Source organism: Nonomuraea aridisoli, assembly GCF_003236395.1.
Taxonomy (GTDB): Bacteria; Actinomycetota; Actinomycetes; order Streptosporangiales; family Streptosporangiaceae; genus Nonomuraea; species Nonomuraea aridisoli.
Map to the genome: position 1 here is coordinate 1 of NZ_POUD01000015.1, position 55,686 is coordinate 55,686.

At 70.8% G+C, this 55,686-nt stretch carries 52 protein-coding genes, 3 tRNA genes and 1 riboswitch (1 of these 56 only partly in view); of the genes, 24 read left to right on the top strand and 31 right to left on the bottom strand.

The annotated features are described in order from the left end of the window. Positions 1-619, bottom strand: a 619-nt coding sequence (locus tag C1J01_RS05985; RefSeq protein WP_181448592.1) for an MFS transporter, incomplete at its 3' end; no start/stop codon positions are given. Between the two features lie 163 nt (positions 620-782). On the opposite strand from C1J01_RS05985, the gene C1J01_RS05990 reads away from it, so the two are divergent. After that, positions 783-989, top strand: coding sequence for a hypothetical protein (locus C1J01_RS05990; RefSeq protein WP_111176879.1), 207 nt, complete (start codon positions 783-785; stop codon positions 987-989). Positions 990-1,041: 52 nt separating this feature from the next. On the opposite strand, the gene C1J01_RS05995 is transcribed toward C1J01_RS05990, so the two are convergent. The 4 genes from C1J01_RS05995 to leuC all read right to left on the bottom strand — a co-directional run bounded on the left by C1J01_RS05995 (position 1,042) and on the right by leuC (position 3,644). Beyond that, positions 1,042-1,341 (bottom strand): HU family DNA-binding protein, encoded by a 300-nt coding sequence (locus C1J01_RS05995; RefSeq protein ID WP_090760437.1) that lies wholly within the window; start codon positions 1,339-1,341, stop codon positions 1,042-1,044. A gap of 99 nt (positions 1,342-1,440) precedes the next feature. Next, positions 1,441-1,680: an SCO5555 family protein gene (locus C1J01_RS06000; protein ID WP_111176881.1), complete on the bottom strand. Its 240-nt coding sequence runs from the start codon at positions 1,678-1,680 to the stop codon at positions 1,441-1,443. After that, positions 1,659-2,246 (bottom strand): 3-isopropylmalate dehydratase small subunit, encoded by a 588-nt coding sequence (gene leuD, locus C1J01_RS06005; RefSeq protein WP_111176883.1) that lies wholly within the window; start codon positions 2,244-2,246, stop codon positions 1,659-1,661. The genes C1J01_RS06000 and leuD overlap by 22 nt, the downstream gene beginning before the upstream one ends. Before the next feature lie 12 nt (positions 2,247-2,258). Continuing rightward, complete coding sequence (gene leuC, locus C1J01_RS06010; RefSeq protein ID WP_111176985.1) at positions 2,259-3,644, bottom strand: 3-isopropylmalate dehydratase large subunit; 1,386 nt, start codon at positions 3,642-3,644, stop codon at positions 2,259-2,261. Between the two features lie 169 nt (positions 3,645-3,813). On the opposite strand from leuC, the gene C1J01_RS06015 reads away from it, so the two are divergent. Further along, on the top strand, positions 3,814-4,530 hold the full coding sequence (locus C1J01_RS06015; protein WP_043618626.1) for an IclR family transcriptional regulator: 717 nt from the start codon (positions 3,814-3,816) through the stop codon (positions 4,528-4,530). 58 nt (positions 4,531-4,588) lie between these two features. Continuing rightward, on the top strand, positions 4,589-6,301 hold the full coding sequence (locus C1J01_RS06020) for a hypothetical protein (RefSeq protein WP_111176885.1): 1,713 nt from the start codon (positions 4,589-4,591) through the stop codon (positions 6,299-6,301). Between the two features lie 90 nt (positions 6,302-6,391). On the opposite strand, the gene dnaE is transcribed toward C1J01_RS06020, so the two are convergent. Further along, positions 6,392-9,937, bottom strand: coding sequence for a DNA polymerase III subunit alpha (dnaE, locus tag C1J01_RS06025; RefSeq protein ID WP_181448593.1), 3,546 nt, complete (start codon positions 9,935-9,937; stop codon positions 6,392-6,394). On the opposite strand from dnaE, the gene C1J01_RS06030 reads away from it, so the two are divergent. Beyond that, on the top strand, positions 9,844-11,013 hold the full coding sequence (locus tag C1J01_RS06030) for a LysR family transcriptional regulator (RefSeq protein ID WP_268958595.1): 1,170 nt from the start codon (positions 9,844-9,846) through the stop codon (positions 11,011-11,013). The two genes, dnaE and C1J01_RS06030, sit on opposite strands and share 94 nt — an antisense overlap. 275 nt (positions 11,014-11,288) lie before the next feature. Here the strand turns inward: C1J01_RS06030 and C1J01_RS06035 are convergent. From C1J01_RS06035 to C1J01_RS06055, 5 genes are all read right to left on the bottom strand, one after another. Next, positions 11,289-11,361, bottom strand: a tRNA-Glu gene (locus C1J01_RS06035). A 19-nt stretch (positions 11,362-11,380) separates the two neighbouring features. Then, positions 11,381-11,456 (bottom strand) — tRNA-Glu (locus C1J01_RS06040). Between the two features lie 462 nt (positions 11,457-11,918). Beyond that, positions 11,919-12,605 carry a DUF1963 domain-containing protein gene (locus tag C1J01_RS06045; RefSeq protein ID WP_220039762.1) on the bottom strand — a complete coding sequence of 229 codons (687 nt, stop codon included), beginning with the start codon at positions 12,603-12,605 and terminating at the stop codon, positions 11,919-11,921. A gap of 310 nt (positions 12,606-12,915) precedes the next feature. Continuing rightward, entirely contained in the window at positions 12,916-13,530 is a 615-nt protein-coding gene (locus C1J01_RS06050) for a response regulator (protein ID WP_111176889.1), read from the bottom strand. Between the two features lie 324 nt (positions 13,531-13,854). Beyond that, positions 13,855-15,159 (bottom strand): sensor histidine kinase, encoded by a 1,305-nt coding sequence (locus C1J01_RS06055; RefSeq protein WP_181448594.1) that lies wholly within the window; start codon positions 15,157-15,159, stop codon positions 13,855-13,857. Positions 15,160-15,267: 108 nt separating this feature from the next. Between C1J01_RS06055 and C1J01_RS06065 the strand changes: the two genes are divergently transcribed. Beyond that, positions 15,268-16,209, top strand: coding sequence for an alpha/beta hydrolase (locus C1J01_RS06065; protein WP_111176895.1), 942 nt, complete (start codon positions 15,268-15,270; stop codon positions 16,207-16,209). A 36-nt stretch (positions 16,210-16,245) separates the two neighbouring features. Here C1J01_RS06065 and C1J01_RS06070 read toward each other — a convergent pair. After that, positions 16,246-16,317, bottom strand: a tRNA-Gln gene (locus tag C1J01_RS06070). Between the two features lie 166 nt (positions 16,318-16,483). Between C1J01_RS06070 and C1J01_RS06075 the strand changes: the two genes are divergently transcribed. Beyond that, on the top strand, positions 16,484-18,454 hold the full coding sequence (locus tag C1J01_RS06075) for a M3 family metallopeptidase (protein WP_111176897.1): 1,971 nt from the start codon (positions 16,484-16,486) through the stop codon (positions 18,452-18,454). Positions 18,455-18,458: 4 nt separating this feature from the next. On the opposite strand, the gene C1J01_RS06080 is transcribed toward C1J01_RS06075, so the two are convergent. Further along, a complete protein-coding gene (locus C1J01_RS06080; protein WP_111176899.1) occupies positions 18,459-19,280 on the bottom strand; it encodes an NmrA family NAD(P)-binding protein in 822 nt (273 codons plus the stop codon). A 17-nt stretch (positions 19,281-19,297) separates the two neighbouring features. Continuing rightward, positions 19,298-19,843 (bottom strand): PadR family transcriptional regulator, encoded by a 546-nt coding sequence (locus tag C1J01_RS06085; RefSeq protein WP_111176901.1) that lies wholly within the window; start codon positions 19,841-19,843, stop codon positions 19,298-19,300. Positions 19,844-19,896: 53 nt separating this feature from the next. On the opposite strand from C1J01_RS06085, the gene C1J01_RS06090 reads away from it, so the two are divergent. After that, positions 19,897-21,153 carry an MATE family efflux transporter gene (locus tag C1J01_RS06090; RefSeq protein WP_111176903.1) on the top strand — a complete coding sequence of 419 codons (1,257 nt, stop codon included), beginning with the start codon at positions 19,897-19,899 and terminating at the stop codon, positions 21,151-21,153. Here the strand turns inward: C1J01_RS06090 and gltX are convergent. Then, a complete protein-coding gene (gene gltX, locus C1J01_RS06095) occupies positions 21,047-22,378 on the bottom strand; it encodes a glutamate--tRNA ligase (RefSeq protein ID WP_235854290.1) in 1,332 nt (443 codons plus the stop codon). The two genes, C1J01_RS06090 and gltX, sit on opposite strands and share 107 nt — an antisense overlap. Positions 22,379-22,412: 34 nt before the next feature. Beyond that, positions 22,413-23,192, bottom strand: coding sequence for a fumarylacetoacetate hydrolase family protein (locus C1J01_RS06100; protein WP_111176907.1), 780 nt, complete (start codon positions 23,190-23,192; stop codon positions 22,413-22,415). Positions 23,193-23,373: 181 nt separating this feature from the next. Between C1J01_RS06100 and C1J01_RS06105 the strand changes: the two genes are divergently transcribed. From C1J01_RS06105 to C1J01_RS06135, 7 genes are all read left to right on the top strand, one after another. Then, a complete protein-coding gene (locus C1J01_RS06105; RefSeq protein WP_438943092.1) occupies positions 23,374-23,862 on the top strand; it encodes an Asp23/Gls24 family envelope stress response protein in 489 nt (162 codons plus the stop codon). Next, on the top strand, positions 23,859-24,215 hold the full coding sequence (locus C1J01_RS06110) for a hypothetical protein (protein WP_235854286.1): 357 nt from the start codon (positions 23,859-23,861) through the stop codon (positions 24,213-24,215). The genes C1J01_RS06105 and C1J01_RS06110 overlap by 4 nt, the downstream gene beginning before the upstream one ends. Then, positions 24,212-24,400, top strand: coding sequence for a hypothetical protein (locus C1J01_RS06115; RefSeq protein WP_111176911.1), 189 nt, complete (start codon positions 24,212-24,214; stop codon positions 24,398-24,400). Before C1J01_RS06110 ends, C1J01_RS06115 begins: the two co-directional genes overlap by 4 nt. 20 nt (positions 24,401-24,420) lie before the next feature. Beyond that, positions 24,421-24,780, top strand: coding sequence for an Asp23/Gls24 family envelope stress response protein (locus C1J01_RS06120; RefSeq protein ID WP_235854287.1), 360 nt, complete (start codon positions 24,421-24,423; stop codon positions 24,778-24,780). 535 nt (positions 24,781-25,315) lie between these two features. Next, positions 25,316-25,882, top strand: a complete 567-nt coding sequence (locus tag C1J01_RS06125; RefSeq protein WP_111176915.1) for a DUF6286 domain-containing protein — start codon at positions 25,316-25,318, stop codon at positions 25,880-25,882. Next, complete coding sequence (locus tag C1J01_RS06130; protein ID WP_111176917.1) at positions 25,879-26,466, top strand: Asp23/Gls24 family envelope stress response protein; 588 nt, start codon at positions 25,879-25,881, stop codon at positions 26,464-26,466. The genes C1J01_RS06125 and C1J01_RS06130 overlap by 4 nt, the downstream gene beginning before the upstream one ends. A gap of 16 nt (positions 26,467-26,482) precedes the next feature. Further along, positions 26,483-26,842 carry an antibiotic biosynthesis monooxygenase family protein gene (locus tag C1J01_RS06135; RefSeq protein ID WP_111176919.1) on the top strand — a complete coding sequence of 120 codons (360 nt, stop codon included), beginning with the start codon at positions 26,483-26,485 and terminating at the stop codon, positions 26,840-26,842. A 1-nt stretch (position 26,843) separates the two neighbouring features. Here the strand turns inward: C1J01_RS06135 and C1J01_RS06140 are convergent, their stop codons facing one another. Then, positions 26,844-27,449 (bottom strand): HD domain-containing protein, encoded by a 606-nt coding sequence (locus C1J01_RS06140; protein ID WP_111176993.1) that lies wholly within the window; start codon positions 27,447-27,449, stop codon positions 26,844-26,846. A gap of 160 nt (positions 27,450-27,609) precedes the next feature. Between C1J01_RS06140 and C1J01_RS06145 the strand changes: the two genes are divergently transcribed. Continuing rightward, entirely contained in the window at positions 27,610-29,244 is a 1,635-nt protein-coding gene (locus tag C1J01_RS06145) for a heparinase II/III family protein (RefSeq protein WP_235854288.1), read from the top strand. Between the two features lie 4 nt (positions 29,245-29,248). Here the strand turns inward: C1J01_RS06145 and cimA are convergent, their stop codons facing one another. Further along, positions 29,249-30,826 (bottom strand): citramalate synthase, encoded by a 1,578-nt coding sequence (gene cimA / locus C1J01_RS06150; RefSeq protein ID WP_111176923.1) that lies wholly within the window; start codon positions 30,824-30,826, stop codon positions 29,249-29,251. A 239-nt stretch (positions 30,827-31,065) separates the two neighbouring features. Continuing rightward, positions 31,066-31,713 (bottom strand): DsbA family protein, encoded by a 648-nt coding sequence (locus C1J01_RS06155; RefSeq protein WP_111176925.1) that lies wholly within the window; start codon positions 31,711-31,713, stop codon positions 31,066-31,068. 58 nt (positions 31,714-31,771) lie between these two features. On the opposite strand from C1J01_RS06155, the gene C1J01_RS06160 reads away from it, so the two are divergent. Further along, on the top strand, positions 31,772-32,416 hold the full coding sequence (locus C1J01_RS06160; RefSeq protein ID WP_111176927.1) for an O-methyltransferase: 645 nt from the start codon (positions 31,772-31,774) through the stop codon (positions 32,414-32,416). 60 nt (positions 32,417-32,476) lie between these two features. Continuing rightward, positions 32,477-33,466, top strand: a complete 990-nt coding sequence (locus tag C1J01_RS06165; RefSeq protein ID WP_111176929.1) for an aldo/keto reductase — start codon at positions 32,477-32,479, stop codon at positions 33,464-33,466. A gap of 60 nt (positions 33,467-33,526) precedes the next feature. Here the strand turns inward: C1J01_RS06165 and C1J01_RS06170 are convergent, their stop codons facing one another. Both C1J01_RS06170 and C1J01_RS06175 read right to left on the bottom strand, forming a co-directional pair. Then, the gene (locus tag C1J01_RS06170) at positions 33,527-34,624 is read right to left on the bottom strand and encodes a branched-chain amino acid aminotransferase (protein WP_111176931.1); all 1,098 of its coding nucleotides are present in this window, start codon (positions 34,622-34,624) and stop codon (positions 33,527-33,529) included. 212 nt (positions 34,625-34,836) lie between these two features. Continuing rightward, positions 34,837-35,883, bottom strand: coding sequence for a 3-isopropylmalate dehydrogenase (locus C1J01_RS06175; RefSeq protein WP_111176933.1), 1,047 nt, complete (start codon positions 35,881-35,883; stop codon positions 34,837-34,839). A gap of 106 nt (positions 35,884-35,989) precedes the next feature. Beyond that, positions 35,990-36,134, top strand: a riboswitch (cyclic di-AMP (ydaO/yuaA leader). Positions 36,135-36,141: 7 nt separating this feature from the next. On the opposite strand from C1J01_RS06175, the gene C1J01_RS06180 reads away from it, so the two are divergent. Continuing rightward, the gene (locus C1J01_RS06180) at positions 36,142-36,867 is read left to right on the top strand and encodes a C40 family peptidase (RefSeq protein WP_111176935.1); all 726 of its coding nucleotides are present in this window, start codon (positions 36,142-36,144) and stop codon (positions 36,865-36,867) included. Between the two features lie 90 nt (positions 36,868-36,957). Here C1J01_RS06180 and C1J01_RS06185 read toward each other — a convergent pair whose 3' ends face one another. Together C1J01_RS06185 and serA are read right to left on the bottom strand one after the other, a co-directional pair. Continuing rightward, positions 36,958-37,704: a GNAT family N-acetyltransferase gene (locus tag C1J01_RS06185; RefSeq protein WP_146615480.1), complete on the bottom strand. Its 747-nt coding sequence runs from the start codon at positions 37,702-37,704 to the stop codon at positions 36,958-36,960. A gap of 649 nt (positions 37,705-38,353) precedes the next feature. Next, positions 38,354-39,943, bottom strand: a complete 1,590-nt coding sequence (gene serA, locus C1J01_RS06190) for a phosphoglycerate dehydrogenase (protein WP_111176939.1) — start codon at positions 39,941-39,943, stop codon at positions 38,354-38,356. A gap of 258 nt (positions 39,944-40,201) precedes the next feature. Between serA and C1J01_RS06195 the strand changes: the two genes are divergently transcribed. Beyond that, complete coding sequence (locus C1J01_RS06195; RefSeq protein WP_111176941.1) at positions 40,202-41,056, top strand: hypothetical protein; 855 nt, start codon at positions 40,202-40,204, stop codon at positions 41,054-41,056. A gap of 60 nt (positions 41,057-41,116) precedes the next feature. Beyond that, the gene (locus C1J01_RS06200; RefSeq protein WP_111176943.1) at positions 41,117-42,478 is read left to right on the top strand and encodes an MFS transporter; all 1,362 of its coding nucleotides are present in this window, start codon (positions 41,117-41,119) and stop codon (positions 42,476-42,478) included. On the opposite strand, the gene C1J01_RS06205 is transcribed toward C1J01_RS06200, so the two are convergent. Genes C1J01_RS06205 through C1J01_RS06215 form a run of 3 tightly spaced genes read right to left on the bottom strand, consistent with a single transcriptional unit; the run spans position 42,438 to position 46,242 of the window. After that, positions 42,438-45,047 carry an ABC transporter permease gene (locus C1J01_RS06205; protein ID WP_111176945.1) on the bottom strand — a complete coding sequence of 870 codons (2,610 nt, stop codon included), beginning with the start codon at positions 45,045-45,047 and terminating at the stop codon, positions 42,438-42,440. The genes C1J01_RS06200 and C1J01_RS06205 overlap by 41 nt on opposite strands. After that, positions 45,044-45,727: an ABC transporter ATP-binding protein gene (locus C1J01_RS06210; RefSeq protein WP_111176947.1), complete on the bottom strand. Its 684-nt coding sequence runs from the start codon at positions 45,725-45,727 to the stop codon at positions 45,044-45,046. Before C1J01_RS06210 ends, C1J01_RS06205 begins: the two co-directional genes overlap by 4 nt. After that, positions 45,724-46,242, bottom strand: a complete 519-nt coding sequence (locus C1J01_RS06215) for a PadR family transcriptional regulator (protein ID WP_111176949.1) — start codon at positions 46,240-46,242, stop codon at positions 45,724-45,726. The genes C1J01_RS06210 and C1J01_RS06215 overlap by 4 nt, the downstream gene beginning before the upstream one ends. Before the next feature lie 88 nt (positions 46,243-46,330). Here C1J01_RS06215 and C1J01_RS06220 point away from each other — a divergent pair, with 88 nt between their 5' ends. Then, positions 46,331-46,879, top strand: a complete 549-nt coding sequence (locus C1J01_RS06220; RefSeq protein WP_111176953.1) for an FHA domain-containing protein — start codon at positions 46,331-46,333, stop codon at positions 46,877-46,879. 99 nt (positions 46,880-46,978) lie between these two features. Then, the gene (gene dacB, locus C1J01_RS06225) at positions 46,979-48,523 is read left to right on the top strand and encodes a D-alanyl-D-alanine carboxypeptidase/D-alanyl-D-alanine endopeptidase (RefSeq protein WP_111176955.1); all 1,545 of its coding nucleotides are present in this window, start codon (positions 46,979-46,981) and stop codon (positions 48,521-48,523) included. 296 nt (positions 48,524-48,819) lie between these two features. Here the strand turns inward: dacB and C1J01_RS06230 are convergent, their stop codons facing one another. Genes C1J01_RS06230 through C1J01_RS06245 form a run of 4 tightly spaced genes read right to left on the bottom strand, consistent with a single transcriptional unit; the run spans position 48,820 to position 52,164 of the window. Then, positions 48,820-49,599: an ABC transporter permease gene (locus C1J01_RS06230; protein WP_111176957.1), complete on the bottom strand. Its 780-nt coding sequence runs from the start codon at positions 49,597-49,599 to the stop codon at positions 48,820-48,822. After that, on the bottom strand, positions 49,596-50,360 hold the full coding sequence (locus tag C1J01_RS06235) for an ABC transporter permease (protein ID WP_111176959.1): 765 nt from the start codon (positions 50,358-50,360) through the stop codon (positions 49,596-49,598). Before C1J01_RS06235 ends, C1J01_RS06230 begins: the two co-directional genes overlap by 4 nt. Beyond that, positions 50,357-51,109 carry an ABC transporter ATP-binding protein gene (locus C1J01_RS06240; RefSeq protein WP_111176961.1) on the bottom strand — a complete coding sequence of 251 codons (753 nt, stop codon included), beginning with the start codon at positions 51,107-51,109 and terminating at the stop codon, positions 50,357-50,359. The genes C1J01_RS06235 and C1J01_RS06240 overlap by 4 nt, the downstream gene beginning before the upstream one ends. Further along, entirely contained in the window at positions 51,106-52,164 is a 1,059-nt protein-coding gene (locus tag C1J01_RS06245) for an ABC transporter substrate-binding protein (protein WP_111176963.1), read from the bottom strand. The genes C1J01_RS06240 and C1J01_RS06245 overlap by 4 nt, the downstream gene beginning before the upstream one ends. A 219-nt stretch (positions 52,165-52,383) precedes the next feature. On the opposite strand from C1J01_RS06245, the gene C1J01_RS06250 reads away from it, so the two are divergent. Continuing rightward, a complete protein-coding gene (locus C1J01_RS06250; RefSeq protein WP_111176965.1) occupies positions 52,384-53,571 on the top strand; it encodes a metal-dependent hydrolase family protein in 1,188 nt (395 codons plus the stop codon). Here the strand turns inward: C1J01_RS06250 and C1J01_RS06255 are convergent. Beyond that, positions 53,536-54,678 carry a PucR family transcriptional regulator gene (locus C1J01_RS06255; protein WP_111176967.1) on the bottom strand — a complete coding sequence of 381 codons (1,143 nt, stop codon included), beginning with the start codon at positions 54,676-54,678 and terminating at the stop codon, positions 53,536-53,538. The genes C1J01_RS06250 and C1J01_RS06255 overlap by 36 nt on opposite strands. A gap of 88 nt (positions 54,679-54,766) precedes the next feature. Here C1J01_RS06255 and C1J01_RS06260 point away from each other — a divergent pair, with 88 nt between their 5' ends. After that, positions 54,767-55,686 carry the 5' portion of an adenosine deaminase gene (locus C1J01_RS06260; RefSeq protein WP_220039763.1) on the top strand. The gene runs 52 nt beyond the window's last position, so only the first 920 of its 972 coding nucleotides appear in the window; it begins with the start codon at positions 54,767-54,769; the stop codon falls past the right edge of the window.

Here is a 55,686-nt window from a genome sequence, read left to right on the forward strand (position 1 = left end):
GCTCAGCTACCGCCAGCCCGCCCAGCGGCGTCGCCCCCCACATGAGGAAGCGCATGCTGGCGTTGACCCGGCCCAGCATGCGCTCGGGGGTGATGCGCTGGCGGTAGCTGAGCTGGGCCACGTTGAAGACCGTCGCGGCGACGCCCGCCAGGGCCGAGGCGACCGGGAAGATGAGCAGCCGCCAGCCCGGCCCGGTGGCGATCGCGGGCAGGTGCAGGGCCGTGGTGAGCAGGGCGGAGCCGTACAGGGTGGGGCCCACGCCGTAGCGGCGGGTCAGGCGGTCGGCCAGCGCCGCGCCGCCCAGCGCGCCGACCGCGGACGCCGACAGCAGCAGGCCGTACAGGGCGGCGTCCACGCGCAGCTCCACGGCCAGGTACAGCGGGTAGCCGACGGCGCAGACGCCGAACGCCAACCGGGTGAGCGCGCCGCCGGCCGCGACCCTGCGCAGCACCGGCTCCCGTGCGACGAACGTCAGGCCCTCGGCCACCTGGGCGCGCAGCGTGCCCTGCCGCACCTCGCGGGCCGGCTCCGCCGCCCGTACGCGGGACAGCAGCGCCGCCGAGACGAGGTACGCGACGGCGTCGGCGAGCAGCGCGAACGGCGCCGTGACCGCGGCCACCACCCGCGTCGAGGACGAAGACGGCGGTCAGCGGCAGGGCGACGAGAACGATCTGGGTGCCGAGCTGGGTGACCCCGTTCGCCCACGCGAACCGCTGCAAGTCGCCCATGACGGCGATCATGTACCGCTCGCCGCGGGCCGGGCAAACTCTTATCCTGGCCGCATGCAGGCGACCGTACGCACCTTCGACGAGGCAACGCGCTCGGGCACGGTGTTCCTCGACGACGGCACCGTGCTGGAGTTCGGCACGGCCGCCTTCGAGGCGGGCCCGCTGCGGCTGCTGCGCAGCGGCCAGCGGGTCAACCTCGCCATGTCGGGCGGCGAGATCACCTACGTCACCCTGTCGACCTTCCCGGTCCCCGGCCGGTGAACGCGAAACGCCCGGGCCACCGTGGCCCGGGCGTTTCGCAGCGACAACCGGTTTACTTCTTCTTGCCGATTTTCTTGCCGCCCTCGTTCACCAGCTCCTTGAAATCGGAGCCGGGGCGGAACTTGGGCGCCCAGCTCTCAGCGACGTTGATTTCCGCACCGGTGGACGGGTTGCGCGCCGTGCGGGCGGGCTTGTTCACCATCTCGAACGCGCCGAAGCCCGTGATCGAGACCTTGTCGCCGGAGGCCACGGCCTTTTGGATGGCGTCGATGACCGCGTTCACGGCCTCGGTGGCCGTCTTCCTGTCGCCCACGCGATCCGCGATGGCCTCGACGAGTTCTCGCTTGTTCATGAAAGTCCTGCTCCCCCAGTTACGGCTCGGGGTTCCGGCTCACGAGTACGACGTAGAAACCCCTTACGGGCTCGAAAGTAGGCGGGATCGCGGGGGAACTCAATCACCCTGCGTGTTTTCTGCGTCTCGTGGCGTGTCGAAATCGGCGTCGAGGGAGGTGAGAAACGCTTCCAGACGTGCCGCGGCTCTTTCCGGGTCACGCTTGGCAAGGTCGCAAATGGCGAGATAACGGCGCGCGACGCGCTCTTTGTCGGCGGCGGGGAGCATGCGGACGCGGCGGTGCGCCTCGCGCAACCGCCGCGCCAGTTCGTCGTCTTCTAGACGGTCGTCGGCAGCCATGGCTGCCGACCATTCTCGTATGCGGTGATGTCGTCGGCGTGACGCAGGGTCAGCCCGATGTCGTCGAGGCCCTCCATGAGCCGCCAGCGGGTGTAGTCGTCGATCTCGAACGGCACCACCTCATCGGCCCAGCGCACCTGGCGTACGGCCAGGTCGACGGTGACCTCCAGCTTCGGGTCGGCCTCGACGGCCGCCTGCAGCCCCTCGACCTTCTCGGCCGGCAGCACGACGGGCAGCAGGCCCATCTTGGTGGAGTTGTTGCGGAAGATGTCGCCGAAGCGGGCGGCGATCACGACGCGGAACCCGTACTGCTGCAGCGCCCACACGGCGTGCTCGCGGGAGGAGCCGGTGCCGAAGTCGGGGCCGGAGACGAGGATCGTGCCGCCCTCGTAGGCGGGGTCGTTCAGCACGAACGTGGGGTCTTCGCGCCAGGCGGCGAACAGGCCCTTCTCGAAGCCGGTGCGGCTGACCTGCTTGAGCCAGACGGCCGGGATGATCTGGTCGGTGTCGACGTTGCTGCGGCGCAGCGGCACCGCCGTACCGGTGTGGGTGGTGAAGGCTTCCATCGTTGTCGTTCCTTACAGGTCGGCGGGGGCGGTCAGGCGGCCGGTGACGGCGGTCGCGGCGGCGACCTGCGGCGACACCAGGTGGGTGCGGCCACCCTTGCCCTGGCGGCCCTCGAAGTTGCGGTTGGAGGTGGACGCGCTGCGCTCGCCCGGCTTGAGCGTGTCGGGGTTCATGCCCAGGCACATCGAGCAGCCGGCCTCGCGCCACTCGGCGCCGGCCGCCTTGAACACCTCATGCAGGCCCTCCTGCTCGGCCTGCCGCTTGACCATCATCGAGCCCGGCACGATCAGCGTGCGCGTCCTCACCTGGCGGCCGCGCAGGATCTCGGCGGCCGAGCGCAGGTCCTCGATGCGGCCGTTGGTGCACGAGCCGACGAAGACCGTGTCGACCTCGATCTCGCGCAGCGGCGTGCCGGCGGTCAGGCCCATGTACTCGAGGGCCCGCTCGGCGGCGGCGCGCGCCACCGGGTCGTCGAAGGACTCGGGGCTCGGGACGGTCTCGCCCAGCGGCAGGCCCTGGCCCGGGTTGGTGCCCCACGTGACGTACGGGGTCAGCGTCGAGGCGTCGATCTCGACGACCTTGTCGAACACGGCGTCGTCGTCGGTGCGCAGCGACTTCCAGTACTCGACGGCCTGGTCCCACGCCTCGCCCTCCGGCGCGTGCGGACGGCCCTTCAGGTAGGCGAACGTGGTCTCGTCCGGCGCGATCATGCCGGCCCGGGCGCCCGCCTCGATCGACATGTTGCAGATCGTCATGCGGCCCTCCATGGAGAGCTTGCGCACGGCCTCGCCGCGGTACTCGACGATGTAGCCCTGGCCGCCGCCGGTGCCGATCTTGGCGATGATGGCCAGGATCAGGTCTTTCGCGGTGACGCCGACGGGCAGCTCGCCCGAGACCTCGATGGCCATCGTCTTCGGCCGGTAGGCCGGCAGCGTCTGCGTGGCCAGCACGTGCTCGACCTCGGAGGTGCCGATGCCGAACGCGATGCCGCCGAACGCGCCGTGCGTCGAGGTGTGAGAGTCGCCACACACGATCGTCATGCCGGGCTGCGTGAGACCGAACTGCGGCCCGATGATGTGCACCACGCCCTGGCCGGCGTCGCCCATCGGATGCAGCCGGATGCCGAACTCGGCGGCGTTCTTGCGCAGCGTCTCGACCTGCGTCTTGGACACCGGGTCGGCGATCGGGCCCAGCACCGTCGGGACGTTGTGGTCCTCGGTGGCGATGGTGAGATCGGGCCGTCGCACCTTGCGCCCGGCGAGACGGAGCCCGTCGAACGCCTGCGGGCTGGTCACCTCGTGAATGAGGTGCAGGTCGATATAGAGCAGGTCCGGTTCGCCCTCGGCGCGCCGGACGACGTGTTGCTCCCAGACCTTCTCGGCCAGTGTGCGGCCCATGATCTCCTCCTGCTGGTGTGCGATGCTGCCCATCGCCGCTCGGTCGCTCGGACCCGGTCTCTCCTGTCAGCGGCTCCGTTCTCTGCGCTCCTCGTCAGAGACCGGCGCTCCCCTCGCGGGAGAAACCTACGACTTGCTTTCTCATATGTCGAGACTGCAGTATCGGTTTATGGACAACTCTAGCGGAGTCGGAGTACTCGACAAGGCCGTTCTTGTACTCAACGCCCTCGAAGCGGGGCCCGCTTCACTGGCGCAGCTCGTTCAGGCCACCGGCCTGGCCCGACCCACGGCCCACCGGTTGGCCGTCGCACTCGAGCACCACCGCATTGTGAGTCGTGACACACAGGGCAGGTTCGTCCTCGGACCCCGGCTTTCGGAGTTGTCCACCGCGGCGGGCGAGGACCGGCTGCTGGCGGTGGCCGCGCCCGTACTGATGCAGTTGCGGGATCTGACGGGCGAAAGCGCGCAGCTGTATCGCCGCCAGGGTGACGAACGTGTGTGCGTGGCGGCCGCCGAGCGGGCCAGCGGCCTGCGCGACACCGTCCCCGTGGGGTCGGCGCTGCCCATGACGGCCGGCTCGGCGGCGCAGATCCTGCTGGCGTGGGAGGAGCCCGACCGGCTGCACAGGGGGCTGCGCGGCGCCAAGTTCACCGCCGCCACGCTCGCCTCCGTACGCCGCAGGGGCTGGGCCCACAGCGTCGGCGAGCGCGAGCAGGGCGTGGCCAGCGTGTCCGCGCCGATAAGGGGCAGCGGCGGCAAGGTGATCGCGGCCGTGTCGGTCTCCGGCCCCATCGAACGCCTCACCAGGGCCCCCGGCCGCCTCCACGCCGTTCCGGTCATGGCCGCCGCCGAACGCATCACCGAGGCGATGCGCCGCACGTCATGATCGGCAAAAGCAGGTATTTGGGGAGCCGAGTGCCTCAGGAGCGCACTAGCCTGAGTGCGTGACAGATCGCATCGAGGTAGCCGCCACTGAGCTGCGACCCCTGCTCGAAGAGTTCATCATGTGGGCGCGTGCGAACGCCCCCGGAAGCGACCCCGAGCTCGTGGGGCCCGCCGCACTGTGGCACCGTCTCGCCTTCTCGCAGGACCTCGGCACGTGGAAGCGCGCCGACCTGCGCAACCTGCTGCTCGAGCGCATGCCCAAGGTCGTGGAGGATCCCGACGCCGCCGCCGACGGGATGCTCCCGGCCGTGGACGCGTACCTGACGTTCCTCGACCAGACCGGCAGGCTCGCGAAGGGCTCGGACTCCCTCGCCGATCTGCAGGCCGAGCTGGACGACGTCGAGGACGAGTTCGTCGACCTCATGGAGGAGTTGCTCGAGGACTCCGAGGACGGCGACGAGGACGACGAGGAGGCCGGTGACCTGGGCGACTTCGAGCCGTTCGCCGACCAGCTGGCCGCGCTCGACACGATCAGGCTGCGTCCCGACGCCGAGCTGGCCGAGGCCGCCCGCCGGGCGCCGCTGATCGCCATGGCGCGCGACCTTGCCGTCTGGGTCGGCTCCGGCCGGCACGTGGGCGAGGAGACGCTCCTCACCGACGCCGAGGTCGAGGAGGCGCTGCTGGCCACCGGGCTGCCCAGGCCCGAGACCGACGGCCCGATCTCCGAGGTCGTGCCCCAGCTGTGGAACATCTGGAACCTCGCCGTCGACCTCGAGTTCATCGAGCCGGGCGAGGGCAGCACGGTCGGGGTGCAGGACGACACGGCGGAGTGGCCGTTCGACGACGACGAGGACGTCCTCGACGCGTGGATGCTCGGTCTGCACTCCGTCGACTACGGCGACCCCGAGCTCGACGACGAAGACCTCACCATGGCGCTGACCGGGCTGACCCGGGGCGTGCTCGTCAGGCTGCTCCTCGGGGGCGGCTCGCGCGGGCGCGACGAGCTGGCGCGGGAGTTGTCGGAGGCCGCGGCCGAGCTCGACGAGCTGGGCTCCGACGCGTGGGAGGCGGCGGGCGACCCGCTCGCGCCCGCGATCGACTGGCTGGTCGGCTACGGCATGGTCGAGGTCGACGGCGACACCGTCCGCCTGACGCCGCTCGGCACCGAAGGCGTCGTCCACCTGATCGACGACGCCGACATCGAGGTCGACGCCCGCCCCGCGATCGAGTCCATGAGCGCCCACGAGCTGCTCGCGCTCAGCGCCGAGCTGCCGGAGGAGGAGGCCGACGCCGAGTTCGCGGCGTGGATGCGGCTGCGCGAGCCCGGCCGGGCGGCCGAGGAGCTGCTGGAGGCCGCGGCCGAGGACGACAGCGACGCGCTGATCAGGGTGCAGGCGGCCAGCGTCGTCGGCACCCTCGGCGAGGCCGCCGTCCCGGCCTGGCAGAAGGCGCTCGAGGAGCCGTCGCTGCGGCCGTACGCGGCCACCCACCTGAGCCAGCTCGGCGTCGAGGGGGCGCCCGAGCCGACCCAGGACGACACCCACTGGCTGATTCTCGACATGTGGACGATCTCGGCCGGCCTGGGCCGCTCCGAGTTCGTCGGCAGCCTGCGTGACATCGGCGACGAGATGATCACCGGGCTGCTCGAGGTGATCTGGAAGATCCCGCACGCCCACGTGGAGGAGCTGCTCGACCTGATCTCCCAGGTCCACCCGGACAAACAGATCGCCAAGACCGCCCGCCGCGCCCTCTTCAAGGCCCGCTCGCTGTAACACGCCCGACTCACCGCACAAGAGGTCCCCGCCGCTCCGGGGACCTCTTGTGCGGTCTTCACGCTCATGGCGGCCGGCCCCACCCGCCGGTCACGTGCCGCCGATCACGCCGGGGCCGAGCAGTGCTTTGAGGTCGCCGTAGAAGGCGGGCCCCGGAGTGACCTGGTAGGGCACGAGGTTCAGCAGCACGCTCCGGGCACCCTGGCGACGCAGGCACACGTGGACGGGCGCCCGACCGGGATAGGTGATCAGGATCTGCTTCAGCTCCCGCACGACGCGCAGGTTCAGCTGTGCCTCCTGGACCGAGATCACCACGGGTGGATGGGTGTCCGCCCGGGAGACGTCCAGGATCGCGATGTCCTCGCCGTAGACGCTCATCGTCTCGTCGCGGACGTTGATCCGGCCGCGGACAGAGATGACGCGGTCCTCGGCCAGCGTCTCGCCGTACAAGGTGTAGGTCTTGGGGAAGACGAGGCACTCCACGGAGGCGTCGTGGTCTTCCAGGGTGACGATGGCCCATGGGCTGCCCTGTCTGGTGACCTTGCGTTGCAAGCCGGAGACGATGCCGCTGATCCGCGTCACGCCGTCCTGACGTCCCGAGGCGAGCAGATCGGCGATGGTGGTGTCGCGGTTGGCGGACAGAACGCTCTCCGCGCCGTCGAGCGGGTGGCTGGAGACGTAGAGGCCGAGCATCTCGCGTTCGAAGGCGAGCAGGGTGGCCTTGTCCCACTCGCCTTCGGGGATCGCGACCGAGAAGGTGCTGCTCTGGCCGGGCTCGCCGAACAACGAGTCCTGGCCGTGCGCCTCGTTCCTCTTGACGTCAACGACCGCGTCCACCGCGGTTTCGTGCACGGTGACCAGGGCTTTTCTGGGGTGGCCCAGGCTGTCGAAGGCGCCGGCCTTGGCCAGCGACTCGACGACGCGCTTGTTGCAGACGACCGCCGGAACCTTGGCGAGGAAGTCGTTGAAGTCGGTGTACGCGCCGCGGGACTCGCGGGTGGCGACGATCGCCTCGACGACACCCGCTCCGATGTTGCGCACCGCGCCCAGGCCGAAGCGGATCTCGGACCCGACGGCGGTGAAGTTCAGCCGGCTGGCGTTGACGTCGGGAGGCAGCACCTTGATGCCCAGGCGTCGGCAGTCTGACAGGTAGACGGCCATCTTGTCCTTGTCGTCGCCGACGGAGGTGAGCAGCGCGGCCAGGTACTCGCACGGGTGGTTGGCCTTGAGGTAGGCGGTCCAGTAGGAGACCAGACCGTAGCCGGCGGTGTGGGACTTGTTGAAGCCGTAGCCGCTGAAGGGGACGAGGACGTCCCAGACTGCCTTGACGGCCTCTTCGGAGAAGCCGCGCCCGCGCATGCCCGCCGAGAAGCGGTCCCATTCGGCGTCCAGGACCTCCTTCTTCTTCTTGCCCATGGCCCGGCGCAGCATGTCGGCGGCGCCGAGGGAGTAGCCGGCGAGCTGCTGGGCGATGGCCATCACCTGCTCCTGGAAGACCACCAGGTGATAGGTATCGCCGAGGATGGGTTCCAGCGCCTCCTCCAGCTCAGGGTGGATCGGCTCGACCGGCTGCCTGCCGGTCTTGCGCAGGGCGTAGTTGGTGTGGGCGTTCATCTCCATCGGGCCGGGCCGGTACAGCGCGTTCACCGCGGCGATGTCGGTGAACGTGGTGGGCCGCATCAGCTTCAGCAGCACCCGCATGCCGCCGCTGTCCAGTTGGAAGACGCCGAGCGTGTCGCCGCGCGCCAGCAGTTCGTACGTCGCGGCATCGTCGAGCGGGATCTCCAGGACGTCGATGTCGATGCCCTTGTTGGCGCGGACGTTGGCGATGGCGTCGCCGATGACGGTGAGGTTGCGCAGGCCGAGAAAGTCCATCTTCAGCAGGCCCATGTCCTCGGCCTGGGTGAAGGGGAAGCCGGTGATGACAGGTCCGTCCGCCTTGGGCTTGACGAGGGGGATCACGTCGATGAGCGGCTCGCGGGAGAGGATCACGCCGGCGGCGTGGATGCCGGTTCCCCGGGTGAGGCCCTCGATGCCGGCGGCGGTGTCGATCACCCTTCTGACGTCGGGGTCCTGCTCGTACATCTGGCGCAGCTCGGCCGCCTCGCCGTAGCGGGGGTGGCCGGTGTCGTGGATGGCGGCCAGCGGGATCTCCTTGCCTCCGTCCGCGGCGGGGAAGGCCTTGGTGATGCGGTCGCCCAGGGCGTACGGCAGGCCCAGCACCCGGCAGGAGTCCTTGATGGCGGCCTTGGCCTTGATGGTGCCGAACGTGACGATCTGGCAGACCCGGTCGTCGCCGTACTTGCGGGTGACGTAGTTGATCATCTCGTCCCGTCGGCGGTCGTCGAAGTCGAGGTCCACGTCCGGCATGGAGATGCGCTCGGGGTTGAGGAAGCGTTCGAAGATCAATTTGTGTTCGATCGGGTCCAGCTGGGTGATGCCCGTGCAGTAGGCGACCATCGACCCGGTGGCCGAGCCGCGGCCGGGGCCCAGGCCGATGCCGTTCTCGCGGGCGTACCGGCAGATGTCGGCGACCACCAGGAAGTAGCCGGGGAAGCCCATCATGTCGATGACCGACAACTCGTAGTCGATGCGGTCCAGCACCTCCTGCGACGGTCGGCCGCCGTAGCGGCGGCGCGCTCCCTCCAGGGTCTCCTTGCGCAACCAGCTCGACTCGCTCTCCCCCTCCGGTACGGGGAACCGCGGCGTCAGGTCCCGATGCGCGAACACCTCCCCGTAGTCGCCGACCCGCTCGGCGACCAGCAGCGTGTTGTCGCAGGCGCCCGGCACCTCGGCATCCCACAACGCGCGCATCTCCGCGGCGGACTTGACGTAGTAGCCGTTGCCGCCGAACCGGAAGCGGTCGGCGTCGGCAAGCCGTTTGCCGGTGCCGACGCACAGCAGCGCGTCGTGGGCCTGGGCCTGGCTCTCCGTGACGTAGTGGGAGTCGTTGGTGGCCAGCGGCGGCAGGTCGAGCTCCTTGCCGAGTCTGAGCAGGTCGTCGCGGACCCGGCGCTCGATGGCGAGGCCGTGGTCCATCAGCTCCAGGAAGTAGTTGTCCTTGCCGAAGATGTCGCGGTACCGGGCGGCAGCCTCGACGGCCCGGTCGTACTGGCCGAGCCGGAGCCGGGTCTGAACCTCGCCGGACGGGCAGCCGGTCGTGGCGATGATGCCCTGGCCATGCTCGACGAGCAATTCATCATCCATGCGCGGATATTTCTGGACGTGCCCTTCGAGCCAGGCCCGGGACTGCAGCCGGAAGAGATTGCGCACGCCCTGATGGTCGGCCGCCCACATCGTCATGTGCGTGTACAGACCGCGCCCGGAGACGTCCCCGCCCTCGCCCGTGTCGTCGTCGGAGCGGCGCAACGAGAGGTCGTCGCTGTAGTACACCGGCTTGCGGTGGTGTCTGGAGGCGGGGGCGACGTACGCCTCGATGCCGATGATCGGCTTGATCCCCGTCTTGCGCGCTGTCTGGTAGAACTCGTACGCCCCGTGCACGTTGCCGTGGTCGCTCATCGCCACGGCCGACATGCCCAGTCGTGCCACCTCCTCCATCAGCAGGCCGACCTTGGCGGCGCCGTCGAGCATGCTGTATTCGGTGTGCACGTGGAGGTGCACGAAGGATCCCACCACTAAACACGCCCTTTGGTTGTAGGGTCGGCCACGAACCCGAGCATTCGACCCGAGAGCAGGCGTGGTTGTCCAACAATCGACACACCGAAACATCACAACCAGAAGTTGTCTTTCAGCCTCCGCTGGACCTGGATCTCGGCGCGGTTCGGGCCTTCGTGGCCATCACCGAGGACCGGTACTTCAGCGAGGCCGCGGGCCGGCTGGCCATCAGCCAGCAGGCCATCTCCAAGCGCATCGCGAAGCTGGAGTCCGACCTCGGCGTCCGGCTGTTCTTCCGCACCCGTGCCGGGGCCGAGCTCACCGAGGACGGCAGGGCGTTCCTCCACCACGCTCGATCCCTCGTCGGCCTCGCCGACCAGGCGGTCGGCCTGCTGCGCTCCCGGCGCCGCGCACTCCGGGTCGACGTCTTGGACACCCGGCTACGGACCGTCGATCTGCTCCAGGCGTTCCATCACACCGTCGAGGACGTGGACATCGAGATCCTCACCTCGAACGGGCTCAGATCGGCGCACGGCGGCCTCACCCACGGATCCGTCGACGCGTTCTTCTGCCGCGTCAGAGGGACGCTGGACGAGGAACTCCGGCACATCCCCGCGTACCTGGAACCGGTACATCTTCTCGTCAGCCGCGACCATCCCCTCGCCGGTCGGCAGCACGTCGAGATGGAACGCCTGTCCGGATCGACCGTGTGGATGCCCGGCAACGTCCCCGGAAGCGAGTGGGCCGACTTCTACGGCTTCCTCGGCAGCGCGTTCGACATCCGGATCGACACCTCGGGGCCCGACTTCGGCTGGGAGCACTTCGTGGAGCGGATAGCCTCCGGTGAGCACATCGGTTTCGGCGGTGAAGGGCTGCGGTTGCCGTGGCATCCCCGCACCGTGCAGATCCCGCTCGTTGACCCCGCGCCCGTCTATCCGTGTTCGCTGCTGTATCACCGGCAGAACCATCACCCGGTGCTGACCCTGCTCACCCGCTTCGTCGAGAGCGGCTTCCGGCCGTTCGACCCGGCACGCCAATGGTTGCCGGCCCCCGACCGGGCGGCCTTCGCCGTGGACCTTGACGGAACATCCGGCTGACCAGCGTGGCGAGCGCTCGGAGGGTGCCACGCTCTATGACGCGGCACGAGCGGCTGCCCTGAACCACTGCCCACCGCCCGCCTGCGCGGCGCTCAAGCCGCCGAGTGGCAACCGCAAACCCACTCACCGGGATGCGCACGCATGAAAGCCGGATTCCTGGACGAATGGTCCGAGTCGGGGAGGCGGCCGTGCCCTGGAACGTTCTTGCTGGAACGTTCGCGCTGAAAATGCGAAACGCTCCGGGCTTGGCAGCTCCGGAGCGAATGTTGCAGACGTAGTCCCGACCGGATTCGAACCGGCGCTACCGCCTTGAGAGGGCGGCGTCCTGGGCCACTAGACGACGGGACCTTCGCGAGCTTGTGACAAGTGGTAGTCCCGACCGGATTCGAACCGGCGCTACCGCCTTGAGAGGGCGGCGTCCTGGGCCACTAGACGACGGGACCCTGTCCACAAGCTGGATTGTGCCGGGCTTCCCCGGCGACGCAGGTAACTCTACCGCACCCGCAAGACCACTCCAAACCGCTTATCCGCCCGCGAGATCGGCCCTGTAGCGTCTCACCCGCACTCCACCGCGCCGCATTTCCACGCCCAAATCGAAGGCCCGAGCAGTATCGCCACTCCGAACCGACCCGTGGCAGCATCCACGCGACCGCGGGCCGAGATAACCCATTCGGACCGGGCCGTTGAAGCACCGCCATTCGCTCACCCTGCTCACGTTCGTACACGCACAGCGCCCGTCAGATCGGGAGCAGGGACTCACGACGCCCGCCCGAGCAGCGACGCCACCGGCGCCGTTCCCCTGAGCGACCGAAACACCCAGGTCGCGCTACTGACCACACACGGATCCCCGGCGCTCGTACGGTTCGGCAACTCAGGTGGTGGGGCAACCCGGGCCGGCGGTGCGGTCAACAGCAGCGCATGTCCGCCACCGCCTGGCTGAAGTCCCCGGCCGCGAACGCCTTCGCCGGGATCGTGAAGTACATCGTCCCGGCGTCGCCCCAACCCCACCCGAGCTCCGCGTCCTCCGCGAGCTGAAGCAGGTGGATCGCGGGGCCGTCGGCGTCGCGGCGGGTCACCTGGGACGCGTACGAGGTGTCGGGCCAGCCGAAGGCGCGATGGCCGCCGGCGGTGTTCCCGTCGAGGCCGTCCATCTTCTCGAGCATGAGCGCCGCCGCGCCCCAGTACGCGCTCTCGTCGAACTCGACGTCACCATCGTCCACGTCCCAGGAATCGGGGAGCATGACCACTCCGGCCGCGTGAACGGGCGTGGCCGGATGACTTCGCGCCGGTCCGGGCGCGGCCGTCTCCACCGCCCGTACGGGATCAGCGGGTATCACGCGCCATGCCTCAGGCGCGTGGGCGTCGAGCTTGCGGTATTCCTCGTACGGCAGGTCGGGATCGAGAAAGAAGAAGTTGAGCAGCCCCGGCCGGGTGGGCAGATCGTCCCCGAGCCAGGGGGCCAGCACATCGGTGTCGAGCACCGCGTACGGGGACAACGGGACACCGCCGAGCTCGGGCCATGGACTGCCCGGTTCGAGCAGCGCGGGACCACCGAGCCGGCACCGACCGGTGGCCTGAACGTCATCCGTCACACGCTCCAGCCGAAACCCCCGGCGAGCCATGGCCGCGTACTGCCGACCCGTCTTCTCACCAAGCCGTTCGACGCACGCCCGCAACATGCCGGCAGGGTCGTTGAACTCCACAACGCGATCCTCGCAGCCCCCACCGACAAGGAGCACTCCTCGTACGACGATGTACACGCCGGAGCGATCAAGAACCGGCCGCGGCCATAGAACAAAGCCGCGGGGATCGGCCCGGCTACAGCTGAGGTTCGGGCGGGCGTTCAGAGGTGAGCAGGGCGGGGGTAACCCTCGGCTGCTGCTGCAGGTCGGCGGGGAGCGGTCAGGAGGTGAGGAGGCCGCGGCGGTAGGCCTCGGCTACGGCGGAGGCGCGGTCGCGGACGTCGAGTTTGGCGTAGATGTGCAGCAGGTGTGTCTTGACGCTGGCCTCGCTGATGAACAGGTCGGCCGCCGCCTCCTTGTTGGTCGCTCCCCCGGCCACCAGCCGCAGCACCTGCAGCTCGCGCGGGCTCAGCCGCCCGCGGGCGGGTCTGCGCAGGTCACCGGCCAGACGCCCGGCCACGGCGGGAGCGAGCACGGTCTCGCCCCGGTGCGTGGCGCGTACGGCACGGATCAGCTCCTCCGGCGGGGCGTCCTTCAGCAGGTAGCCGCTGGCTCCGGCCTCCAGCGCGGGCAGCACGTCGGTGTCGAACGTGGTGAGCACCAGCACGCGCGGCCCCGTGCCGCTGAGCAGGCGGATGGCGGCGACGCCGTCCATGCCCGGCATGCGCAGGTCCATGAGGACGATGTCGGGCCGCAGGTCGGCGGCGAGGCGTACGGCCTGCTCTCCGTCGGCCGCCTCACCGACGATCTCGAGGTCGGGCTCACCGCTCAACGCGGCGCGCAGACCGTCGCGCACGATCGGATGATCGTCGGCTATCAGCAGCCTCAACGCCATCGGCCCTCCCCACGAACGTCCCTCACCGTCTCGTCGTGCCCCGGCGAGCGGAATCGCGGAAACGGCGACGGTCCCGCTTCCGGCCGAGCTCCGCGTTCCCATCGGCCTACCCCTCGGGGCTGAGCCGGGGGAACGAACAGACCGCATCAACATCGCCCATCGGGCCCGGGTCGCGCAAACCACGGCAGATCACCGGCCACCTCACCCGTCTCGAAACGACGGCCGCGACAACCGGCCGGTTCCCCCAAGACGACCAACCCGCCGAGCGTCAGCTCGACGTGCCCACCGGCCGGGATGGGTAGGACGGCGGCGGCAATCGCGATGTCAAGGGGTTTCGGTGGTGGGGATGGTCGGGACGGTGACGGCTATGGCGGTGCCTTCGCCGCGCGACGATTCGATCTCCAAGGTGCCGCCCACCGAGCGGATGCGCTGGCGCATGCTGTCGAGCCCGAAGCCGTCAGAGCGCGTCTGCGGGTCGAAACCGGTCCCGTCGTCGCGGATGTCGAGCAGGACCAGATCGTCCGCGTACGACAGGGTCAGGCCCGTCCTGGTGGCAGCCGCGTGCTTGGCGACGTTCGCCAGGGCCTCTTGCGCCACCCGGAACAACGCGGCCTCCACGTCCGGGGACAGCGCCACGGGGGTGCCGGTGACCTCCAGCCGGAGTTCGACGCCCGCCGCGTCGGCCCAGGAGCGGGCCATGTCGCCGATGGCCTCGGGCAGCCGCGCGTCCTCCAGGGGCTCGGGACGCAGGTCACGTACGGACCGGCGGACCTCCGACAGGCCGCGGCGGGCCAGTTCGCCGGCCCGGTCGAGGTGGCGGCGGGTGTCGTCGTGGCCGGCGCGGCCGGCGGCGTCGATCTGGCCGATCAGGGCGACGAGGTCCTGGGCGACCGTGTCGTGGATCTCGCCGGCCATCCGGTTCCGCTCGTCGAGCACGCCGGCCCGCCTGGCCTGGTCGAGGAGGCGGGCGTTCAGGGTGGCGTTCTCGTCGAGGGCGGTCCGCAGGCGGTCGACCAGGCGGCGGCGCCGGTCGTGTTCGCCGGACACGTACCAGCCGGCCAGGACCAGCGGCAGGGCTACTCCGGCGAGTACGGCGGGCAGCGTGGCGTGAGCGCCGGGGCCGGCCTGGGTGGCGACGTTGACGATGGCGGTGAGGGTCACCCCGGCCATGATCAGCCGGGCGGGGAGCAGGGCGATGGCCAGCGGGTAGCCGATCGAGGCGAACACGACGAAGGCGGCGCTCTGCACGGCCATCGCCCCGGCGAGGGCGAGCAGGACGACATAGTGGCCGACGACGAGCACGCGGCGGGTGTCACGGCGGAGATGCAGCCAGGGGATGGGGATCAGCCACAGCGCGGAGACCACGGCCGGCACAGGCCACGGCGGCAGGGCGACCCCCGGCACGCCCGGCAACGGCACGCCTGCCCACGGCGGACCGCCCCACGGCGCCTCACCCGCCGGGGCACCCTCGCCCAGGTCTGTCTCACGCGCCGGGGCGGCTCCGTCCCCGAGCCCGAACGCGTCCCAGGAGAAGTCGCCCGTGAGCACGGCCGCGATCGCGGAGATCGCCAGCAGTGCGTACGCGAGCCCCATGTAGATCCAGCGCTCGGGACGGTCCATGGGGCTCATGACACCAAGCCTGGCACGCATCCACCGATCGGTGGATGCCCGGCTTCCGCCGCACGTCGAACCGGCCGGGCGATGTGCGCCGACACCGCGCTTCGCGACCATCGAGACATGAACGCACCGACCCGCAGAACCGCACTCCAGCTCGCCGCCGCCACGGGCGCCGGCGCCGTCACCGCCACCGTCGCCGGCCCCTCGAAGCCCGCCCGGAAGAAGGAGGTCACCACGTTCGTCTTCGTGAGCGGCTCGAACGGCGTGGCCTCGGTCGACCCCGAGCTGACCATGCGCGGCCACCGCACGGTGGGCGTGACCTTGCCCGGCCACGGCCCCGAAGAGCAGTTCCACGTCGCCTACCAGGCGCCGCAGGACCTGGCGAAGCTGGCGAACCTGCCGTCCCCGGTGGCGAGCGTGACCCTCGACGACTACGTCGAGGCCACGGTGAACGTCGTGCGCCGCGTCGCCGAGTACGGCCCGGCGATCCTCGTGGGCGGCAGCCTCGGCGGCGCCACGATCACGAAGGCGGCCGACGAGGTGCCCGGCCTGATCGACCGGCTGGTCTACTCCAGCGCGTTCTGCTGCACGAACCTGCCCACGCCCAACGACTACGTCAACAGCCCGGAGGGCCGGGAGAGCCTGACGCCGACCCTGCTGAACGGCATCGTCGGCGATCCCAGGGTGATCAACGCGATCCGCATCAACTGGCGGACGAACAACCGCGAGTTTCTGGACGCGGCCAAGAAGGCGTTCATGGAGGACGCCACCGACGGCGAGTTCCTCGCGATGCTGAACACGCTGCTGCCGGACGAGAGCATGCTCGTGACCGGCGCCGACGCCCGGGGCAGCAAGCAGAGGTGGGGACGGGTGCCGCGCGTGTACATCCGGCACACCAAGGACCGGACGATCCCGCTTGCGCTGCAGGACCGGATGATCAAGGAGGCGGACGCGGCCACGCCGCGCAACCCCTTCAAGGTCTTCTCGGTGGAGGCGACCCACGCGCCGACGGCCAAGGCGTACCGGCAGATCACCGAGATCCTGCACCGGCTGGCGAAATGAAAAAACGGACGTCTCCGCGGAGACATCCGTTCAATGCTGGGGTACCAGGACTCGAACCTAGACTAACTGAACCAGAATCAGTCGTGCTGCCAATTACACCATACCCCACCGTTGCGAGCCCCTTACCGGAGCGCGCTTGGCGACGTCCGAAAGAATAGCCCAGCTCGGGGGCTAAGACCAAAACGATTCTCGAACCGGCGCTCCACGGCCCCCGGCACTTGCCCTTCCGTGCCAAGCTGAAGGGGACAAAACACCACGTGGAGGAGCCCCAGCGTTGGCAGAGAACCCCTTCTTCGCCCCCAGTGATCTCCCTTATCAGCTGCCCCCGTTCGGAGACGTCCGCGAGGAGCACTACGTGCCCGCGTTCGAGCGCGGCATGGCGGAGCAGCTGGCGGAGGTCGAGGCGATCGCGAACAACCCCGAGCCGCCGACGTTCGAGAACACGATCGCGGCGCTGGAACGGTCGGGCCGCGTCCTCGACCGTACGGCCACGGTGTTCTTCAGTGTGGCCGCGTCCCATTCGAGCGACGGCATCATGGCGATCGAGAAGGAGGTCTCGCCGCAGCTCACCCGGCACAGCGACGCGATCCGGCTCAACCGCGCGCTGTGGGAGCGCATCAAGCAGGTCACCACGGACGTCCCTGAGGAGTCCTGGCTGCTGGAGAAGTACCGCGACGACTTCATCCGGGCGGGGGCCGACCTGTCGGAGCCCGAACAGGCGCGGCTGCGGGAGCTCAACGAGGAGCTGTCGAAGTTGTCGACCGAGTTCGCGCAGAGCCTGCTGAAGGCCTCCACCGAGTCGGCGCTGGTGGTCACCGACCCGAAGGAGCTCGACGGCTTCGACGAGGCGAAGATCGAGTCGCTGCGCAAGGACGACGGCACGTACGTCCTGCCGCTGCTCAACTTCACCAACCAGCCCGGCCTGGCCCAGCTCACCGACCGCGACGTGCGGCGCCGGCTGTACGAGCTGAGCGTCGGCCGGGCGCCGGGCAACTTCGCGATCGCGGCCGAGATGGCGACGCTGCGGGCGGAGCGGGCGGAGCTGCTCGGCTTCCCCAACCACGCCGCCTACTCGGTGGCCGACCAGACCGCGAAGACCGTCGAGGCGGTGGAGGAGATGCTCGGCCAGCTCGTCGGCCCGGCCGTGCGCAACGCGCGCAAGGAGGCCGAGGAGCTGGCGAAGCAGGCCGGGTTCGCCATCGAGCCGTGGGACTGGTCGTACTACTCGGAGAAGGTCCGCCAGGCCCGTTACGACTTCGACGGCGCGGCGATGCGGCCGTACTTCGAGCTGAACCGGGTCTACCGCGACGGCGTGTTCTTCGCGGCCACGAAGTTGTACGGCATCACGTTCACCGAGCGGCCCGACCTCGGCGGCTACCACCCCGACGTGACCGTGTTCGAGGTGTTCGAGGAGAACGGCGACCGGCTCGGCCTGTTCGTGCTCGACCCGTACGCCAGGGACACCAAGCGCGGCGGCGCGTGGATGAACAACCTGGTCGACCAGTCGTTCCTGTTCGGCCTCAAGCCGGTGGTCATGAACAACCTCAACGTCACCAAGCCGGCCTCGGGGCCGACGCTGCTGACGTACGACGAGGTGAACACGGCCTTCCACGAGTTCGGGCACGCGCTGCACGGGCTGTTCTCGCAGGTGCGCTACCCGCGGGTGTCGGGCACCAGCGTGCCGCGCGACTTCGTCGAGTACCCGTCGCAGGTCAACGAGATGTGGGTGACCTGGCCGGAGGTGCTGGCCAACTACGCCAAGCACTACGAGACGGGCGAGCCGATGCCGGCCGAGCTGGTGGAGAAGCTGAAGGCGTCGGAGAAATTCAACCAGGGCTTCCAGACGGTCGAATACCTGGCCGCCACGCTGCTCGACTGGGCCTGGCACAAGCTGGAGCCCGGCGACACGGTGGACGACCCCGAGGCGTTCGAGGCGACCGCCCTGGAGGCCGCCCAGATCGCCTTCCCACTGGTCAGGCCGCGTTACCGGACCAACTACTTCGCGCACATCTTCTCCGGCGGCTACAGCGCCGGCTACTACTCCTACATCTGGAGCGAGGTGCTCGACGCCGAGAGCGTGGAGTGGTTCAAGGAGAACGGCGGCCTCACCCGGGCCAACGGCGACCACTTCCGCCGTGAGCTGCTCTCGCGCGGCGGCAGCCTCGACCCGCTGACCGCCTTCCGCAACTTCCGCGGCCGCGAGCCCAGCATCCGGCCGCTGCTGGCCCGCCGCGGCCTCGACTGAGCGGTCACCTGAACGCGTCGGCGTGTTCGGCGGCCCACTGCGCGAACGTGCGCGGGGGCCGCCCCGTCACCTGCTCGACCGTGGGCGTGACCTGGTAGGCGCCTTCCGGCACGGCGCCGAAGACCCTGATCTGGAACTCGGTCATCTCCTCCGGCACGCCCTGGGCCCGGTCGCGTTGGCGCAGTTGGTCCACGCTCAGCTCGGTGAATGTGATCTCGCGGCCGATCGCCTCGGCCAGGATCCGCACCTTGGCGGGCACGTCGAGCAGTTCGGGGCCGGTCAGGCCGTACGACCTGCCCTGGTGGCCGTCCTCGGTGAGCGCGGCGGCGATGACGGCGCCGATGTCGGACTCGTGCACCATCGCGGTCCTGGTCGCGCCGAACGGCTCCTCGACCACGCCCTTCGTGCGGATCTGCTCGGCCCAGGCCAGGGCGTTGGCCATGAACTCGGTCGGCTGCACGTACGTCCATTCCAGGTCGCCGCCGGTCACGGCGGGCTCCAGCGTGCCGGGCGACCAGCCGCTCAGCAGGGTCACCCGGCGCACGCCCGCGTCCCGGACCGCCTCGACGATCTCCGCCCCGTTGGGCAGCGGCGTGTACGCGGCGTCGGCGGCGTCGATGAGGTGCACCCCGGTGACGCCGCGCAGCGCGGGGACGAGGGTGCCGGTACGGGTGAGGTCGCCCCGCACGACCTCGACGCCCGCGGGCAGCAGGGCGGCCCTGGCGGGATCGCGGGTGAGGGCGCGTACACGATGGCCCGCTTGGAGGAGGTGGGCGACGACGTGCCTGCCCACGGAGCCGGTGGCTCCCGTCACGAGATAGGTCATGCGGGCGACGCTAGGCACTATCGCGGCACGTCCAGTTCCTCGATGCGCTGGCGCAGCCACTCCTTCTCCGCCTGGCTGGACGCGCGGGCGATGACCAGCATGCCTCTGCGGTACGGGTCGGGCTCGTCCTTCGCCCTGACCGGCCGGCCACCCGCGGAGAAGAAGCTCGCGGGCGCCTCCAGGAAGGCGAGCCGGCGGCGCAGGACCTCCGCCTGGTCGGCGGGGTCGGGCAGCGCCGACAGGAACGCCAGCAGCGCGAAGAACCTGGTCTGGTCGCTGATGTCGAGGTCGGCGGGCTCGCGCAGCCGCCGCAACAACTCCTGCCGGCCCGCCTCGGTGATCGTCAGAACCTGCCTGCGGGCCGCCGCCACGCCGGCCTCCTCGTGCCGTTCGAGCAGTCCTTTCGCCTCCAGCCGGGAGATGGCCGGGTAGAGCGCGCCGTCGCTGACCGGGCGCAGGTGGCCGGTGAGCGCGGCCAGGTGCGCCTTGAGCTCGTAGCCGTGCATGGGGTGCTCGTTGAGGAACCCCAGGATGGTCAGGCTCAGATCACCGCCGCTTGCCATGGGTGCATCGTAACGCTATACCTCTAAGCGATGTATATCGAAACGAGGTAATAATGATCCGGCTGGCCCTGCCCGTCTACGTGGAACTGCTCACCGCCGTGGTCGCGGTCGGCCTGATCGACTTGCTCTGGGTGTCGTCGCTGGGCGAGGCGGCGATCGCGGCGGTCACGGTGGGCACGACGGTCGAGCACGTCGCGTACGGGCTGTTCCTGGCCGTGCCGACGGGTGTGACCGTGCTGGTCGCCCGACGGGACGGGCGCGCGCCGCTGGCTCCCGTGATCAGGACGGGGTGGCTGCTGTGGGCGGTCTTCTCCCTCGCCATCGCGGTGCCGGGGGTGTTGCTGCGCGAGCCCCTGGCCGCGCTGTTCACCAGCGAACCCGCGCTGACCGCCGGTTTCCTGCTGATCTCGCTCGCCGGGCTGCCGGTGTACTTCGCGCAGACGGTCGTGGACGGGATCCTCAAGGGCCTCGGCGACACCAGGCGGCCCATGCGGCACGCGCTGATCTGCAACGCGCTGGTGATCGGCCTTGACCCGCTGTTCATCCACGGTCTCGGCATGGGCGTGCGGGGGGCCGCGCTGGCCACGGTCATCGCGCGGGTGGTCACGCTGGCGGTCGCGCTCGCGACCGTCGTACGCCTCCACTCCCCCGGCGGCGGCCTGGTGGTGCGGGAGGTGATCCGGACAGGGTTTCCCATGTCCGGAGATTTCCTGGCTCGCGACCTCGTCGGGACGGCGCAGGTGGCGATCGTCGCCGGGTTCGGCACGGCGGCCGTGGCCGGCTACGGCATCGGACAGAAGATCATGCTGGCCGGCGTCATGGTCTTCTACGCGCTGCGGCAGGCCGCGATGATCAGCACCGCCCGCTCGACGCCGGCCGGATCGCCGTTGCTGCTCGGGCTGGTCTCGGGGGCGGTGGTCGCGGCCGTGCTCAACGTGGTGGCCGCGCCGGTCGCCGGGTGGTTCACCGGCGATCCGGCGGTGCTCCACCCGGCCGTGGACTTCCTGCGCTGGATGACGCTCTACCTGGTGCCGTTCGGCGGGCTGATCGCCGTCGGCGGGGTGCTCCAGGCGAGCGGGAGGGGCGGCCGCCTGCTCGCCGCCACGCTGGCGGGCTTCGCGGTGCAGCTGCCCCTCGCGTACGGGCTGAGCGCGTGGCTCGGCGTCACCGGCGTGTGGCTCGCGATGGCCGCCGGAGCCGCGATCAGCCTCGCAGGCGCGTCAGCGCCGAGCGGATGCGGTCCTGGGCACGCTCGCGGCCGAGCACCTCGATCGACTCGAACAGCGGCAGGCCGACCGTCCGGCCGGTGACCGCGACCCGGACCGGGGCCTGGGCCTTGCCCAGCTTGAGCCCGTGGGCCGCGCCGACCTCCTCCAGAGCCTGCTTGAGCGACTCAGGGTCCCAGCTCACGCTCTCCAGCCGCTGCAGGTAGCCGGTGAGGATCTCCTCGGGGGCGTTCTTCATCGCCTTGTCCCACGACGCCTGGTCGAAGACCGGCTCGTCGAGGAAGAGGAAGTCGACGTTCTGCCGGATCTCCGACAGCACGGAGATGCGGGTCTGGGCCAGGCTCGCGACCTTGCTGAAGCGCTCGCGGTCCCACGTCGGGTCGAGGTAGGGCGCACAGCGCTCCTCGAACGTCTCCAGCGGCAGCGCCCGGATGTACTCGCCGTTGAACGCGCGCAGCTTCTTCTCGTCGAAGAACGCACTGGCGGAGTTGACGTCCTCGAGCCGGAACAGCGGGACCATCTCCGACCACGGCATGATCTCGCGGTCGTTGCCGGGGCCCCAGCCGAGCAGCATCAGGTAGTTGACCATCGCCTCGGCGAGGTAGCCCTCCTCGCGGTAGCTCTCCAGGGCCACCTTGTCGCGGCGCTTGGACAACTTCTTGCGCTGCTCGTTGACGATCACCGGCAGGTGTGCCCACACCGGCGGCGTCGCGCCGAGGGCCGGCCAGAGCAGCATCTGCTTGGCGGCGTTGCCGAGATGCTCCTCGCCGCGGACGACGTGGGTGATGTTCTGGGTGATGTCGTCGACCGCGTTGGCCAGCACGTAGAGGGGCGAGCCGTCGGTGCGGGCGATGACGAAGTCTTCCTGGGCCTCGTTGGGGAACTCGACGTCGCCCCTGATGAGATCGTGCACGATCGTCACGCCGTCGTCGGGCGTGCGGAAGCGCACGGCGCCCTCGGTCAGGCCGCGCTCGCGGCAGAAGCCGTCGTAGCCGCGGTGCTCGGAGCCGGTGCGGGCGACCAGCGCCTCGCGGGTGCAGTCGCAGTAGTAGGCCCGGCCGTCGGCCAGCAGCTTGGCCACGGCCTCACGGTGCTGCGGCTCGTACGCCGACTGGAAGTACGGGCCCTCGAAGGCCGGGTTGGTGCCGTTGATGCCGATCCAGTCGAGGGCGGAGATGATGCCCTCGGTCCACTCCGGGCGGTTGCGCGAGGCGTCGGTGTCTTCGATGCGCAGCACGAAACGGCCGCCGGACTGCTCAGCCAGCGCCCAGTTGAACAGCGCCGTGCGGGCGCCGCCCACGTGAAACATGCCGGTTGGGGACGGGGCGAACCGCACCCGTACTTCAGTCACGGGAGACCACCTTGTTCGTGAGTGTGCCGATGCCTTCGATGCCGACGCTGACCTCGTCGCCGATCTCGACGGGGCCGACGCCCGCCGGGGTGCCGGTCAGGATGACGTCGCCCGGGATCAGCGTCATGACCGCGCTGACGTACGCCACCAGCGCCGGGATGTCGTGGATGAGCTGGCTCGTGCGCCCGCTCTGCCGGATCTCGCCGTTGACCGTGGTCGTCAGCGCCAGGTCGCTCGCGTCGAGATCGGTCTGGATCCACGGGCCCAGCGGGCAGAACGTGTCGAACCCCTTGGCCCGGGTGAACTGCACGTCCTTCTTCTGCAGGTCACGGGCGGTGACGTCGTTGGCGCAGGTGTAGCCGAAGATGACGTCCTTGACGCGCTCGACCGGGACCTCGCGGCACAGCCGGCCGATCACCACGGCCAGCTCGCCCTCGAAGTCGACCCGGTCGGACAACGACGTGGGGTAGGCGATGTTCTCGCCGTGGCCGATCACGGTGGTGGACGGCTTGATGAAGATCAGCGGCTCCTCGGGCACCTCGTTGCCCAGCTCGGCCGCGTGCTCGGCGTAGTTTCTGCCGATGGCGACCACCTTGCTCGGCAGCATCGGGGCCAGCAGCTTCACCTGGGACAGCGCGAACCGCTCGCCGGTGAACTGCACCTGACTGAACGGGTGACCGGCGATCGTGGAGATGAACTCCTCGCCGGGACCGCCCTCGACCACGCCGAACGCGACGGCACCTTCGCCTGTGGAGAACCTCGCTATACGCACCCGACAAGGCTATCGCCGCCTCCGAGGGGTCGGCCCATCCACGGCGCGCCTGCCCGCAACGGGTCAGCAACTGTCCATTATTAACCCCAAAGTCCGTTTTGTTGAGCTTCGGTGGTGCAGCTGGGGTTATTTCCCCTTATTAGGGACGACATCCAGGGGGTGACGGATCGTGTCGGACACAATGTCTAACCGGCCCGGCGGAACCGGCGCGACGGGTACCGTGCCGCGGGCCAGGACGCAGGAGGGCGCCGGCATGGCGACCTCACTGGTGACCGAGAGAGGCACCACCAGCATCGACGACGGTGTCGTCGCCAAGATCGCCGGCCTCGCCGCCCGCGAGGTGTCGGGCGTGTACGCCATGGGCGCGGGCGCGGCGCGAGCGCTCGCCAGCATGCGCGGCATGGTCGGCGGCTCCAGCGTCGCCCAGGGCGTCTCGGTCGAGGTGGGCGAGCGGCAGGCGGCCGTGGACCTCGACCTCGTCGCCGAGTACGGCACCGCCATCCCCGACCTCGCGGCGGCGGTGCGCAAGAACGTCATCACGGCGGTCGAGCGCATGTGCGGGCTGGAGGTGACGGAGGTCAACATCCGGGTGGACGACGTCCACCTGCCCGACCAGGAGCGGGGACGCGAGGCTCAGAGCGAGCCCGAGCAGGAGCCGCGGGTCCAATGACCGGGTCCCCGGCATCCTCCGGGCCCACCGCCTCCGGTGACACCGCTGCTGCCGCTTCCGGGGCCGGGGTCTCCGGGGACGCGGGGCACGCTCGGGCGATCGCCGAGCGGGCGCGAGCCTGCTCCGGGGTGGTCAAGCTGTCCGGCGGCCCCTTCGGGACGGTAGCGACGTACCTGCCCGGCGACCGGCTGACCGGGGTCTCGGCGGACGAGCGCGAGGTGGAGATCGCCATCGTCGCCACGCTCGCCCGCCCGCTGCCCGAGACCGCCGAGGAGGTACGGCGGGCGGTGGCGGACCTGGCCGGGAACCGCCCGGTGAACGTGCGCATCGACGACATCGTGGAGGGATCATGACCAACGTCCAGTGGATGCCGATGATCGGCATGGCCGCCGGGATCGCCCTGGGGTTCGCGGGCGCGTTCGGCGGGCTGGGTGCGTTCCTGCTCGTGCTGGTGCTCGGCGCGGTCGGCTTCCTGATCGGGCGGATCGTCGAGACCGGGGAGATCAACCTGTCCGGCATGTCCGTGAGGCGGAAATGACCGCCGTCACCCCTGGCCGAGTGACGGTTCCCGCGCAGCGGCCCGCCCCTCTGTCCGCGCCGGAGCGCCGCGGGCGCACGGAGATCGCCGACCGGGCGGTCGCGAAGATCGCCTGCTGCGCCGCCAGGGAGGTGCCCGAGGTGCGGGACGTGCGCATGGGAGGGTCGCCGTGGGCGCGGCCGTCGGCCGCGCGGGTCCGCGGCGAGCAGGCCTCCCTCCGGCTGAACGTGAGCATGGCCTACCCCACGCCGCTGCACGCCGCGGTGGCGCGGCTGCGGGAGCACGTGATCCGCCGCGTCGAGCATCAGACCGGCCTGGAGGTACGCCGGCTTGACATCGTCGTGAGCGAACTCGGCGGCGACCTGGCGTGGGGCGGCTGACGGAAGGAACGTGACCATGACCACGCACGGCTCCCCTCCCGAGGGCCCGGAAGACCGCAGACCGCCCCCCGAGCACACTCCGGCGGGCCGAGAAGCGGACACCGAGCCGCAGATGTGCGTCCTTCCGGACGACGAGGCCGGCAAGCCGGCCGGGCAGACGCCTCCGTCCGAGAAGGCCGCCAGGGAGACGGCTCGCGGCGAAGAGACACCGTCCGGGACGGTTCCCGGCGAAGAGCCCCACGGGATGGCCCCCGGCGGAGGGACCCCGTCCGAGACGGTTCCCGGCGAAGAGACACCCCACGGAATGGCGCCCGGCGGCGGGATGCCCACGGCCGCTTCCCGTGGAGAGTCGCCCCCCGGGAGGGTTCCTGGCATGGGAACACCCGCCGTAGTGGCCCCCGGCGAAGAGACGCCCCACGGAATGGTCCCCGGAGGAGGGACACCCTCCGCAGCGGTTCACGGTGAGGGGACTCCGTCCGGGACGGTTCACGGCGGAGGGACGCCGTCCGGGGCGCACAGCGCGGCGCTCGAGACGTTGCACGACAAGGTGGCCGACCGGGCCGCCGTGCGGGCGTTCCGGCCGCGCCGCCGGATCCCGGCCGTCGTCGTCGCGATCCTGCTCACCCTGCTCGGCCTGCTGCTGGCCGTCGAGACGCTCTCGGCCCTGTTCGGCAGCCCGCTGCGCCTGGTGCCGTACGACCGGATGCTGGGCTGGGCGTCCTCGACGTTGTGGACGAACCCGTGGTTCCTGCTCGGCTCGGCGCTGGTGACCCTGCTGGGGCTCGCGCTGCTGGCCGCCGCGCTCGTACCGGGGAAGCCGAAGATGGTGCCGGTACGCAGCGGCCACCGCGACCTCATCATCGGCCTGCGTCCCAGGAGCGTCGCCCGGGCGCTGGCCCGCGCGGCCGAGCAGGTGCCCGGGGTGCGCTCGGCCCGCGCGAAGCTGCGGGGCGGCACGTTCACCGTCACACCGACCACGTCCGGCTGGCGCAAACGCGACGAGTTCCGCAAGGACGTACGCGACGCCGTGCTCGCCAAGCTGGCCGAGCTGGATCCCGTGCACCCGTACCGGGTGGCCGTGCACGTCAAGGAGCGCAAGTGAGCAGGAAGCCGGGCCGGGGCAACCGGTGGGGGCTGGCGATCGTCGGGCTGGTCCTGACGCTGCTGGGCGGATCGGCGCTGGCCCGCGGGCTGGGCGCGTTCCCGCAGAACTGGGCCGCCTCGCGGACGACGATCGTGGACGCCAACGTGGCGGGGTTCTTCACGCGTACCAGCCCGTGGATCTGGTGGCTGGTGGCGCTGGCGGGGCTGATCCTCGCGGTCCTGGGCGTGCGCTGGCTGCTCGCGCAGTGGCGCAGGGAGCCGCGCGGGACGCTCGTCCTGGACGAAACGCCGACCGGCGTCACCGACGTGTCGGCACGCGCGATGGCCCGCGCGGTGGCCGCCGACGTCGCGAGCGGCCCGTCCGTGCTGGACGCCGACGCCCGCATGACGGGCTCGCGCCAGGACCCCGAGGTACGGCTGCGCCTGGTCGCCGACGAGTCGGCCCCGCTGAACGAGCTCAGCCGCCACCTGGTCCGCGTGGCGCTGCCGAACATGCGCGACGCGCTGGACCGGGATCATGTGCCGGCGGTGGCCCGCGTTAGCCTGGAGCCCTCACCTTCACCGCAAAGAGCCGTGCGCTGACGAGAGGGGTCCTCGCGTGTCCGTCGTGAAGATCAACGTGCTGACCGTGCCCGCCGAGATGCGGGAGGAGCTGGAGCGACGCTTCTCCAACCGGGCGGGGATGGTCGAGTCGGCCGACGGCTTCGAGTGGTTCGAGCTGCTGCGGCCGCTGGAGGGCACCGACCGCTACCTCGTCTACACCCGCTGGCGCAGCGAGGACGACTTCCAGCAGTGGCAGCAGGGCCAGGCGTTCCAGCGCGGGCACGCCCAGGCGGCGCAGGGCGCCCAGGGGCAGGGCGCCCAGGGGCAGGGCCACGGCCACGGGCAGGGCCCTGCCGCGTCGGGCTCGGAGCTGTGGAGCTTCGAGGTCGTCGAGAGCGCCGCCCCGAAGTCCTGAGTCAGGCCTCCGGCGCGTCGAGCGGGTTGCGGGCGATGCGCTCGGTGATGCCGGCGCGGACGAACCGGCCGGCGAAGCTGTCCGGCTTGCGCGTGCCCTGCTCCGAGATGCAGGCGGCGAACTCCATGGCGATGTCCAGCCGCGGGTGCAGCGCCAGCACCTCGCGGCGCACCCCGGCGGGGATCTCGTCGGTACGGCGGCCGGAGATGTCCATGCCGGTCGACAGTTCGAGCAGGTGACCCTCCGGGTCCTCCGCCAAGGGCACCTCGTCCCACATGTGGCGGATGATGACCTCGCTCGCCCGCACCCGGCGCTCGGCGGACCAGCCGGCCCCGGCGCAGAACGCCCAGGCCACGTGCCCGCCCGCCTCCTCGAACGGCACGGTGCGGCTGTCGAACTCCGGGGCCATCCCGATGTCGTGCAACATCGCGGCCACGTAGAGCAGCTCGGCGTCGAACGCGATGCCGTTCGCCTGGGCGTACGCCGCCGCCCACAGGTAGGCGCGCACGGAGTGGTTGAGCAGCGAGGGCGTGTGGTAGCGGGCGGCCACCTCGTACGCGCCCCGGCAGGCGGGTGTGTCGGGAATCACCAGGTCGTCGAGTTTCACGCCCTCCAGCATGTCGCAGCCGGTACGCCCAGCGGAACACGGGGCCGCGCGGCGGACGGACGGCTAACGAATCGGGCACTCGGCTTGACCTGGTGATCGCGATTCCGAAAGCATGTTCCGCCCCGACTGTCGTCCTGATCACGCCCCTGGAGGCCCCGCCGTGCGCCGGCTCGCGATCCCTCTTGCCCTCACGCTCGCGCTCGGCGCCCTCGTGAGCCCCGCGCACGCCGACAAGGTGGCCCGCACCGCGGAGTGCCAGGGCGACTGGCTGCCCGGCACGCCGACGGTGTCCGACGTCATGAGCGGCGAGATCTCGCTGGTCGGGCTGCCGCCGTACAAACTGGGCAAGAAGATCGACTGGGACGCGAGCCCGTACAAGAACCGGTCGTGGGAGTACGTCTTCCAGTCGCTGCGCTGGATGGGCGCCCTGGTCGTCGAGTACGAGAACACCGGCGAGGAGCGCTATCTCGACCGCGCCACCGAGATCACCAAGGACTGGGTGGAGCACAACAAGTACGGCGCCCGCGGCACCCAGCCGTACGTGTGGACCGACCACCCGGTGTCGCTGCGCACGCAGCCGCTGCTCTGCCTGAGCCGGCACGTGAACGCGAGCTGGCTGAAGGACAGCCTGGCCGTGCACGCCAAGCTCCTGTCGGACCCGAAGCTGTACAAGAAGGGCCACAACCACGGCATCGACCAGGACATCGCCCTCATGGGCATCGGCTGCCGCTACGGCCGCAAGGACTGGCAGAGCCTCGCGGCGAGCCGGCTCATCAGCACGGTGAAGCTCGACGTCGACTCCCAGGGCGCGCTGATGGAGCAGGCGCCGCGCTACGCGGTCTACGTGCACGGCCGCCTGCAGGTCGCGATGGCGAACATGAAGGCCTGCGACCGCAAGGTGCCCGCCGAGATCGCCAAGCGCACCGACGCGCTGAAGGACTTCATCGCTCACGCGACCATGCCGAACGGCTACATGGTGCCCATCGGCGACGGCAGCGCCGACACCGAGCCCCAGATGGAGACCGGCACGCCGAAGCAGAAGGTCAAGGTCTACAACGCCGGCTACGTCTTCGGCCGCACGTCCTTCGACGACGCCGAGTCGGCGTACTACTCGATCAGGTTCGGCCCGGGGATGAAGTTCCACGGGCACGAGGACCACCTCGGCGTCACCTACTACGCGCAGGGCCGCGACATCCTGGTCGACGGCGGCTTCCACTCCTACGAGAAGAGCTCCTACCGCTACTGGACGCTCTCGCCGGAGGCGCACAACGTGCCCACGGTGGTGGGCCAGAAGTTCCGCCCGCGCACGGCGAGCAAGCTCGTGAAGTCCCGCGTCGGCGACGACCGGCAGTCGTTCCGGCTGACCGACCAGGCGTACGGCGTGAGCCGCACCCGGTCGGTCATGGTCGACCACGGCGACGACCACGACCTGATGGCCGTGCTGGACACCGCCTCCGGTGGCAAGAAGATCAGCAACATCTGGCGCTTCCACCCCGACCTCAAGCTCGTCTCCAAGGACGGCGGCAAGGTCGTCCTGGGCGACGGGAAATTCAGGGTCACCCTGCTCCAGCTGACCTCCTGTGACCGGATCGGCGGCCAGAAGGTCGAGCGGGGCGGCAAGCTGGGCTGGGTGTCGCCCGCGTACCTGGCGAAGAAGCAGGCGAACGTGGTGGTCTCGCCCGCGGCGGAGTCCCTGCTGACGGTGATCGTGCCGGGGACCGACTCGCCCAAGGTGTCCTGCTCCGGCGGGAAGGTGACCGTGGACGGCGTGTCCTTCCCGGCCGGCGTGATCTAGCGGGTCACGACAGCTCGCGGCCGGCGCGCAGCAGGCCGTACGTCACCGCCTGCTCCAGCGCCTGCCAGGAGGCGTCGATGATGTTCTCGGCGACGCCCACGGTGGACCACTCGGCGCGCTCGTCGCTGGAGGTGATGAGCACGCGGGTGACGGCGTGGGTGCCGTGGGTGCCCTCCAGGATGCGGACCTTGTAGTCGATCAGCTCCAGCTTGGCCAGCTCGGGGTAGAGCTGCTCCAGCGCCAGGCGCACGGCCTTGTCGAGGGCGTTGACGGGGCCGTTGCCCTCGCCGGTGGCGACGATGCGCTCACCCTTGGCGTGCAGCTTGACCGTGGCCTCGCTGACGAGCTCGCCGCCCTTGGTGCGCTCGACGATGACGCGCCAGGACTCGACCTCGAAGTGCCGCCGGCGCTCGCCCTGCACGGTGTCGCGCAGCAGCAGCTCGAACGACGCGTCGGCCGCCTCGAACGTGTAGCCCCGCGACTCCATGTCCTTGACCCGGCCGACGAGGGCTTTGGTGTGGTCGGGGGTGAGCTCGTAGCCCAGCTCACGGCCCTTCAGCTCGACCGAGGCGCGGCCCGCCATGTCGGAGACGAGCATGCGCATGTCGTTGCCGACCTGCGCCGGGTCGATGTGCTGGTAGAGGTTGGGGTCGACCTTGATGGCGCTGGCGTGCAGGCCCGCCTTGTGGGCGAAGGCCGACATGCCGACGTAGGGGGCGTGGGAGTTGGGCGTGACGTTGGTCACCTCGGTGATGGCGTGGGCGATGCGCGTCATCTCGGCCAGCGACTCGCGCGGCACGAGGTCGTAGCCGCGCTTGAGCTGCAGGTTGGCCACGACCGTGAAGAGGTTGGCGTTGCCGGAGCGCTCGCCGTAGCCGTTGGCGCAGCCCTGCACGTGGGTGGCGCCGGCCTTGACGGCGGCCAGGGTGTTGGCGACGGCGCAGCCGGTGTCGTCGTGGCAGTGGATGCCGACCCGGGCGCTCGTGCCGACCGCCGCGTGGACGACCTCGGCCAGCTCGTCGGGGAGCATGCCGCCGTTGGTGTCGCACAGCGCGATGACGTCGGCCCCGGCCTCGGCGGCCGTCCTGACCACCTCCAGCGCGTAGGCGGGGTTGGAGCGGTATCCGTCGAAGAAGTGCTCGGCGTCGAGGAAGACGCGCTGGCCCTCGGCCCGCAGGTGGGAGACCGTGTCGCGGATCATCGCGAGGTTCTCCTCGAGGGTCGTCCGCAGGGCCAGCTCGACGTGCCGGTCGTGGCTCTTGGCGACAAGGGTCACGACCGGCGCGCCGGACTCGCGCAGTGCGGCCACCAGTGGGTCGTCGGCGGCCTTCACCCCGGCCCGGCGGGTCGCGCCGAACGCGGCGAGCTGCGCGTGCTTCAGGTCGAGCTCGGTCCGGGCCCGCCTGAAGAACTCGGTGTCCTTGGGGTTGGCGCCCGGCCAGCCCCCCTCGATGAAGCCGACGCCGAGTCCGTCCAGCTGACGCGCGATGGCGAGCTTGTCGGCAACGGTGAGGTTGAGCCCCTCCTGTTGCGCGCCGTCACGCAGCGTCGTGTCATATACGTGGAAACGGTCGTCGGACATGGCTCTCTCTTCTTTCCGGATGGAGTCCTGGGTGGTCTGCGCGGGTGTCCGGGAAAACAAAAAGACCCCTCACGGACGTGAGAGGTCTGCGCGCCGGCGGTGTCCTTCGTCAGCCGGCGCGCCTGCCGATAATGAGCAGACCGTAGAACATGGTGCCACCCAGTGTGCCATACGAATCCGGCATCCGACACACCGGTCCCACAGGTTGGACACAGGGCCGGATGCCGGTGGCCACCGGGTCACACCGTGACGCCGTCGCCTCCTGTGATGACCCGCTCCAGCGCCGCCGCGTCGAACACCTCGTTGCCGAGCATGCGCCCGTCGAGCAGCACGGTCGGCGTGCCCTCCAGCGGGATCTTCGCGTTCTGCGCCAGGTGCGCCTTCGCGTACGACTGCGAGGTGATGCACGAGTCGACGTTCGCGCCGGCCTTCCTGGCCGCCCGCGCGAGGTCCTTGACCTTGAAGCCGGAGGCCACGCCGTGCGGGGCGGGCTGCATGGCGTACAGCTCGTCGCGGAAGGCCAGCCAGTTCGCCTCCGGGACGCAGCGGGCGGCCGCGGCGGCGCGGATGGAGTTGGAGCGCATGGGCTCGTCGCGGAAGATCGTCACCGCGTGGTAGACGACCTTGACCTGGCCGGACATCGCCAGCCTTCGGATCGTGGCGTCGACCTTGGCGTGCATGTCCTTGCAGACCGGGCAGTCGAAGTCCTCGAACACGTCGAGCACGGGCGCGTTGCTCGACCGGTCGGCCAGCACCATCGACCCGTCCGCCTGCCGGGTCAGCCGCACGCCCTCGGACGACGACACGCCCGGCTCCGAGAACGCCAGCACCCCCATCACGACGATCGCCGCGCACGCCACCGCGACCGCCACCAACCGCTTCATCATCAGCCCACTCTCACCTCATTGATCGCGCAGACCCTACCCGAACCGCGACAATGGCCGCATGAAGGCTTATCTCCTCGACCCCGCGGTCGCGCGTTACGTGATCGAGCACACCACACGGCCGGACCCTCTGCTGGAGCGACTCGCCGAGGAGACCGCCGAGGTCGCCGCCTCGAACGCGGGCATGCAGATCTCCCCCGACCAGGGCCGTTTCCTCACCATGATCACGAAGCTGGCGCAGCCGCGCGTGGCCGTCGAGGTGGGCACCTTCACCGGCTACTCCTCGATCTGCATCGCCCGGGGCCTGACCGGCGGCCGGCTGCACTGCTTCGACGTGAGCGAGGAGTGGACGTCCGTCGCCCGCCGCTACTGGGAGGAGGCCGGGCTCGCCGACCGGGTGACGCTGACCCTCGGGCCCGCCATGGAGACGCTCGTCGCCTTCGACGAGACCATCGACCTGGCCTTCCTCGACGCCGACAAGGCGAACTACCCCGGCTACTACGAGCTGCTGATGGAGCGCCTGCGCCCGGGCGGGCTGCTGCTGGCCGACAACACGCTGCGCCGCGGCTGGGTGGCCGACCCGGCGCACGACGAGGACACGACCGTCGACATCCGGCAGTTCAACGACCTGGTCATGGAGGACCCGCGGGTGAGCGTGGTCATGCTGCCGGTGGCCGACGGCCTGACGATGATCATGAAGAACTGACGCGCGTGTGCCGGCGTCCCGGCGGGCATCCCCTCCGAGGGGACTTCCGAGGGGGCAGACATGCAGTTCCGTACGCTCGGGCGCGGCGGGCCGACGGTCTCGGTGCTGGGTTTCGGCGCGATGACGCTGGCGCCGCACGTCTACGCCGACGTGGACGAGCAGGAGGCGACCGACACCCTGCGCACCGCGCTCGACGCGGGCATCACGCTGATCGACACCGCCGACGTCTACGGCGCCGGCCACAGCGAGAGCCTGATCGGGCGGGTGCTGCGGGGCCGGCGTGACGAGGTCGTGCTGGCCACCAAGTTCGGCGGGAACGCCGACGACCAGGGCAGGCTGGTGCCCGGCCTCGGCCGGCCCGAGTACGTGCGCCGCGCGCTGGAGGCCAGCCTCGACCGGCTGCGCACCGACCACGTGGACCTGTACTACCTGCACCGGCTCGACCCGACCACGCCGATCGAGGAGACGATGGGCGCGCTGGCCGAGCTGGTGCGGGCGGGCGCCGTACGGCACATCGGGCTGTCGGAGGTGTCCGTGGGGACGCTCAGGCGCGCCTGCGCGGTGCATCCGGTCACCGCCGTGCAGTCGGAGTACTCCCTGTTCAGCAGGGAGCCCGAGCGCGAGACGCTGCCCGCCTGCGCGGAGCTGGGCGTCGGGTTCGTCGCCTACAGCCCGCTCGGGCGCGGCCTGCTCGGCGGCACGATCCGCACGCGCGAGGAGCTGGAGGAGGGCGACTGGCGCCGTGGCAACCCCCGTTTCCAGGACGGCAGCCTCGACCGCAACGTGGCCCTGGCCGACGCCGTGGCGGCGCTGGCCGCCGAACGCGGCCTGTCGGCCGCCCAGCTCGCCCTGGCCTGGCTCATGCACCGCGGCGTGGTGCCGATCCCGGGCACGCGGCGGGCGGCGAACGTCCGGGCCAACGCCGCCGCCGCCGACGTGGCGCTGGACGAGGAGACCGTGCGGCGGCTGGAGGAGCTGGTGCCGCCGGGGGCGGCCGCCGGGGCGCGCGGCGACGAGGCGTACCTCGGCAACGTGGACGAGCGGGCCTGACGTGCGGCCCGTGTGCGGCCCGTGTGCGGCCCCCGGAGGTCGCCCGGGGGCCCGGTTCACTCAGAGGATCTTGTGGACCCAGTTGTGCGGGTCGGGGCGGGTGCCGTACTGGATGCCGATCAGTTCCTCGCGGACGCGCATCGTCACCTCGCCGGGCGAGCCGTCGCCGATGGTCCAGGAGCGGTCGGCGCCCTTGACCGAGCCCACCGGCGTCACGATGGCGGCCGTGCCGCAGGCGAAGACCTCGGTCAGCTCGCCGGACGCGCAGCCGGCCTCCCACTCGTCCACCGAGATCAGCCGCTCCTCGACCTCCAGGCCCAGCTCGCCGGCCAGGGTCAGGATCGAGTCGCGGGTGATGCCGGCCAGCAGCGAGCCGGTCAGCGCCGGGGTGACGAGCTTGTCGCCGAAGACGAACATCAGGTTCATCCCGCCCATCTCCTCGACGTAGCGGCGCTCGTGGGCGTCCAGCCACACGACCTGGTCGCAGCCCTGCTCCACGGCCTGGCGCTGGGCGACGAACGCCGCGGCATAGTTGCCGCCGCACTTGGCCTCGCCGGTGCCGCCGGGTGCGGCCCGGGTGTACTCGGTGGACAGCCAGACGGAGACCGGCTTGATGCCGCCGGCGAAGTACGAGGCCGCCGGAGAGGCGATGACCATGTACTTGTAGGTCTTGGACGGGTAGTTGACGCCCAGGCCGGGCTGGGTGGCGATCATGAAGGGCCGCAGGTAGAGGCTGTGCCCCTCCGGCGTCGGCACCCACTCCCGCTCGGTCTGGACGAGCAGTTCGAGCGACTCGACGAACGTCTCCTCGGGCAGCTCCGGCATCGCCAGACGGACCGCCGAGCGGTTGAAGCGGGCGGCGTTCGCGTACGGCCGGAACGTCACGATCGACCCGCCGCTCTGACGGTAGGCCTTCATGCCCTCGAAGATCTCCTGGCCGTAGTGGAAGACCGAGGTGGCGGGCTCGAGGGAGAGCTGGCCGTACGGCATGAGCCGGGCGTCGTGCCAGCCCTCGCCCTCGGTGAAGTCGATCGAGATCATGTGGTCCGTGAAGACCTTGCCGAAGACGGGGTTCGCCATTACCTGCTCCCGCTCGGCCGCGGTGCGAGCGTGGTCGGATAGCTGCACGTCGAAGCTGAGCTTCTGAGCGATGGTCATGACCGCGGTCCTTCTCTCTACGATCTGGCGAAATGTCACGGAATCTGCCCGATGAGGGCACGGTGCGCGCCCCGGCGGCGGGGTGTCCGTACTTCCTATTGTCTCGCTATATGGGATGGCAAGCGGCTGATGGGGCGATTAGCCGCTTTGGACGCGAAAAAGCGCCCGGTAGTCCTTCGCGGACCACCAGGCGCTTCCGGGGCTAGGCGGTCCTAGCCGGATACTCGCGCGGTGATGTCGTCGCCGATCTCGCGCGTGGTGCGAGCCGCCCAGCCGGCCAGCCGCTCGAGGATATCGTCGGAGACCGCCTGCTCGACCCTGGCCGCCTCGGCCTGCAGCCCGAGGTGGTCGAGCAGCATGGCGACCGACAGGATCGTCGCGGTCGGGTCGGCCTTGCCCTGGCCGGCGATGTCGGGCGCGCTGCCGTGGACCGGCTCGAACATGCTGGGCGCGGTGCGCTCGGGGTTGATGTTGCCGCTGGCGGCCAGGCCGATGCCGCCGGCGATGGCCGCGCCGAGGTCGGTGATGATGTCGCCGAACAGGTTGTCGGTCACCACCACGTCGAAGCGCTCGGGCTGGGTGACGAAGAACATCGAGGCCGCGTCGATGTGGCAGTAGTCGGTGGTGACCTCGGGGTATTCCTCGCTGATCCGGTTGACCGTGCGCTGCCACAGGTCACCGGCGTAGGTCAGCACGTTCGTCTTGTGGACGAGGGTCAGCTTCTTGCGCGGGCGCGTCATGGCCTTGTCGAAGGCGTAGCGCACCACGCGCTCGACGCCGTGGGCGGTGTTGAGCGACTCCTGGGTGGCGATCTCGTGCGGGGTGCCGCGGCGCATGACGCCGCCGGTGCCGGCGTAGAGGCCCTCGGTGCCCTCGCGCACGACGATCATGTCGATGTCCTCGGCGGAGGTGTCGCCCAGCGGCGTCTCCACGCCCGGGAACAGCTTGACCGGGCGCAGGTTGACGTAGTGGTCGAAGGCGAAGCGCAGCTTGAGCAGCACGTCGCGCTCCAGGATGCCCGGCGGGACGCTGGGATCGCCGATCGCGCCGAGCAGGATCGCGTCGTAGCCGCGCAGCTCCTCCATCACGGAGTCGGGGAGCGTCTCACCGGTGCGGTGATAACGGGCTGCGCCCAGGTCGTAGTGGGTGGGCTCGAACTTCGTGCCCACGGCCTCCAGGACCTTGAGTCCTTCGGTGACGACCTCGGCGCCGATCCCGTCTCCGGGGATCACGGCCAGGCGGATGTTGCGCGACTCCATGGCGGTACCTTACCCGCTCGTCTCGCCTGACGAGCAACCATCTCACTACCCGGACGTCCGATATTTTACCTTTTTTACTGTTTACGCGCCTTTGACCGTTTCGTTAGAGTCCGACGGGCCTAATCCACGCAGCGGTTGCGTGGAGCCGGGGACCCACCCTCCCCCCGGGGCGAATCGGCGAACCCCACGCCGTAGGGCTGCTTCCAAGCCCGAGCCCGTCAGCTAACCCGGCCGGCCGCATGGAAGGACAAGTCCCCCTTGTCACGTATCGCCATTGCCTCGGCCGCGGGCGTCGCCGGGCTCCTCCTGGCCACCCCCGCCGCACAGGCGACGACCGCCGAACCCCCCGCACAGCAGGCCACCGAAGACCAGCAGACCCCTGCACAGCAGGCCAAGGACGAGCAGACCCCCGCTCAGCAGGCCGCAGGAGAGCAGACCCCGGCCCAGAAGGCCACAGAAGAGCAGACCCCGGCCCAGAAGGCCCCCGTCACGTCCGAGATCACCCTGGACGGACCCAAGCTCAAGAAGATCCAGGTCAAACGCCCCAAGCCGGCCTGGAAGATCGCGCTCGAGTTCGCGATGAACAAACGGGGCACCCCCTACGTGTGGGGCGGCACCAGCCCGAGCGGCTACGACTGCTCCGGCCTCATGCTGAGGGCGTACCAGAAGGCGGGGATCCAGCTGCCCCGGGTGGCCGCGGACCAGTACGCGGCGTTCGACAAGAAGGTCTCCTGGAAGAACCTCAAACCGGGCGACCTGGTCTTCTTCAGCAACCTCGGCCACGTCGGGATGATCTCCCGGCCCGGCTACATGGTGCACGCCCCGCGCACGGGTGACGTGGTGAAGGAGGAGAAGCTCTCCGCCTGGCGGCGCAGCGCCTTCGTGGGCGGTGTGCGCCCCGACCGCAAGGGCGTGCGCGAATGGCGGGAGTACCTCAAGCAGCGGGACGAACCCCCGCCCTCCATGCCCACCGCCACCCTCTGACGCCTGTCACGACCCGGCCCGCTGGATCGCGGAGACGTCCGTGATCCAGCGGTTCCCACGGCGCGCGCCGGACGCCCGGGAGGCGCCCGCTCAGCCGGGCAGGAAGTACGTCCAGGTCTCCAGCGTGCGGAAGCCCATCGAGGCGTACCACGGTGAGACGTCGTCGGCGGCCTGGAGGTACGCCCAGCGGGCGCCCTCGGCGTATCCGCCGCCCATGGCCGCCTCGACCACGGCGCGGCCGTGGCCGTGCCGCCGGTGACGGGGCAGCGTCGCGACGTTGAAGAGGCCGACGTGGCGACCGTCCCGCACCGCGTAGGAGGTGGCGACCGGCTCCCCGTCCTGCTCTCGCAGGTAGGCGGTGGCCCAGGGCGCCTCCAGCAGCGCCGGGGACGCGAACGGGCCCATCACCTCGCGCGGCGCCTCGAAGCCCATCGTGAGCACGTCCGCGTAGTCCTGCTGGTCACGTGCGCCGGCCACCCGGACGCCGTCCCGGACGGGCGCCGGGCCGTCGAGCTCCTTGGCCATGAGATGCAAAGCGTGCGGCTGGGTCAGGCCGTGTGCCCGGAGGATCTTCTCGAGCGCGGGTGCCGGCTCGCCGCGCACCTGGACGGACCAGGGCACGTCCTCCTTCGCCAGCACGCCGGCGAACTCCGCCACCTCGTCGGCGTCGGGCTCGAGCCGCTCCGTGAACACGCCGTTCAAGGTGGCCAGCGGCAGGCGGCTCACGAGCAGCCGGGTGGTGTGCTCCCCCTGCCGCCGCCACGCCCCGGGCACCCGTCCGACCACCCGCTCCAGCGTGCCGAACAGTGCCCTCACCGTCTCATCGGTCTGTGTCACCAGGCATCTCCCCCTGAACTCGCATGCCTGCCCCGTACGTCGCCCTGGCGTTCGCCACGGCGAGCAGCACAGCACAATAAAGCAGACACATCAGGAGAAAGAGGGCGACCCGCCCTCAGAACCCGCGACCTTTCCGACCGCGGGCCCGACCCGGTGGTGAATCACCCCAGGGCCCGGAGCAGGTCCGGGAGGGCCGGGCCTGCTCTCTGGGGTCCGGCCTAGCGGCCGGAGTTCTGCGGGGCGCCGCCGTTGTCGCGGCGGTCCAGCGCGATCTGCACGGCCTCGGCCGCCTTGTCCTCGTGGTCGTCGGCACGGTTCCAGGCATACATGTCGTACATGTCACTCATCTCGTTTCGCGGAAGCGTTCCAGTGACGCCGGACTCCGGTCGCGAATCCGACCGGGCCTGCTTTCGTGGTCCGGGTCGCGGACCGGACGAAGGGACTTACCGGCCGACAACGCGCCGAACACCGCGGCGAGTCGTCGACCTGCCCTAACAGGCCTCGCCGCGGCAGGCAATGAGTACGAGCACCTGGCGCATCACTCGCTACAGTACCCGAGGCGTCTCGTTGGATGTCCTACTATCTCGCATGCTGAGACGCAACAGGGCCGCCACCCGAACGGGTGACGGCCCTGTTGCGACGGTGGAGGTCAGTCCTCCAGGTCGACCGAGCGGCCGCTGTCGGCGCCGATCTCGGCCACGATCTGCTCCACCACGTCGGCGGGGATCGCGGAGTCGACGGTCAGCGCGATGAGCGCCTTGCCGCCCTTGACGTCGCGGGCCACCTGCATGGAGGCGATGTTGACGTTGTGCTCGCCGAGCAGCCGGCCGACCACGCCGACGATGCCGGGACGGTCGGCGTAGGTGAGGAAGCACAGGTGGGCCGTCGGCTCGATCTCCATCTCGTAGCCGTTGACCTCGACGATCTTCGTGATCTGGCGCGGCCCGGAGAGCGTGCCGGAGACCGAGACCTGGCGGCCGTCGGCGAGCACGCCGCGCACGGTCACCACGTTGCGCCAGTCGGGGCTCTCGGAGCTGGTGACCAGCTCGACCTCGACGCCGCGCTCCTTGGCCAGCAGCGGGGCGTTGACGTAGGTGACCTGCTCCTCGATCACGTCGGCGAACACGCCCTTGAGCGCGGCCAGCTCGATCACGCGGACGTCCTGCGCGGCGATCTCGCCGCGGACCTCGACGTTGAGCTTGGTGGCGACCTCGCCGGCCAGGGCGGTGAACACCCGGCCCAGCTTCTCGGCCAGCGGCAGGCCCGGCTTGACGTCCTCGGCGACCGCGCCGCCCTGGACGTTGACCGCGTCGGGCACGAACTCGCCCGCCAGCGCCAGCTTCACGCTCCGCGCGACCTGCGTGCCGGCCTTCTCCTGGGCCTCGTGGGTGGAGGCGCCGAGGTGCGGCGTGACGACGACCTGGTCGAGCTCGAACAGCGGGCTGTCGGTGCACGGCTCCTTGGAGAACACGTCGAGGCCGGCGCCGGCGACGCGGCCCTCCTTGATCGCGGAGTAGAGCGCGCCCTCGTCGACGATGCCGCCGCGGGCCACGTTGACGATGCGCACGCTCGGCTTGACCTGGTGCAGCTCCCGGTCGCCGATGAGGCCGAGCGTCTCCTTGGTCTTGGGCAGGTGGACGGTGATGAAGTCGGCCTGCTTGAGCACCTCTTCGAGGCTGAGCAGCTTGACGCCCATCTGCGCGGCGCGGGCCGGCGGCAGGTAGGGGTCGTAGGCGATCAGCTCGACGCCGAACGGCTGCAGCCGCTGCGCCACGAGCTGGCCGATCTTGCCCAGGCCCAGGATGCCGACGACCTTCTCGTCGAGCTCGACACCGGTGTACTTCGACCGCTTCCACTCGCCGTTCTTGAGCGCGGCGTGGGCCTGGGCCGTGTTGCGCGCGCTGGCCAGGATCAGGGCGATGGTCTGCTCGGCGGCGCTGGTGATGTTGGAGGTCGGCGCGTTGACGACCATGACACCGGCCTTGGTGGCCGCGTCGACGTCGACGTTGTCGAGGCCGACACCGGCGCGGGCGACCACGCGGAGCTTCGGGGCGGCGGCGATCGCCTCGGCGTCCACCTGCGTGGCGGAGCGGACGATCAGCGCGTCCACGTCGGCGAGAGCGGGCAGCAGCTGGGAACGGTCGGCGCCGTCGGTGTGGCGGACCTCGAAATCAGCGCCGAGAACGGCGAGGCCGGCTTCGGACAGCTCCTCTGCGACCAGAACGACGGGCTTGTTCACTGGTGTGGATCCTTAGGGCACGGCAGGCTTGCGAGGGACACGTCGACGGGCCCCCCGATGTCCAACAGAGTCTATCCACGCTTGTGAAAGCGTTCACGAAAGACCCATGATGTGAGACGCATCGCACGATGCGAGACGGCCCTCAGGCGTACCCCGGTGTCGGCAAACTCACTCACCCGGCTCACAACTTTGTCTTGATCGGGGGATTTCTTGGCCATTAGCCTGATAAGCCGTGGCCGACTACCTAGGGTTCGTCCTATGAGCATCGGGAATCCTGCGCTCGCCGACGTGCTCGCCCAGCATGGCTCCCCGCATCGCCTGCTGAGCGCTCTTGCCGACGGTGGAGTCCTGGTGGCAGTGCGTACAGATCGTTCCGTCGTCCTCGGGACGACCCAAGCAGGTGACCGGGTGTTGCTCGGTTACACCAGCCCCGCCACCTACGCGAGGCACCGCGGCAGTCATTCCCTGTCGGCCTGCGACGCCGACACCATCCTGGACATCCAGCGCGTCACCGGGGTGCGCGAGATCGTGATCGACGCGGCCGGACCAGCCGCCGCGGCCGTGCCCATCGACGATCTGCAACGTTTCCTCACCACGACGCGCACGGGGCCGACGCCCGTGTTGTCGGGGGCGGCTCCGGCCGCCTACGCGACGGGCGCGATGGCCACCGTGTCGCGCGGTGCCGCGCTGGCCCAGGTGGCTCCCCCGGTGCCGGAGGCGCCCTCGCTGCCGTGGGTGCCCGCGCCCCGGCCGCACCTCTCGGGGCCGATGCAGCAGGTCGATCCCGGTTACCGCCGCTGCGCCCACCCGATCCTGCCCGCGTTGCGCCAGGCCGTCGCGCAGTTGCTCATGGACTTCCCGCTCGTGCACCACGTCTGGATCTCCGAGGCGCGGACGGCCTCGGGGGCACCGGGGATCATGTTGCACGTCAAGGTCCACATGTCGGCCGCCGAAGACGTCGTACGCGACCTGCACCGGCTCGTCCGCGCGCGGCTGCCGCAGCTGGCCGCCTCCGGCGCGCCGATCCTCATGGCCCGGGTGGCCGACACGCGCAGTGAGCGCCGCATGATCGAGATCGGCGCTCACGTCGTGTGCGCCGACGTACGCGACTGACCGGCGGGCCCGCGAAAGTGGGCCCTACCGGACCGAGCCGCGTTCGGCTTCAATGAGCGCATGATCGCACCGGCGGCGACCGTGACCACCGTCCCGCGGAGTGTGCGCCTCGGCTACGGCGTGGGCTCCTTCTGCACGGCCACGGTCGGTGCCGTGCCGGGGCTCCTGCTGCTCTACTACATGACGAACTTCCTGGCCGTGCCCGCGTGGCTGGCCGGGGTGGTGGTGACCGCGCCCAAGATCTGGGACCTGGTCGCGAACCCGCTGGTCGGCCGCTGGTCCGACCGCACCCGCTCGCGCCTCGGCCCGCGCCGGCCCTGGATGCTGGCCGGCGCGCTGACGCTGCCGATCACGTTCTTCCTGGTCTTCGCCGGGCCTCCGCTCAGGGGCGCGCCCGCGGCCCTGTACGTCGGCGTCTGCTTCATGGCGGTGGCGACGGCGTACGCGTTGTTCGAGGTGCCGTACAAGGCGATGCCGGGCGAGATGACGCACGACTACCACGAGCGCACGTCACTGCTGCAGTGGCGGATGATCTTCATCGGCGTGGGCACCGCCATCAGCGGCGTGCTCGCCCCGGCCATCGCCACCAGCCAGGGCGAGGAGGGCACGCTCGCCAGCTACCGGGCGATGGGCCTGACCATCGCGGTGATCCTGCTGCTGTCGATGCTCGGCGCGTTCTTCGGCACCGCCCGCGCGCCCATGACCGGCGCGCCCGAGCCCGACGGGGGCGGGTGGCGCGAGCAGTTCGCCGCGATCAAGGGCAACCCCGCGTTCCTGTGGATCACGGTGCTGGCCTGCGTGCAGATGCTGGCGGTCAGCATGATGCTGGCGGCGGCGCCGTACTTCGCGACCTACGTCGTCGGCTCGCCGCAGGCCACGCAGACCCTCTTCGCCGCGCTCGTGGGGCCGATCCTGCTGACGATGCCGCTGTGGACGTGGCTCGCCAAGCGGCTCGACAAGCGCGGCGCGATGGTCCTGGCGGCACTGCTGTTCGCCGGCGGCACAACCGTCGCCATGGCCACGCCGCTGTTCGGCAGCGTGTGGGCCCACGTGTGGATCCTGCTGGTCGGCGTCGGGTACGCCGGGGTGCAGCTGCTGCTGTTCTCGATGCTCGCCGACGTGATCGCGGCGGACGCGGCCGGGAGCGGCAAACGGCGGGCGGGGGTGCTGACCGGCCTGTGGACGGCCATCGAGAACGGCGTCAGCGCGTTCGGCGCGCTGATCTTCGGCGTGATCCTGTCGATCGGCGGCTTCATCGAGTCGGATCCGAGCACGCCGGTCCAGCAGCCGGAGAGCGCGGTGACCGCCGTCCTCATCGGACAGACCGCGGTCCCCGCGCTGCTGCTCTTCGCCTCGGTCGCGATCACCCTGAGGTACCGGCTCAGGCCACCCGCCGCGCCAGAACCGGCCGCGTCCGGGTGAACGTCCCTGCCACCACCGCCGCCAGCAGCGGCAGCCCGATCACCAGCCCGGCCAGGAAGAGCCACGGGATCTCGAAGATCTCGGGCCTGGACATCTCGACGATCTCGCGACTGGACGGCCCCACGATGGAGAAGGTGTTCCAGCCCGCCCGGATCAGCGCGGCGCCGGCGACGACTCCGCCCGCCAGTCCCACGAGGGCCCCCAGCCCCGACAGGTACGCGGCCTGGGCCGCCACCACGAGCCTGCGCACCCGGGGCGCCGCGCCGACCGCGGTCATGGTGTCGAGGTCCTGACGCATGTCGGCCACCGCGAGGCCCGTGGCCGCGAACGTGCCCCCGAGCACCAGCACCATGGCCGCGCCGAGCAGCACGAGCAGCACGGTGAACGCCCCCTCGTCGCCCCTGCGCTCCACGTGGACCTGCACACCGGGGGTCACGGTGTTGAACGCCCGGAACAGGCGGGCTTCGTCGGCGGGGACGTGGGCGGCGTACAGGCGGTTCTCGACCACCTCGAACCCGGCCGCCGTCAGGGCGGAGGCGGGGATCAGCACGCCGGTCTGCGCGGCCTCGGGCGGGCTCGCCACCACCGCCGGCAGCCTGAGCGTCCTGGCCTCGAGAGAGGAGCCGGCTCGCGGCAGCTCCAGCTGAATCTCCACCGTGCCGTCGCGGACGATCTCGGGGTCGAACACGACGGCGCCGCCCCGCGCGAGCGCAGCCTCGGCCCGCTCGTCATGGCGTCGCAGCAGGAACCTCAGCACCCGCTCGTCGCCGACCGGCAGGGACGCGCCCCACCAGTCGGGCGGCACGCACCGGCTCCGGTCGGCGCACTGCGCGGGGCTCCACGCCACCCTGCCCCGCACCTCGTCGCCCCGGTCGTCCACCGCCGTCGAGACGGGGACCAGCTCCACGCCGGGCAGCAGGCGCTCCGCCTCCGCCTTCAGCCTGGACCAGCCCGCCTGGTCCGCGGTCTCCCAGTGGGTGATCGTCAGGGTGCCCAGGGGCTCGACGGAGGTGCGGATCGCCTCACGCTCGGCGTAGGTGCTGGCCATGACCATGCCGAAGACGACCGCCACCATCGTGGCCCCCATGACGGCCCCGGCGGCGGAGGACGTACGGACGCGGTGGCGGGCGGCGTCGCGGACGGACAGGCGCATCGGGAGCGGCAGGCGACCGGCGAGGCGGCCGGTCCGCCTGACCAGCCACGGCATCAGCGCGACCAGTCCGAGCCCGAGGACCACGGCGGCGACCACGACCGACAGCTCGTCGCGGCGCGCGGCGGCGACGCATCCACCGGCCCCCAGCACGACCAGGACCAGCCCGAGCAGGGGACGCCCCGCGCGGCCCGGCGGGTCCACCGCGGCGCGCCCGGCCAGCACCTGCGCCGGGCTCTGCCGGCTGGCCTGCACCGCCGGCACCAGAGCGGCGGTCACCCCGCTGACCACGCCGAGCGCCGCCACGCCGAGCACCTGCAGCCACGGGACGTCGAGCGGGCCGTGCGTCCAGTCCAGCAGACCCGCGCCGAGCCGCTCCATCAGCGCGCCGCCCGCGATGCCGAGCACGAGGCCGGTCAGCGCCGCCGCGCCGCCCAGCAGGAGCCCGTCGGCCAGCACCACGGTCTTGAGCTGCCGCGCCGAGGCGCCCTGGGCGGCGAGCACAGCCAGCTCCCTGCGCCGGCGCCGCAGCCCGACGGCGAAGGCGGGCCCGGCCAGCAGGACGGTCTCGGTAACGATGAGCACGACGGCGACGCCCAGCGAGACCGTTCCCTGCGTCACGAGGCCGCCGGACAGGGCGGGCTCCGAGCTCTCGCCGCCGTCCGGCGCGCGCTCGATCAGCGCCCGGGACTGCACGGCGAGACCCGCCTGGTTCAGCCGGCGGACGTCCGCCTGCTCCACCGGGCCGGAGGTGTCGGCCAGCCAGCCGCTGCTGTTGCCGTCGTTCTGGTGACCGAGCACGGCCTCCGGCAGTGCCGCCAGCTCGGCTCTGCCCGGGCGGTTGGGGTTCTGGACCACGCCGACCACGCGCAGAGGCCGGTTCTGGCGCGACACCGGGAGTGTGCCGCCCACCCGGACACCCCGGCCGGTCAGCGCGGGAGAGACCGCGACCTCACCGGGGGCGGCCGGGAAGCGGCCCTCCACCAGCTCCCGCATGCCGCGGGTCATGGGGTCGCGCAGGTCCACCTCCAGCACGTCCACCCAGTCGTAGCCGTCGGCCAGGCGTGCCTCGACGGTCTTCTGCTGGTAGCGCAGCAGGCGGCCGTCGAGCAGCGTGCCGATCTCGGCGGGCGTCCACTGGCGGTCGGAGCGCCGCGCCTTGCGCTGCCCGAGCATCTCCGCGCCCACGTCCTGCCGCACCCGGCCACGGGTCGGGAACGTGATCAGGCGCGCGTCGGCCGCGCCCAGCTCCGAGTCCAGCCGCTCGTACGGCGTGACGTCGGTCGTGGCGCGGCCGGTGATCAGCGCCGTGATCACCAGCACCGGTAACCCGATCATCACCATGATCAGCGCCGTGCGGCCCTTGGCGCGCAGCGCGTCCCTGCGGGAGATGCGCAGGGCGGCGCGGAACGCGCTCATCGGGCGCTCTCCAGGTGGACGCCGCCCGCCTCGGCGATGAGGCCGTCGCGCAGATAGACCACCCGGTCGGCCCAGGCGGCGTAACGCGGCTCGTGGGTGACGAGCAGCACCGCCGCGCCCGCGTCGTCGCAGCGGGAGCGGAGCAGGCGCAGGATCTCGTCGCCGGTGGCGGTGTCGAGCGCGCCGGTCGGCTCGTCGGCCAGCAGCAGCCGCCGCTCCCCCGCCAGCGCCCTGGCGATCGCCACGCGCTGCCGCTGCCCGCCGGACAACTCCTCGGGGAACCGCCCGGCGACCTCCTCGGCGCCGACCTCGGCCAGCGCCGCCACGGCCTCCGTACGGGCCTGCCGCGACCGTACGCCGTCGAGTTCCCTGGGCAGCATCACGTTCTCGGCAGCGGTCAGGGACGGGATCAGGTTGAGGTCCTGGAAGACGTAGCCGACACTCCGCCGCCGCAGCGCGGCCAGGTCGCGTACGCCTGCCAGGTCGCGGCCCTCGATCTCCACGCTCCCTGAGGTGGGCCGGTCGAGGCCCCCGGCCAGGTTGAGCAGGGTCGACTTGCCCGAGCCCGACGGCCCCATGACGGCGACCAGTTCCCCGGCCGGCACCTCCAGGCTCACGCCTCCCAGCGCCCGGACGCGCCCGTGCTCCCGGGTCACCTCTCGCAGCCTCACGACAGTCATGCGTTCTTCTCCTTGGACGCCTTGGACACGGCCTCGCAGTGGTCCAGCCAGCGCTGCTCCGCCTCGGCCTTGAAGATCAGCCCGTCGAGGACCAGCCGTTGCGCGACCCCGTCCGCGGCCCGTTTGGCACGGGTTAGCGCCTGCAGCGCGCGCATGGTGGCCATGCGCTGGGTGTGGATGACGGCGCCCACGTCGACGTCCGCGCCGGCCACGGCCATCGCGATCTTGATGGCGAGCTCGTCCCTGGGCCGGTCGCTCTGCGCGACCGGCGTGGCGAACCAGCGTTCCAGCGCCGCGCGGCCGGCCTCGGTGATCGCGTAGAGCGCGCGGCCCTGGTCGTCCTCGCCGGCCGGTGTGACGAGGCCGTCGCGTTCGAGCCGCGAGAGCGTCGTGTAGACCTGGCCGATGTTCAGCGGCCAGGTCGCCCCCGTCGACGCCTCGAACTCCACCCGCAGCTGATAGCCGTACCGTGGCCCGCCGCTCAGCAGCGCGAGGAGCCCGTGTCTGATCGACATGGATACCGAGTATGCATACCGAGTATGCCCGCCGCAACAGATCCGCGTATTCTGGACAGCACACGAGGTTCAGGCCGATACTCCCTACATGAGTTCCACGCATCCGCCCTTTCGCGCCTCGGACGGGGAACGTGACCGGGCGATCGACGAGCTCAGAGATCGCGCCGCGGAGGGCCGGATCTCACACGACACGTTCGTCGGCCGGGTGGACCAGGCGCTGCGCGCCCGCAACCGGGAAGAGCTCGACGAGCTGGTGGCCGACCTGCCGCGGCGGCCGACGTTCCGGCAGCGGCTGACCGACGCCGTCGCCTCGGTGTCGGAGTTCACCACCAGGCTGCAGTCCGCCTGGCGCAGGCCGCGCCTGCCCCGGCTGGCGCTGCCCGACGACGACCGGCCGCGTTACGTCGTGGGCCGCGGGTCGGCCTGCGATCTCGTGCTGTCGGACCTGACGGTCTCCCGCGTCCACGCCGAGCTGCGGCGCGCCGCCGACGGCGAGTGGATGCTGGTGGATCTCGGCTCGCTCAACGGCACCCGGCTGAACGGCTGGCGACTGGTGGGGCCGGCGCGGGTGAAGTCGGGCGACGAGGTGTCGTTCGGCGACTGCGGCTTCCTGGTGACGTCGGGACAGCCTTCCTAACATCGCGCTAATCCGCGATAAATACGGATATTTGCGGATTACAGGCTGACTGCGCTGATTCATGCTGCAGGCGATCCCCCAGTCACCCTTGGAGACCCCATGCGGCGCACCTCAGCCTCCCTCGTCGCGGGCGCGCTCGTCGCGGCCCTCGCGTGGGCGTCCGGACCTTCCTCCCCCGCCGTCGCCCTCGACCCCACCACGGGCGTCGCGGACCTGACCCAGGACATCAACCAGATCCTCAGCGACTCACGGCTCACGATCGCCCGCGCGGGCGTGGTCGTGAAGAGCGCCCAGACCGGCGAGGACCTGTACGCCACCGACGCCGGCAAGCTGCTCATCCCTGCCTCCAACACCAAGCTGTTCACCTCGGCCGCGGCGGCGGAGACGCTCGGCCTCGACTACCGCTTCCCCACCACCGTCCTGAACGCCGGCCGCAAGGCGGGCTCGGTGCTGACCGGCGACCTGGTGCTGCGCGGCACCGGCGACCCGACGATGCTGGCCGAGGACTACGACGCCCTGGCCGCGCAGGTCGCGAAGGCGGGCGTGAAGCTCGTCACCGGCAGGCTGGTGGCCGACGACACCTGGTTCGACGGGCAGCGGCTCGGCAACGACTGGGCCTGGGACGACGAGAGCGCCTACTACGCGGCGCCGATCTCGGCCCTGACCGCCTCCCCCGACCGCGACTACGACGCCGGCTCGGTGATCGTCGCCGTGGCCGCGGAGAACGGCGAGGTCAAGGTGACCACCACGCCGCCGACCGACTACCTGAAGATCGTCAACCGGGCCACGGCCGGCGACGAGACCGACGTGCTCATCCAGCGGGAGCACGGCACCCGCACCGTGGTGATCACGGGTACGGTGGCGGATTCGTACCAGGAGTGGGTGGCCGTGGACGACCCCACCGCGTACGCGTCCACGCTGTTCCGCCAGGCGCTGAAGAAGCACGGCGTCAAGGTGCTCGGCCCGACCGTCACCGGCGCCGCCCCCGAAGGGGCCAAGGAGCTGGCCAGGCACGAGTCGATGACGCTGGGCGAGCTGCTGGTGCCGTTCATGAAGCTGAGCAACAACATCCACGCGGAGATCCTCACCAAGGCCATGGGCCGCGAGGCGGCGAACCAGGGCACGTGGGCGGCCGGGCTCAAGGTCGTCACGGACTTCGCACGGGCGAACGGCGCCCAGGTGATCAACATGCGGGACGGCTCGGGGCTCTCGCGCCGCGACGGCTTCTCCCCCGCCTCGATCGCGCAGTTCCTGACCGCCGTACGGAGCAAGCCGTGGTTCCCCACCTGGTACGAGTCGCTGCCCGTGGCCGGCAACGCCGAACGGTTCGTCGGCGGCACGCTGCGCAGCCGGATGCGGAACACGCCGGCGGCCGACAACGTCCGGGCCAAGACGGGCTCGCTCACCGGGGTCACGGCACTGTCCGGCTACGTCACCAGCGCCGACGGCGAGCCGCTGGTCTTCTCCATCATGCTCAACCAGTACCTGTCGGCCTCGCCGAAGGACATCGAGGACCAGATCGCCGTACGGCTCGCGCAGTTCTCCCGGACGGCGGCGACCACCGACGTCAGCCCGTTGCGCGCCACCCAGGCGAGCCAGGCGGGAGACCTGGAGTGCTCGTGGCTGAAGCCTGTCGAGTGCTGACCCTCCGCTGAACGGCGGCCCTCCACGACGCGTGGGGGGCCGCCGCGGTTTACCGGACCCGACCTGGAGCTCCAGGTTTGCCATGGAATTTCAGTACAAAACCGACGCGGGGCGGCCAGAATTTCATTCGACGCACTTCAGCGGCGTCTTCGGACCACGAGAGCGCCGGGCTCAGCGCCGGCCCCACCCCCGAGCCGGCATCCCACCGCACGCCCCTTGCGCTCCCTCCGGGCGGACCCGGCCGCGTCCCACCCCGCACACGGACGGCGGCCGGGTCCGCGATCCCCCGCGCGGGATCACGCCTCGCGACGGTCGGAGAACCGGGCCAGCACCAGCGACTCGACCACGCCGACCACCGCGTACGCGAGCACGGACACCCCCGTGACCACCACGATGTCGGCCCACACCTCGTCGTAGCGGAACCCGCCGATCGCCCGCAGGATCTCGGCGCCGATGCCCTCCCCCGTGGCCAGCCACTCGGCGATGAGCGCGCCGATGATCGAGGCCGGCACGGAGATCCGCGCCGAGGCGAAGACCGCGGGCATCGCCGTCGGCACGGCCACCTTGCGCAGCACGGTCAGGCGCGTGCCGCCGTACGCCAGGATCAGGTCGGTGGCCTGCGGCGAGGCCGAGCGCAGCCCGAAGGCGATGTTCACCAGCGCGGGGAAGAACACCACGATGCCGCCGATGACCGCGACGCCCACCAGGTCACGCCCGAACACCAGCGTGATCAGCGGCGTCATCACCACGAGCGGCACCGACCGCAGCAGCATGGCGACCGGCATGAACGTCTGCTCGACCGTACGGAACAACACGAACGCCACCGCGACCACGCTCGCGGCGATCATCCCGGAGGCGAACCCGATGGCGGCGTCCCTGACCGTGATGCCGAGCGCGCCGAACACGGCGTCGCGGTGCTCCTGCGAGGCGGCGAGGTACTCCCAGACCTGCGGCGGGCGCTTGCCCACGAGCGGGCTGATCCCGAACGCCTCCAGCGCCAGCCACCACGCCGCCACGACGACGACCACGGACGGCACCAGCGGCCCGACCACCCGCAGCACGGTACGCCCGATCACAGCGCGCCTCCCGGCTCGGCCCGGCCCGACGACCAGGGTGTGACGACGCGGGCGACGAGCGCGACGATCGCGTACCCGAGCCCGGCGATGAGCCCGGCCACCAGCGCCAGCCCCCACGTGCGCGGCACCTGGAACTGCTGCTGCGAGATCATCAGCGACACCCCGAGCCCGCGGTCGTTGCTGCCGAGGTACTCCCCGATGATCGCGCCCAGCAGCGCCGACGGCGCGGAGATCTTCAGCCCGGCGAACGTGCTCGGCAGCGCCGAGACGACCTGCACGTACCGCAGCCTGGCCAGCCGCCCGCCGCCGTAGACGGTGACGAGGTCGAGACTGGCCCGGTCGGCCGAACGCAGGCCCAGCAGCGCGCCGATGAGCGTGGTGAAGAAGACGGAGATGGCCGCGAGGAAGACCACCGTCGCGTCGCCGCCGAAGACGACGAGCACGATCGGCCCGATGGCGAGCAGCGGGATGCAGTAGCTGATGACGGCGAGCTGGGTCGCCACGGCCTCCAGCCGGGGCACGAGCAGCACCAGCACCGCCACGAGGATGGCCAGCCCGTTGCCCCACAGGAAGCCCTGGACCGCGCCGGACAGCGTGGCGGAGGCGTTCGGGCCGTAGAAGTCCCAGCCGTCGCGGCCCATCGACTCCAGCACCGCCCACGGGGTCGGCACCGCGCCGCCGCCGGCGAACACGGTCACGGCCAGCACCCACCAGAGCGCGACCAGGGCGACGACCCCGAGCAGACCTCGCAGGCGTGTCATGACCCGTGCCCGAACAGCAGGTCGCTGAGGTGGTCGTGCAGGGCGTGGAACTCCGGGGTGCGCATCATGTCGGGCGTGCGCGGGCGCGGCAGGTCGATCTCCACCATCTCCACGACCCGGCCGGGACGCGGGCTCATGACGGCCACCACGTCCGACAGGAAGACCGCCTCGCCGATGCCGTGGGTGACCATGAGCGTGGTGGCGGGCTTCTCCGTCCAGATGCGCAGCAGCTCCAGGTTGAGCCGCTGGCGGGTCATGTCGTCCAGGGCGCCGAACGGCTCGTCCAGCAGCAGCACGCTGGGCTTGACCACGAGCGCGCGGGCGATCGACACCCGCTGGCGCATGCCGCCGGACAGCTCGGCGGGCCGGGCCTTCTCGAAGCCCTCCAGGCCGACGAGCTTGACGAGGTCCTCGATCACGCCGCGCTCGGGCTTGAGGCCGGCGACCTCCAGCGGCAGCCGGATGTTGGCCGCGACGCTGCGCCACGGCAGCAGCGCGGAGTCCTGGAAGGCGATGCCCAGGTGGTGGCTCCTGCGCAGCTCCTCCGGCGTCTCGTCGTTGACCCGGATCTCGCCCGTGGTGGGCTGCTCCAGGCCGGCGAGGATGCGCAGCACCGTGGACTTGCCGCAGCCGGAGGGGCCGAGCAGCGACAGGAACGAGCCCTTCGGCGTCCGCAGGTCCACGCCCTCGACGGCGGTCACGCCCTTGCCGAACGTCTTGCTCAGCCCGGTGACGCTGATACCCGTCATGCGAGCTTCAGGCTCGGGTCGGCCTGGTAGACCTCGTCCAGGATCGACAGGTCGAAGAGCTGCTCGCCCGTGATGGTCACGCCGGCCTTGGCCAGCGAGGCGATGTTCTGCTCGATCAGCTCGGGCGTCATCGCGAACAGGCCGTTCGCCTTGGAGTCGGGCGTGATGATGAGCTCGTTCTGCATCTTGGCCTCCTCGGTCTGCTCCTTGACGTCGAGGTTCTGGTCCTTGCCGTAGACGGTGGCGGCCAGCTCGGCCGACTTCGCGGGGTCGGCGACGGCGTCCTTCCAACCCTTGATCTCGGCGGTCAGGAACGCCTTGAGCTTGTCGCGCTCGTTGTCGATGGTCTCCTGGGTGACCGTGAACGTCTCGGCGACCAGCGGCAGCCCGGCGTCGGCGAGCAGCAGGTACGCCGGGTCATGCCCCTGCAGCCGCAGGTTGACCGGCCCGCTGGTCACGAATCCGACGTAGCCGTCGATCTGCCCGGAGGTGAGCATCGACGGGTCCGACTGGAACGGCACCCGCGTCACGCTGCCCTCGTCGATGCCGTTGGCCTTGAGCAGCGCGTTCCAGACCAGCTCGTTGGAGTCCTGGACGCCGATCTTCTTGCCGGCCAGGTCGCCGGCCTCCTTGATCGGCTTCCTGTCGTTGAGCGAGATGATCGCGAACGGGTTCTTCTGGAACGTCGCGCCGACGATCTTCAGCGGGGCGCCCTGAAGCACGGCGGGCGCGGTGATGGTCGGCGCCGAGATGCCGGCCCAGCAGCGGCCGGTGGCCAGGCCCGACTCGACCGAGGTGCCGGAGCCGCCGCCGGACAGCAGCTCGACCTGGCTGAACCCGGCCTGCTTGAAGTAGCCGTTGGTGTCGGCGAAGTACTCGCCCGCGAACTCGACGTTCTTCTTCCAGGAGAGCTGCAGCTTGATCGACCCGAACCCACCGCCGTCGCCCGATGTGGGGGAAGCCGTCGTGCCGCCGTCGCCGCAGGCGGCCAGACCGAGCGCCAGACCGGCCAGACCTGTCGTCCGGAAGAACGCGCGACGGTCGAGGGTAGCCATGATTCTCCTTGAACGGCCGGTGAACGTGCAGGTCAGGAAGGTATCGACCGATTATTACCATCATGTGACGATGGTTCGGGCCTGGCGGAGCGTCCGGGCAGCCTACAACCGGGAACCCGGGAAAACCGCTGGCGGGCCTCGTAGGTCCCTACGAGAGCGGCCGGTGAGGACCGTAGATCCCTCCAGCCGCTCCGGGCCTCGGGTAGCGTCGGGCTGGTCATGAGACTCGACGGAATCCCCCTGTGGGACGGTACCGAATACCGCGGCCCCGCCGACCTGAGCTGGGAGCCCGACCGGATCCTCGACGTGAGTCCCGCGCCCCCGCGGCACGACGACCTGTGCGTGATCCCGGGCCTGGTCGACACGCACGTCCACCTCGTCGGGTACGCCGGCCCCGGCGACCCGCCCGACTTCGCGACCTGGCCGCTGACCACCACCCGCGACGAGCAGGTGCTGCACGGCCTCGCCCACGCCCAGCAGGCGATGCGCCACGGCGTGACGACGCTGCGCGACCTGGCCGGCGACGAGGCCCAGATCGCGCTGCGCCGCGTCTTCGACGCCGGGGTGCTGCCCGGGCCGCGCATCCAGGTGCACGGCGTGGTGGGGATGACCGCCGGGCACAACGACCTGTTCGTGCCCCCCGCGGTGCCCGTCCCGCTCAGGAAGCCGGTGGCCGACGGCCCCGACGAGTGCCGCAAGCTCGTACGCACCTGGGCCCGGGCCGGCATGGACGGCATCAAGCTCACCACCAGCGGCGGCGTCCTGTCGATCGGCGACAGGAACCGCTGGCGCAACTACACCCGCGACGAGATCCGCGCGGTCGTCGACGAGGCCCACGCCCTCGGCATGCCGGTCGCCGCCCACGCCCACTCCGAGGACGGCATCCGCGTCGCCGTCGAGGAGGGCGTCGACTCGATCGAGCACGGCACGCTCATGAGCACCGACCTGGCCGAGGCGCTGGCCGCCCGCGGCACGCCGGTGGCCCCGACGCTGCTCATCAACGAGGCCATCGCGCAGGGCCGCGTCCCGGTCACGCCGGAGGCGCGGGCCAAGGCCGCCGAGCTGGTCGCCACCCGCGACGTCCTGCTGGCCCAGGCCGCCGCGCTCGGCGTGCGGTTCGTGCTCGGCACCGACGCCAACGGCCACCACGTGCGCTTCGGCGACCAGCTCGCCGAGGTCGTCCACATGACGCGGGTGCTCGGCCTGGACGCCGGCGCGGCGCTGCGCGCGGCCACCTCCGACGCCGCCGACGCGATCGGCGCGCCCGTGGGCCGGGTCAGGCCCGGCCTCGGCGCCGACCTGGTCGTGCTGCGCGGCCGCCCGTGGGAGCGCATCGAGGACCTGGCCGTGGCCAACATCGTGGCCGTGGTCTCACGGGGCCGCGTCGTCGCGGGCGCCCTGCCCTGACCGCAGCGCCAGATACAGGTCCGTACGGTCGCGCATCGACGACATCCGCCGCCCGGTGAGCTCCTCGATGCGCTGCATCCGGTAGCGCAGGGTGTTGACGTGCACGTACAGCTCGTCGGCGGCGCGCTGCCAGGAGCCGCACGTCTCCAGGAAGACGTCCAGGGTGCGCAGCAGCTCAGAGCCGTGCCGCGCGTCGTACTCCTCGACGGGGCCGAGCAGGTGGTCGCGGAACGAGCGCCGCACGTTCGCCGGCAGCGCGGCCAGCAGCAGGTCGAAGTTGTCGATGTCGGCGACCGACATGATCGAGACCGGTCCCGGGCCGTTCCGTGCCGACTCCATGCCGCGCCGGGCCGTCTCCAGGGCCTCGCCGAGCTGCGAGACGCTGGCGGTCATCTCGCTGATGCCGGCCGCGATGCTCGTGCCCGGCAGGGCCGCGATCAGGCCGCGCAGCTCGTCGGCCAGGCTCTTGCGCGAGGCCCGGCCGTTGACCAGCACGATCGCCTCGCGCGGCGTGCCGCCCACGACGAGGTGGCGGCCCTTCCTGGCCAGTCCCTCGTGCAGCACCTCGGGCAGGTCGATCTCGGCGCCGCCGGTCAGCGTGACCGCCATGGCCGCCGTCGGCAGCCCGGGGTCGGCGCCGAGCAGCCGCAGGTGCGCCGACACCTCGCCGGGCGGGATCTGGCCCAGCACGTCGAGCAGCGTCTGCGCCCTGGCCCGCTCGGCCCTGCGCTGCTCGGCGGCGAACCCCTCGACGGTCACCACCTCGCTGATCGCCCCGAACGACTGGTCGGGGGCGGCCAGCAGCAGCGGCAGCCGCCGGCGTTCGCACGCCTTGACCAGCTGGTCCGGCAGCTCGCCGAGCACGATGAGGCCGACGACCAGGCCGGCGACGTCGCTGGCCCACAGCGCGTCGGCGAAGCGCTCGCAGTCGGCCGGCTCGCCGTACCAGACACCGCTGGTGAGCACCAGGTCGCCCGGCTGCAGGTAGCGACGGGGATCGGGCAGGTCCGTCGGGTACGCGCGCCGGATCTCGCGATCGAGCCCGACCTCGCCCGTGACCAGGCTCAGCCGTAGGTCCTCGCGTGCGAGCAGATCGGCCAGCCTCATGAAATCTGATGTTATGCCAGGTCAACGGGTGATAGTTCAGAGGTTCGCACGATACCTCCAACCTTCTTGGTCGGGTTTACTCGTCGTCATGCGTCCCAAAGCGGAACTCCACCTGCACATCGAGGGCACCCTTGAGCCCGAGCTCGTCGTCGAGCTGGCCCGGCGTAACCGGATCGACCTGCCGACCTTCGACGTGGAGGCCATCCGGGCGCGCTACTCGTTCGCGAATCTGCAGGCGTTCCTGGACGTCTACTACGAGAACATGGCGGTCCTCCGTACCGAGCAGGACTTCTACGACCTCGCCACCGCCTACCTGCGGCGGGCGGCGGCGCAGGGGGTGCGGCACGCGGAGATCTTCTTCGACCCGCAGGCGCACCTGAGCCGGGGCGTGCCGCTGGAGGTGGTGTTCGGCGGGTTGTCGGAGGCGCTGAAGGACGGCGGGCTGTCGGCGGCGCTGATCCTGTGCTTCCTGCGTGACCGGGGCGCGGAGGAGGCCGAGGAGGTGCTGCGCGCGGCGCTGCCGTACCGGGACCGGTTCATCGGGGTGGGGCTGGACTCGGCCGAGGTGGGCTATCCGCCGTCGTTGTTCCGGCGGGTGTTCGACGTCGCCGCCGCCGAGGGGCTGCACCGGGTGGCGCACGCGGGCGAGGAGGGCGGCCCCGACTACGTGTGGGAGGCGCTGGACGTGCTGCGGGTGGAGCGGGTGGACCACGGCATCAGGGCGATGGAGGACCCGCAACTGGTGGCCCGCCTGCGCGAGGAGCGGATCCCGCTGACGGTGTGCCCGCTGTCGAACGTACGGCTGCGCGCGGTGCCGTCCCTGCGCGACCACATCCTGCCCGCGATGCTGGACGAGGGGCTGGTGGTGACCGTCAACTCCGACGACCCCGCCTACTTCGGCGGCTACGTGGAGGACAACTACGCGGCGCTGCGGCAGGAGCTGGGGATGACCGACGCCCAGCTCGACCGGATCGCGCGCAACTCCTTCGACGCGGCCTTCACAGAAGT

Coding starts and splice junctions, on each gene's coding strand:
- C1J01_RS06165 (WP_111176929.1), top strand. CDS start 32,477: ATGCAGTTCCGTACGCTCGGGCGCGGCGGGCCGACGGTCTCGGTGCTG.
- gltX (WP_235854290.1), bottom strand. CDS start 22,378: ATGTTTCACGTGGGCGGCGCCCGCACGGCGCTGTTCAACTGGGCGCTG.
- C1J01_RS05990 (WP_111176879.1), top strand. CDS start 783: ATGCAGGCGACCGTACGCACCTTCGACGAGGCAACGCGCTCGGGCACG.
- C1J01_RS06170 (WP_111176931.1), bottom strand. CDS start 34,624: ATGACCATCGCTCAGAAGCTCAGCTTCGACGTGCAGCTATCCGACCAC.
- C1J01_RS06090 (WP_111176903.1), top strand. CDS start 19,897: ATGATCCGGCTGGCCCTGCCCGTCTACGTGGAACTGCTCACCGCCGTG.
- C1J01_RS06085 (WP_111176901.1), bottom strand. CDS start 19,843: ATGGCAAGCGGCGGTGATCTGAGCCTGACCATCCTGGGGTTCCTCAAC.
- C1J01_RS06250 (WP_111176965.1), top strand. CDS start 52,384: ATGAGACTCGACGGAATCCCCCTGTGGGACGGTACCGAATACCGCGGC.
- leuC (WP_111176985.1), bottom strand. CDS start 3,644: ATGGGCCGCACACTGGCCGAGAAGGTCTGGGAGCAACACGTCGTCCGG.
- C1J01_RS06015 (WP_043618626.1), top strand. CDS start 3,814: ATGGACAACTCTAGCGGAGTCGGAGTACTCGACAAGGCCGTTCTTGTA.
- C1J01_RS06065 (WP_111176895.1), top strand. CDS start 15,268: ATGAACGCACCGACCCGCAGAACCGCACTCCAGCTCGCCGCCGCCACG.
- C1J01_RS05995 (WP_090760437.1), bottom strand. CDS start 1,341: ATGAACAAGCGAGAACTCGTCGAGGCCATCGCGGATCGCGTGGGCGAC.
- C1J01_RS06235 (WP_111176959.1), bottom strand. CDS start 50,360: ATGACACGCCTGCGAGGTCTGCTCGGGGTCGTCGCCCTGGTCGCGCTC.
- C1J01_RS06155 (WP_111176925.1), bottom strand. CDS start 31,713: ATGATGAAGCGGTTGGTGGCGGTCGCGGTGGCGTGCGCGGCGATCGTC.
- leuD (WP_111176883.1), bottom strand. CDS start 2,246: ATGGAAGCCTTCACCACCCACACCGGTACGGCGGTGCCGCTGCGCCGC.
- cimA (WP_111176923.1), bottom strand. CDS start 30,826: ATGTCCGACGACCGTTTCCACGTATATGACACGACGCTGCGTGACGGC.
- C1J01_RS06215 (WP_111176949.1), bottom strand. CDS start 46,242: ATGTCGATCAGACACGGGCTCCTCGCGCTGCTGAGCGGCGGGCCACGG.
- C1J01_RS06050 (WP_111176889.1), bottom strand. CDS start 13,530: ATGGCGTTGAGGCTGCTGATAGCCGACGATCATCCGATCGTGCGCGAC.
- dacB (WP_111176955.1), top strand. CDS start 46,979: ATGCGGCGCACCTCAGCCTCCCTCGTCGCGGGCGCGCTCGTCGCGGCC.
- C1J01_RS06160 (WP_111176927.1), top strand. CDS start 31,772: ATGAAGGCTTATCTCCTCGACCCCGCGGTCGCGCGTTACGTGATCGAG.
- C1J01_RS06210 (WP_111176947.1), bottom strand. CDS start 45,727: ATGACTGTCGTGAGGCTGCGAGAGGTGACCCGGGAGCACGGGCGCGTC.
- C1J01_RS06110 (WP_235854286.1), top strand. CDS start 23,859: ATGACCGGGTCCCCGGCATCCTCCGGGCCCACCGCCTCCGGTGACACC.
- C1J01_RS06195 (WP_111176941.1), top strand. CDS start 40,202: ATGAGCATCGGGAATCCTGCGCTCGCCGACGTGCTCGCCCAGCATGGC.
- C1J01_RS06055 (WP_181448594.1), bottom strand. CDS start 15,159: ATGAGCCCCATGGACCGTCCCGAGCGCTGGATCTACATGGGGCTCGCG.
- C1J01_RS06080 (WP_111176899.1), bottom strand. CDS start 19,280: ATGACCTATCTCGTGACGGGAGCCACCGGCTCCGTGGGCAGGCACGTC.
- C1J01_RS06255 (WP_111176967.1), bottom strand. CDS start 54,678: ATGAGGCTGGCCGATCTGCTCGCACGCGAGGACCTACGGCTGAGCCTG.
- C1J01_RS06115 (WP_111176911.1), top strand. CDS start 24,212: ATGACCAACGTCCAGTGGATGCCGATGATCGGCATGGCCGCCGGGATC.
- C1J01_RS06200 (WP_111176943.1), top strand. CDS start 41,117: ATGATCGCACCGGCGGCGACCGTGACCACCGTCCCGCGGAGTGTGCGC.
- C1J01_RS06245 (WP_111176963.1), bottom strand. CDS start 52,164: ATGGCTACCCTCGACCGTCGCGCGTTCTTCCGGACGACAGGTCTGGCC.
- C1J01_RS06000 (WP_111176881.1), bottom strand. CDS start 1,680: ATGGCTGCCGACGACCGTCTAGAAGACGACGAACTGGCGCGGCGGTTG.
- C1J01_RS06220 (WP_111176953.1), top strand. CDS start 46,331: ATGAGTTCCACGCATCCGCCCTTTCGCGCCTCGGACGGGGAACGTGAC.
- C1J01_RS06105 (WP_438943092.1), top strand. CDS start 23,374: ATGTCTAACCGGCCCGGCGGAACCGGCGCGACGGGTACCGTGCCGCGG.
- C1J01_RS06175 (WP_111176933.1), bottom strand. CDS start 35,883: ATGGAGTCGCGCAACATCCGCCTGGCCGTGATCCCCGGAGACGGGATC.
- C1J01_RS06205 (WP_111176945.1), bottom strand. CDS start 45,047: ATGAGCGCGTTCCGCGCCGCCCTGCGCATCTCCCGCAGGGACGCGCTG.
- C1J01_RS06240 (WP_111176961.1), bottom strand. CDS start 51,109: ATGACGGGTATCAGCGTCACCGGGCTGAGCAAGACGTTCGGCAAGGGC.